Annotated in this window: 53 protein-coding genes and 1 pseudogene (2 of these 54 running past the window's edge); 24 read left to right on the top strand and 30 right to left on the bottom strand. The window is 37.8% G+C overall.

Features of this window, described 5'->3' with window-relative positions; all coding sequences use genetic code 11:
* The 3 genes from ACLHDF_RS11640 to ACLHDF_RS11630 all read right to left on the bottom strand — a co-directional run.
* Positions 1-491, bottom strand: partial view of a 3-hydroxybutyryl-CoA dehydrogenase gene (locus ACLHDF_RS11640; protein ID WP_413919003.1) — the 5' portion only. 364 nt of this gene lie to the left of the window's left edge; 491 of the gene's 855 nt are visible here — the first part of the coding sequence; it begins with the start codon at positions 489-491; its stop codon lies off the left edge, out of view.
* A 15-nt stretch (positions 492-506) separates the two neighbouring features.
* Positions 507-1,670 carry an acetyl-CoA C-acetyltransferase gene (locus ACLHDF_RS11635; protein WP_413919002.1) on the bottom strand — a complete coding sequence of 388 codons (1,164 nt, stop codon included), beginning with the start codon at positions 1,668-1,670 and terminating at the stop codon, positions 507-509.
* A 104-nt stretch (positions 1,671-1,774) separates the two neighbouring features.
* Positions 1,775-3,886 (bottom strand): heterodisulfide reductase-related iron-sulfur binding cluster, encoded by a 2,112-nt coding sequence (locus ACLHDF_RS11630; protein WP_413919001.1) that lies wholly within the window; start codon positions 3,884-3,886, stop codon positions 1,775-1,777.
* A 192-nt stretch (positions 3,887-4,078) separates the two neighbouring features.
* On the opposite strand from ACLHDF_RS11630, the gene cls reads away from it, so the two are divergent.
* Both cls and uvsE read left to right on the top strand, forming a co-directional pair.
* Complete coding sequence (cls, locus tag ACLHDF_RS11625; RefSeq protein ID WP_413919000.1) at positions 4,079-5,272, top strand: cardiolipin synthase; 1,194 nt, start codon at positions 4,079-4,081, stop codon at positions 5,270-5,272.
* A 24-nt stretch (positions 5,273-5,296) separates the two neighbouring features.
* Complete coding sequence (uvsE, locus tag ACLHDF_RS11620; protein WP_413918999.1) at positions 5,297-6,250, top strand: UV DNA damage repair endonuclease UvsE; 954 nt, start codon at positions 5,297-5,299, stop codon at positions 6,248-6,250.
* A gap of 30 nt (positions 6,251-6,280) precedes the next feature.
* Here the strand turns inward: uvsE and argS are convergent, their stop codons facing one another.
* From argS to speE, 4 genes are all read right to left on the bottom strand, one after another.
* Entirely contained in the window at positions 6,281-7,951 is a 1,671-nt protein-coding gene (gene argS / locus ACLHDF_RS11615) for an arginine--tRNA ligase (protein WP_413918998.1), read from the bottom strand.
* A complete protein-coding gene (locus ACLHDF_RS11610; protein WP_413918997.1) occupies positions 7,948-8,388 on the bottom strand; it encodes a DUF1934 domain-containing protein in 441 nt (146 codons plus the stop codon). Before ACLHDF_RS11610 ends, argS begins: the two co-directional genes overlap by 4 nt.
* A gap of 187 nt (positions 8,389-8,575) precedes the next feature.
* Positions 8,576-9,454 carry an agmatinase gene (gene speB / locus ACLHDF_RS11605; protein WP_098399565.1) on the bottom strand — a complete coding sequence of 293 codons (879 nt, stop codon included), beginning with the start codon at positions 9,452-9,454 and terminating at the stop codon, positions 8,576-8,578.
* Between the two features lie 74 nt (positions 9,455-9,528).
* Positions 9,529-10,356, bottom strand: coding sequence for a spermidine synthase (gene speE, locus ACLHDF_RS11600; RefSeq protein WP_013059843.1), 828 nt, complete (start codon positions 10,354-10,356; stop codon positions 9,529-9,531).
* A 258-nt stretch (positions 10,357-10,614) separates the two neighbouring features.
* Here speE and ACLHDF_RS11595 point away from each other — a divergent pair, with 258 nt between their 5' ends.
* Positions 10,615-12,681, top strand: a complete 2,067-nt coding sequence (locus ACLHDF_RS11595; RefSeq protein ID WP_413918996.1) for a transglycosylase domain-containing protein — start codon at positions 10,615-10,617, stop codon at positions 12,679-12,681.
* Positions 12,682-12,720: 39 nt separating this feature from the next.
* Here ACLHDF_RS11595 and ACLHDF_RS11590 read toward each other — a convergent pair whose 3' ends face one another.
* A complete protein-coding gene (locus ACLHDF_RS11590; protein WP_413918995.1) occupies positions 12,721-13,233 on the bottom strand; it encodes a YwhD family protein in 513 nt (170 codons plus the stop codon).
* Between the two features lie 19 nt (positions 13,234-13,252).
* Positions 13,253-13,897, bottom strand: coding sequence for a site-2 protease family protein (locus ACLHDF_RS11585; protein ID WP_413918994.1), 645 nt, complete (start codon positions 13,895-13,897; stop codon positions 13,253-13,255).
* Between the two features lie 275 nt (positions 13,898-14,172).
* Here ACLHDF_RS11585 and ACLHDF_RS11580 point away from each other — a divergent pair, with 275 nt between their 5' ends.
* Complete coding sequence (locus ACLHDF_RS11580; protein ID WP_013059847.1) at positions 14,173-14,358, top strand: 2-hydroxymuconate tautomerase; 186 nt, start codon at positions 14,173-14,175, stop codon at positions 14,356-14,358.
* Between the two features lie 43 nt (positions 14,359-14,401).
* On the opposite strand, the gene ACLHDF_RS11575 is transcribed toward ACLHDF_RS11580, so the two are convergent.
* The 3 genes from ACLHDF_RS11575 to ACLHDF_RS11565 all read right to left on the bottom strand — a co-directional run bounded on the left by ACLHDF_RS11575 (position 14,402) and on the right by ACLHDF_RS11565 (position 16,659).
* Complete coding sequence (locus tag ACLHDF_RS11575; protein WP_413918993.1) at positions 14,402-14,911, bottom strand: YwgA family protein; 510 nt, start codon at positions 14,909-14,911, stop codon at positions 14,402-14,404.
* Between the two features lie 23 nt (positions 14,912-14,934).
* Complete coding sequence (locus ACLHDF_RS11570; RefSeq protein ID WP_413918992.1) at positions 14,935-16,242, bottom strand: HD domain-containing protein; 1,308 nt, start codon at positions 16,240-16,242, stop codon at positions 14,935-14,937.
* A gap of 192 nt (positions 16,243-16,434) precedes the next feature.
* On the bottom strand, positions 16,435-16,659 hold the full coding sequence (locus ACLHDF_RS11565; protein ID WP_013059850.1) for a DUF1450 domain-containing protein: 225 nt from the start codon (positions 16,657-16,659) through the stop codon (positions 16,435-16,437).
* 201 nt (positions 16,660-16,860) lie between these two features.
* Between ACLHDF_RS11565 and ACLHDF_RS11560 the strand changes: the two genes are divergently transcribed.
* Both ACLHDF_RS11560 and ACLHDF_RS11555 read left to right on the top strand, forming a co-directional pair.
* On the top strand, positions 16,861-17,535 hold the full coding sequence (locus ACLHDF_RS11560) for an RsfA family transcriptional regulator (RefSeq protein ID WP_413918991.1): 675 nt from the start codon (positions 16,861-16,863) through the stop codon (positions 17,533-17,535).
* A 128-nt stretch (positions 17,536-17,663) separates the two neighbouring features.
* The gene (locus tag ACLHDF_RS11555) at positions 17,664-18,515 is read left to right on the top strand and encodes a biotin/lipoate A/B protein ligase family protein (RefSeq protein ID WP_413918990.1); all 852 of its coding nucleotides are present in this window, start codon (positions 17,664-17,666) and stop codon (positions 18,513-18,515) included.
* Between the two features lie 31 nt (positions 18,516-18,546).
* Here ACLHDF_RS11555 and pta read toward each other — a convergent pair whose 3' ends face one another.
* Positions 18,547-19,518 carry a phosphate acetyltransferase gene (pta, locus tag ACLHDF_RS11550; RefSeq protein WP_413918989.1) on the bottom strand — a complete coding sequence of 324 codons (972 nt, stop codon included), beginning with the start codon at positions 19,516-19,518 and terminating at the stop codon, positions 18,547-18,549.
* A 276-nt stretch (positions 19,519-19,794) separates the two neighbouring features.
* Between pta and hemQ the strand changes: the two genes are divergently transcribed.
* From hemQ to gerQ, 3 genes and pseudogenes are all read left to right on the top strand, one after another.
* Complete coding sequence (gene hemQ, locus ACLHDF_RS11545) at positions 19,795-20,538, top strand: hydrogen peroxide-dependent heme synthase (RefSeq protein ID WP_413918988.1); 744 nt, start codon at positions 19,795-19,797, stop codon at positions 20,536-20,538.
* Between the two features lie 182 nt (positions 20,539-20,720).
* Positions 20,721-21,142 (top strand): annotated as a pseudogene (locus ACLHDF_RS11540) (cell wall hydrolase).
* A gap of 26 nt (positions 21,143-21,168) precedes the next feature.
* Positions 21,169-21,648, top strand: coding sequence for a spore coat protein GerQ (gerQ, locus tag ACLHDF_RS11535; RefSeq protein ID WP_413918987.1), 480 nt, complete (start codon positions 21,169-21,171; stop codon positions 21,646-21,648).
* A gap of 24 nt (positions 21,649-21,672) precedes the next feature.
* Here the strand turns inward: gerQ and ACLHDF_RS11530 are convergent, their stop codons facing one another.
* The 3 genes from ACLHDF_RS11530 to ACLHDF_RS11520 all read right to left on the bottom strand — a co-directional run bounded on the left by ACLHDF_RS11530 (position 21,673) and on the right by ACLHDF_RS11520 (position 23,137).
* Positions 21,673-22,044, bottom strand: a complete 372-nt coding sequence (locus ACLHDF_RS11530; RefSeq protein WP_013059856.1) for a DUF423 domain-containing protein — start codon at positions 22,042-22,044, stop codon at positions 21,673-21,675.
* A gap of 15 nt (positions 22,045-22,059) precedes the next feature.
* Complete coding sequence (locus ACLHDF_RS11525; RefSeq protein WP_413918986.1) at positions 22,060-22,359, bottom strand: YwdI family protein; 300 nt, start codon at positions 22,357-22,359, stop codon at positions 22,060-22,062.
* Between the two features lie 103 nt (positions 22,360-22,462).
* Complete coding sequence (locus ACLHDF_RS11520; protein ID WP_413918985.1) at positions 22,463-23,137, bottom strand: uracil-DNA glycosylase; 675 nt, start codon at positions 23,135-23,137, stop codon at positions 22,463-22,465.
* Between the two features lie 177 nt (positions 23,138-23,314).
* Here ACLHDF_RS11520 and ACLHDF_RS11515 point away from each other — a divergent pair, with 177 nt between their 5' ends.
* Entirely contained in the window at positions 23,315-23,761 is a 447-nt protein-coding gene (locus ACLHDF_RS11515; protein WP_413918984.1) for a staygreen family protein, read from the top strand.
* Positions 23,762-24,066: 305 nt separating this feature from the next.
* On the top strand, positions 24,067-25,569 hold the full coding sequence (gene zwf / locus ACLHDF_RS11510) for a glucose-6-phosphate dehydrogenase (protein WP_413918983.1): 1,503 nt from the start codon (positions 24,067-24,069) through the stop codon (positions 25,567-25,569).
* 47 nt (positions 25,570-25,616) lie between these two features.
* Here zwf and gndA read toward each other — a convergent pair whose 3' ends face one another.
* On the bottom strand, positions 25,617-27,029 hold the full coding sequence (gndA, locus tag ACLHDF_RS11505; protein ID WP_013059861.1) for an NADP-dependent phosphogluconate dehydrogenase: 1,413 nt from the start codon (positions 27,027-27,029) through the stop codon (positions 25,617-25,619).
* Between the two features lie 395 nt (positions 27,030-27,424).
* On the opposite strand from gndA, the gene ACLHDF_RS11500 reads away from it, so the two are divergent.
* Both ACLHDF_RS11500 and ald read left to right on the top strand, forming a co-directional pair.
* Positions 27,425-28,660 (top strand): PucR family transcriptional regulator, encoded by a 1,236-nt coding sequence (locus ACLHDF_RS11500; RefSeq protein ID WP_413918982.1) that lies wholly within the window; start codon positions 27,425-27,427, stop codon positions 28,658-28,660.
* A gap of 253 nt (positions 28,661-28,913) precedes the next feature.
* Positions 28,914-30,047 carry an alanine dehydrogenase gene (gene ald / locus ACLHDF_RS11495; RefSeq protein WP_413918981.1) on the top strand — a complete coding sequence of 378 codons (1,134 nt, stop codon included), beginning with the start codon at positions 28,914-28,916 and terminating at the stop codon, positions 30,045-30,047.
* A 63-nt stretch (positions 30,048-30,110) separates the two neighbouring features.
* On the opposite strand, the gene ACLHDF_RS11490 is transcribed toward ald, so the two are convergent.
* Entirely contained in the window at positions 30,111-30,902 is a 792-nt protein-coding gene (locus ACLHDF_RS11490) for a hypothetical protein (protein ID WP_413918980.1), read from the bottom strand.
* Between the two features lie 391 nt (positions 30,903-31,293).
* On the opposite strand from ACLHDF_RS11490, the gene pdxK reads away from it, so the two are divergent.
* Positions 31,294-32,118 (top strand): pyridoxine/pyridoxal/pyridoxamine kinase, encoded by an 825-nt coding sequence (gene pdxK, locus ACLHDF_RS11485; protein WP_413918979.1) that lies wholly within the window; start codon positions 31,294-31,296, stop codon positions 32,116-32,118.
* A gap of 33 nt (positions 32,119-32,151) precedes the next feature.
* Here pdxK and ACLHDF_RS11480 read toward each other — a convergent pair whose 3' ends face one another.
* The gene (locus tag ACLHDF_RS11480; protein WP_413918978.1) at positions 32,152-33,021 is read right to left on the bottom strand and encodes a Cof-type HAD-IIB family hydrolase; all 870 of its coding nucleotides are present in this window, start codon (positions 33,019-33,021) and stop codon (positions 32,152-32,154) included.
* A 112-nt stretch (positions 33,022-33,133) separates the two neighbouring features.
* Positions 33,134-33,817, bottom strand: coding sequence for a beta-phosphoglucomutase (gene pgmB, locus ACLHDF_RS11475; protein ID WP_413918977.1), 684 nt, complete (start codon positions 33,815-33,817; stop codon positions 33,134-33,136).
* 275 nt (positions 33,818-34,092) lie between these two features.
* Between pgmB and ACLHDF_RS11470 the strand changes: the two genes are divergently transcribed.
* From ACLHDF_RS11470 to ACLHDF_RS11430, 9 genes are all read left to right on the top strand, one after another.
* Positions 34,093-35,730, top strand: coding sequence for a PTS transporter subunit IIBC (locus tag ACLHDF_RS11470; protein WP_413918976.1), 1,638 nt, complete (start codon positions 34,093-34,095; stop codon positions 35,728-35,730).
* A gap of 4 nt (positions 35,731-35,734) precedes the next feature.
* Positions 35,735-36,520: an endonuclease/exonuclease/phosphatase family protein gene (locus ACLHDF_RS11465; RefSeq protein WP_413918975.1), complete on the top strand. Its 786-nt coding sequence runs from the start codon at positions 35,735-35,737 to the stop codon at positions 36,518-36,520.
* A gap of 290 nt (positions 36,521-36,810) precedes the next feature.
* The gene (locus tag ACLHDF_RS11460) at positions 36,811-37,911 is read left to right on the top strand and encodes a glycosyltransferase family 4 protein (protein ID WP_413918974.1); all 1,101 of its coding nucleotides are present in this window, start codon (positions 36,811-36,813) and stop codon (positions 37,909-37,911) included.
* Positions 37,908-38,846 carry a glycosyltransferase family 2 protein gene (locus tag ACLHDF_RS11455; protein WP_413918973.1) on the top strand — a complete coding sequence of 313 codons (939 nt, stop codon included), beginning with the start codon at positions 37,908-37,910 and terminating at the stop codon, positions 38,844-38,846. Before ACLHDF_RS11460 ends, ACLHDF_RS11455 begins: the two co-directional genes overlap by 4 nt.
* 2 nt (positions 38,847-38,848) lie before the next feature.
* Positions 38,849-40,567, top strand: coding sequence for a DUF6020 family protein (locus tag ACLHDF_RS11450; RefSeq protein WP_413918972.1), 1,719 nt, complete (start codon positions 38,849-38,851; stop codon positions 40,565-40,567).
* Positions 40,567-40,902, top strand: a complete 336-nt coding sequence (locus ACLHDF_RS11445) for an EamA family transporter (protein WP_413918971.1) — start codon at positions 40,567-40,569, stop codon at positions 40,900-40,902. The genes ACLHDF_RS11450 and ACLHDF_RS11445 overlap by 1 nt, the downstream gene beginning before the upstream one ends.
* A complete protein-coding gene (locus tag ACLHDF_RS11440) occupies positions 40,895-41,227 on the top strand; it encodes an EamA family transporter (protein ID WP_413918970.1) in 333 nt (110 codons plus the stop codon). The genes ACLHDF_RS11445 and ACLHDF_RS11440 overlap by 8 nt, the downstream gene beginning before the upstream one ends.
* Positions 41,228-41,257: 30 nt before the next feature.
* Entirely contained in the window at positions 41,258-42,760 is a 1,503-nt protein-coding gene (murJ, locus tag ACLHDF_RS11435; protein ID WP_413918969.1) for a murein biosynthesis integral membrane protein MurJ, read from the top strand.
* Between the two features lie 25 nt (positions 42,761-42,785).
* Positions 42,786-44,162, top strand: coding sequence for an O-antigen ligase family protein (locus ACLHDF_RS11430; RefSeq protein ID WP_413918968.1), 1,377 nt, complete (start codon positions 42,786-42,788; stop codon positions 44,160-44,162).
* A 28-nt stretch (positions 44,163-44,190) separates the two neighbouring features.
* Here the strand turns inward: ACLHDF_RS11430 and ACLHDF_RS11425 are convergent, their stop codons facing one another.
* The 9 genes from ACLHDF_RS11425 to ACLHDF_RS11385 all read right to left on the bottom strand — a co-directional run bounded on the left by ACLHDF_RS11425 (position 44,191) and on the right by ACLHDF_RS11385 (position 55,637).
* Positions 44,191-45,990 (bottom strand): cation:proton antiporter, encoded by a 1,800-nt coding sequence (locus ACLHDF_RS11425; RefSeq protein WP_413918967.1) that lies wholly within the window; start codon positions 45,988-45,990, stop codon positions 44,191-44,193.
* A gap of 222 nt (positions 45,991-46,212) precedes the next feature.
* Complete coding sequence (cydC, locus tag ACLHDF_RS11420; protein ID WP_413918966.1) at positions 46,213-47,958, bottom strand: thiol reductant ABC exporter subunit CydC; 1,746 nt, start codon at positions 47,956-47,958, stop codon at positions 46,213-46,215.
* A complete protein-coding gene (gene cydD / locus ACLHDF_RS11415; protein WP_413918965.1) occupies positions 47,958-49,670 on the bottom strand; it encodes a thiol reductant ABC exporter subunit CydD in 1,713 nt (570 codons plus the stop codon). Before cydD ends, cydC begins: the two co-directional genes overlap by 1 nt.
* Positions 49,670-50,686: a cytochrome d ubiquinol oxidase subunit II gene (gene cydB / locus ACLHDF_RS11410; protein WP_413918964.1), complete on the bottom strand. Its 1,017-nt coding sequence runs from the start codon at positions 50,684-50,686 to the stop codon at positions 49,670-49,672. The genes cydD and cydB overlap by 1 nt, the downstream gene beginning before the upstream one ends.
* Entirely contained in the window at positions 50,673-52,079 is a 1,407-nt protein-coding gene (locus ACLHDF_RS11405) for a cytochrome ubiquinol oxidase subunit I (protein ID WP_413918963.1), read from the bottom strand. The genes cydB and ACLHDF_RS11405 overlap by 14 nt, the downstream gene beginning before the upstream one ends.
* 299 nt (positions 52,080-52,378) lie before the next feature.
* Complete coding sequence (locus tag ACLHDF_RS11400) at positions 52,379-52,834, bottom strand: threonine/serine exporter family protein (protein ID WP_413918962.1); 456 nt, start codon at positions 52,832-52,834, stop codon at positions 52,379-52,381.
* Between the two features lie 14 nt (positions 52,835-52,848).
* Positions 52,849-53,610, bottom strand: a complete 762-nt coding sequence (locus ACLHDF_RS11395) for a threonine/serine exporter family protein (protein WP_013085528.1) — start codon at positions 53,608-53,610, stop codon at positions 52,849-52,851.
* 144 nt (positions 53,611-53,754) lie between these two features.
* Positions 53,755-54,765 carry a LacI family DNA-binding transcriptional regulator gene (locus ACLHDF_RS11390; protein WP_413918961.1) on the bottom strand — a complete coding sequence of 337 codons (1,011 nt, stop codon included), beginning with the start codon at positions 54,763-54,765 and terminating at the stop codon, positions 53,755-53,757.
* 95 nt (positions 54,766-54,860) lie between these two features.
* Complete coding sequence (locus tag ACLHDF_RS11385; RefSeq protein ID WP_413918960.1) at positions 54,861-55,637, bottom strand: alpha/beta hydrolase; 777 nt, start codon at positions 55,635-55,637, stop codon at positions 54,861-54,863.
* Positions 55,638-55,826: 189 nt separating this feature from the next.
* On the opposite strand from ACLHDF_RS11385, the gene ACLHDF_RS11380 reads away from it, so the two are divergent.
* On the top strand, positions 55,827-57,212 hold the full coding sequence (locus ACLHDF_RS11380; protein ID WP_413918959.1) for a sugar porter family MFS transporter: 1,386 nt from the start codon (positions 55,827-55,829) through the stop codon (positions 57,210-57,212).
* A 33-nt stretch (positions 57,213-57,245) separates the two neighbouring features.
* Here ACLHDF_RS11380 and ACLHDF_RS11375 read toward each other — a convergent pair whose 3' ends face one another.
* A protein-coding gene (locus ACLHDF_RS11375) for a glutamate-5-semialdehyde dehydrogenase (protein WP_413918958.1) crosses the window boundary here: on the bottom strand, positions 57,246-57,671 show its 3' end. 819 nt of this gene lie beyond the right edge of the window; only the last 426 of its 1,245 coding nucleotides appear in the window; its start codon lies off the right edge, out of view; its stop codon occupies positions 57,246-57,248.

Below are 57,671 nucleotides of genomic sequence, written 5' to 3'. Positions count from 1 at the left end.
TACACTTCGTCCGTAGTAGCTAGCCCTCTAATAATTTCAACAAGCTTCATCACTGGAACAGGGTTCATAAAGTGCATTCCAATCACTTTTTCAGGTCGGTTAGTCACGGCCGCTATTTCAGTAATAGGAAGCGAAGACGTATTGGTTGCTAAAATAGTATGACTTGGGACTAACGAATCCAACTCAGCAAAAATGGCTTGTTTAACCTTCATCTTTTCAACAATTGCTTCGACGATTAAATCTGCTTTTTGTGCTGCTGTTATTTCGTTTGCCGGGTGAAGGCGCTCCATAATTTCTTCATATTGCTTCTCTGAGAGAGAACCTTTTTCCACCTGCTTTTTCAGACGTTTATCAATACTTTTTATTCCTTTTTGTGTATTCGTCAGATCAACATCGTACAAAAAGACTTGATATCCACTCGCAGCAAATACTTGCGCAATACCTGCTCCCATCTGCCCCGCTCCAATAACCATAACTGTCTCAATATTCAAGTTGGTGTCCCCCTTTTACACTTCTACCATAATGGCATCACCTTGGCCGCCGCCGCTGCAAATAGAAGCAATGCCTAGTCCGCCGCCTCGTCTTCTTAATTCATGAATGAGCGTTACAACAATACGGGCGCCGCTTGCTCCAATCGGATGTCCAAGTGCCACAGCCCCGCCGTTCACATTTACTTTTTCAGCTGGCAGCCCTGCAATCTCCATACTCATCAACGCTACTGCTGAAAAAGCTTCATTGATTTCAAATAGTGCAATATCGTTTACCGCCTTATTTGTTTTTTGCAGCAGCTTGTTAATAGCCAAACCAGGCGTTTTTGGAAATTCCCTTGGCTCTATCGCGAGAGAAGTATGATTTACAATCGTAGCTAACGGCTCATAGCCGTTGGCTTTTGCTACATCTTCATCCATTAACATGAGCGCAGATGCTCCGTCATTCACGCTAGGTGCATTTCCTGCTGTAATGGTTCCGCTGTGACCAAACACAGGCCGAAGAGATGACAGTTTTTCTAACGACGTATCTTTTCTTGGTCCTTCATCTTTTTGAACCGTTATCGTTCCTTTTTTAGACGGGATATCAACTGAAATTCTTTCTGCATCCCATCTCCCTTTTTCTTCTGACTCTACCGCTAATTGATGACTGCGAAGGGCCCACTCATCCTGCTTTTCTCGGGAAATATTCATTTCAGAAGCTATTTCATTTCCATACGTCCCCATTTGAACCCCTGTAAAGCTGCATGTTAAACCGTCGTGAATCATCAAATCCGTTACAACACTATCTCCCATACGGAATCCCCACCTTGCTTTTGGAAGAAGATACGGGGCATTACTCATCGATTCCATTCCACCTGCAATAATTGTTTTTGCTTCTCCTAATCGAATCAGCTGATCGGCAGTTGTAATGCTGCGCATACCCGATGCACACACTTTATTAATGGTTTCTGTCTCTACTTGCCAAGGTAAACCTGCATAATGCATAGCTTGCCGAGAAGGCAGTTGTCCTTGGCCTCCTTGTAGGACGCATCCCATAATAACAGAATCAATTTCTGTCCGTCCTTTTGATGCTGCTTGAATCGCTTTCCCGCCTAGTTCTGCTGCTTTTAGTCCGCTTACGCTGCCACCTAATTTTCCAAAAGGTGTTCGAACTGCACTCACAATGACTGTTTTCCCCATTATTGTTTCCTCCTCTTTTTCTTGGTCTTTGTACGTGCCGATTGAACGCTTGCTCAATTTCGTTTCCGTAAAAAGTAGAGATGACTAACATCTCTACTTTTCCTTTATGAAACCTGTTCTTGCACGTCACCACAAATTGACTTTTCAAGCAGTTCTGCTACGTCATACGTATGAACCATTTCTTCTACTTCTTTTGCTTTTGTTCCGTCACTTAGCATGGTCAAGCAGTAAGGACAACCTGAACTGATAACGCTTGGGTTAACAGCTAAGGCTTGTTCCGTGCGCGCTACGTTAATGCGCTGGCCGGTCGTTTCTTCCGTCCACATTAACCCTCCTCCTGCTCCGCAGCACATGCCATTTTCACGGTTGCGATCCATTTCAATTAAGCTAACACCTGGAATCGCTTTCAATATTTCTCTCGGTGGATTGTATACTTCATTATATCTTCCTAAATAACAGGAATCATGGAAGGTAATTTTTTCGTTAACCTCATGTTTTGGAGACAACTTACCTTCTTTCACCAACATAGCTAATAATTCTGTATGATGATACACTTTTCCTTCAAAACTGAAATCTGGATATTCATTTTTGAAGATGTTATAAGCATGTGGATCAATCGTAACAATTTTTTTGATTTCATTTTTTTCAAATTCAGCAATGTTTTTAGAAGCTAATTCTTGAAATAGAAATTCATTCCCTAACCTGCGCGGCGTATCACCAGAATTTTTTTCTTTATTTCCTAAAATCGCAAATGAAACACCCGCTTCATTAAGAAGCTTTGCAAAGGATAGAGCGATCTTTTGGCTGCGGTTGTCATAAGATCCCATCGATCCTACCCAGAACAAATACTCAAACGTTCCACCGGCTTTACTTACTTCTTTTACAGTCGGAATGTGAACATCTTCTCTTGCATGGCGCCATTCTTCACGCTCTTTTCGGTTTAATCCCCAAGGGTTTCCTTGACGCTCAATATTAGTCATGGCACGCTGAGCATCGGCATCCAGCTTTCCCTCGGTTAATACTAAAAAGCGTCGTAAATCTATGATTTTATCTACATGCTCGTTCATCACTGGACATTGATCTTCACAGTTTCGGCACGTTGTACACGCCCAGATCTCTTCTTCCGTAATGACATCTCCAATTAAAGCAGGATTATATTCTGCTGTTGCCGCAGCTTCAGCTCCACTTTGGCTGGCCGCCATCATCGCCAGCTGATTTCCTTTTGTTTTGGAGAATGCATACGTAGGAACCCAAGGAGCCTTAGATGTCACCACCGCTCCTTTTTCTGTTAAGTGGTCTCGCATCTTCAAAATTAAATCCATTGGAGACAAAATTTTTCCTGTACCCGTTGCCGGACACATATTCGTACATCGACCGCATTCTACACAGGCATATAAATCAATGAGCTGGTGCTGTGTAAATTCTTCAATTTTTCCAACCCCAAACGTCTCTTGCGTCTCATCTTCAAAATCAATCTTTTCGAGCTTACCAGGCTTAGAAACACGGTTAAAAAATACATTAGCCGGTCCAGCCAGTAAATGAGCATGTTTTGATTGAGGAACATATACTAAAAACGTCAATAGCACGGCTAAGTGAATCCACCATGAAACATAAAAAATAGAGATAGCCGCTATATCATTGATCCCATTAAACAAGATGGCAATTGATGACGCAATTGGTTCTGTCCACGCTGGTTCATGATTATGCCAGATAATTGACATGCCGTTTCCAATAAGCACTGACAGCATAAGTGCTCCAATAAAAATTAGCACTAAACCAGATTTAAATCCTCTTTTTAAGCGCACAAGCTTTTCTACATAGCGACGATGAAAAGCCCAGACAACTGCTACTAAAATTAAAAACGTCACAATTTCTTGAAAAAATGTAAAACCGGGATATAAAGGCCCAAGCGGCAAATGTTTACCTGGCAGCAAACCTTTTATAATAAAGTCTAACGCGCCGAACTGAACTAAAATAAAGCCATAAAAAAACATGACGTGCATAATGCCGCTTTTTTTATCTTTTAACAGTTTCTTTTGTCCAAACACGTTCACCCAAATTTTTTGCAGCCTTTCTTTTAACCGCTGATCAAATTCAACTTTTTTTCCTAATTGAATATATTCAACGCGCGTGCGAATTAAATATACAAACAAAGAAATAGCGTAAGCGGTTACAATAATAAAAAAGAGAAAGTTCACCCACAGCAACCCTGTCATCTCGTCCCCTCCTTGAATAGTTCGTTTCTTTTTTTTGACGACTAAATTTTCTGATAATATATCTATTTTTATTGTATATAATGAATGATCATTCAGTCAATATCTTTTCGTTCTTTTGTTCATATTCTATTTAAACAAGGTGACACTAAGAACAACGTAAAATGTATTTACATCGAGAAAAGAGGTGACATGATGAGCGGCATGGTTGTGATTTTACTTTTTATTATTTTTATTGCTTGGCTTGCAATTGACCTTGGTGTTGGAAAGAAAGTATTTTCTCAGACTGAAAATACTTTTCCAAAGCGCCGTGCTTCTCTTTTTTTGTTCGTAGACGGGAATGTCTTGTATAAAGATTTATTTCACGAAATAGAAAATGCCTCTTCATTTATCCATCTATCGTTTTACATTGTACAAAATGATGAGATTAGCCAAGAATTTTTAGATTTACTAGTCCAAAAAGCACAGCAAAATATAGAAGTCAGATTATTGGTAGACCGTGTAGGAAGCTATAAAATCAAGAAAAACAAAATTGCATTCTTAAAGAAACAAGGTATTCATTTTGCCTACAGTCGAACGCTTCGATGGCCTTATTTATTTTATACACTCAACGCACGCAATCACCGTAAAATAACCGTTATTGACGGGAAAGTCGGGTACATTGGTGGTTTTAATATCGGAAGAGAATATTTAGGACTTGACGCCAAGCTTGGAGTTTGGAAAGATTACCACCTACGTATGGAAGGTCAAGGCATACAAGATCTTCACATGCAGCTGTTAAGCGACTGGTATGCTGCAACCGGCTTAGACCTGCGTAAAGTGGAAAAATACTTTCCGCCAACCACTGAAGGAGACTATGTCATTCAGCTACAGTCAACTGAAGGTTTTTCGCTTGAAGAACGTTTTTTATCGATTATCAATCAAGCCAATAGGGAATTGTACATAGGTACTCCTTATTTTATTCCAAGTGAACCTTTGATGAACGCTTTACTGCAAGCTCGTGCACGAGGAGTACAAGTTCATATTTTAATTCCGATGCGCGCAGATCAACCGCTTGTTCATCATGCTGCGTTTGCCTATCTTCCCCCATTACTCCAAGCGGGTTGCAAGGTTTATCAATATTATTACGGTTTTTACCATGCCAAAGTATTAATTGCGGACGATGTTATCTGCGATGTGGGAACAGCTAATTTTGATAAAAGAAGCTTATTCTTAAATGCTGAAATTAACTGTTTAATCTATGATGCAACATATATTGAAGAGGTAAAGAACAGCTTTAAAGCTTGTATGGGGGAATGCCCCGTTTTGTCTTTAGAAGATGTCAAAAACCGAAAGTGGAGTGAAAAACTAAAGCAAGGATTTGCAACCTTTATTTCTCCGTTACTTTAATGAACGAAAAGAGGAAGATTTATAATGAAAATTAGATTTGGCTATGTATCACATGCCCTGTCGCTTTGGGACTGCTCACCTGCTAAAACCCTCACGTTTACTAGATGGGCAAAAATGAAAAAAGAGGAGAGGCTTGATAAGCTTCATCACGTTACAAAACAAAATTTGAATCATACTAAGCGTGCTTTGCATTTTAATATTGCGCATGAAATTATGCTGTATCGTTTGTCATCTTCTCTTGTCCCTTTAGCTACGCACCCTGAAGTAGACTGGAATTACATTGATGCGTTCCAAGACGACTGGTCAGAGATAGGAGAATTGATAAAGAATCATCAGCTGCGAGTAAGTTTTCACCCTAATCAGTTCACATTATTTACAAGCGATAAAAAACACATTACAGAAAATGCGGTAAAAGATATGGACTATCACTATAGAATGCTTGACGCGATGGGAGTAGCAGATCAAGCCCTTATTAACATTCATGTAGGAGGAGCTTATGGCAATAAAGAAAAAGCGATTGGTCGATTTCATGAAAACATTCAAACGCTGCCGCCTATCATCAAAAAGCGCATGACTCTCGAAAATGACGATAAAACATACACAACTGAAGAAACATTAGCTGTATGTGAAAAAGAGAAAGTCCCTCTCCTCTTTGATTACCATCACCACAAAGCAAATGAAGGAGAAGAGTCTCTTGAGCTGTTGCTTCCTCGTATCTTTGACACATGGAACCATACAGGGTTAAAACCAAAAGTACATATCTCTTCTCCTAAATCTGAAAAAGAATTTAGAAGTCACTCTGATTATGTATCAACTGATTTTATCGCACCTTTTTTGCAAATTGCTAAGTATATTGGACAGGATTTTGACGTAATGATTGAAGCAAAGTTAAAAGATAAAGCGCTGTTAAAATTAGTGGAAGATTTAGCATCAATGAGAAGAGTGAAGCGCACAGGAGGCGCTACTCTTGTTTTTTAAATAAAAAAGAGCCAAGAGGCTCTTTTTTTGTTACATTTTTTCAGGTGCTGAAACACCAATCAGTTTTAGGGAGTTTTGAAGCGTTACTTGAACAGCTTTCACTAGTTCAATACGCGCTTTACTTATTTCTACATTATCGCTGTCTAATACTTTTTCTGCATTATAGAAGCTATGGAACGTAGAAGCAAGATCAAACACATAATTCGTGATGCGGTGCGGAATACGTTTTGTCGCTGCTTCCGCTACGACCTGAGGGAATTCTCCGATTTTTTTCAGTAGTTCCATTTCTTTTTCTGCACTAATTAATGAAAGGTCCGCATCAGATGTTGATTGAATCCCCATCTCTTCACCTTGGCGAAGAATACTGCAAATACGGGCATGAGCATATTGCGCATAGTATACAGGATTTTCATTAGATTGAGAAACAGCTAAATCTAAATCAAAGTCTAAATGTGTATCTGCACTTCTCATCGCAAAGAAGTAGCGAGTTGCATCAAGGCCTACCTCTTCCACTAGATCACGCATTGTTACAGCTTTACCTGTACGTTTACTCATCTTCATTTTTTCGCCATTTTGATATAGTTGAACCATTTGAATAATTTCTACTTCAAGCGTATCTTTTTCATAACCAAGCGCTTGAATCGCCGCTTTCATACGAGGAATATATCCATGGTGATCGGCTCCCCAAATGTTAATTAGCTTGTCAAATCCGCGTTGAATTTTGTCTTGGTGATATGCAATATCTGGCGTTAAGTACGTAAATGAACCGTCATTTTTAATTAACACACGGTCTTTATCATCGCCAAATGTCGTAGAACGGAACCAAGTAGCACCTTCTTCTTCATATACATGGCCTTGTTTTTTCAACGTTTCAAGTGCAACTGAGATTTTGTCATTTTTATAAAGAGACGTTTCAGAATACCATACGTCAAATTTTACACGGAACTGTTCAAGGTCACGCTTTAATTTAGCTAATTCATAGTCTAAGCCGTATTGACGGAAGAATTCAAAACGCTCTTCTTCAGATACGTTTACATACTTGTCTCCGTGCTCCTTTGCTAGCTCTTTTCCGATGTTTATGATGTCAGCGCCATGATAGCCGTCTGCAGGCATTTCTTTGTCTAAACCAAGAGCCTGCATGTAACGTGCTTCTACTGAATAAGCTAGGTTATTAATTTGGTTACCAGCATCATTGATATAGTATTCACGTGACACATCATAACCAGCTTTTTCAAGAACATTACATAATGAATCTCCAACTGCAGCGCCGCGAGCATGTCCTAAATGTAAATCCCCCGTCGGATTAGCTGATACAAACTCAACCTGTACTTTTTGTCCGTTCCCTACGTTTGTTTGACCGTACGCTTCACCAGCTTTGACAATGGTTGGAATAAGTTCTGTTAAATAAGAGTTATTCATATAAAAGTTGATGAATCCAGGTCCTGCAATGTCAATTTTCTCGATAGATGCTTTTGATTTATCGAAGTTGGCTACAAGCTCTTCAGCGATAGCACGAGGTGCTTTTTTGGCAATACGAGCTAGCTGCATAGCCATATTGGTAGAATAATCACCATGTGTTTTATCTTTTGGGGTTTCTAATAGAACTTCTGGAAGTTCTGCTTTTTCAGCAAGACCTGCTTTGACCACAGCATCTTGAATTTCAGCTTTTAATTTTTGCTGCACTTGTTCGACGACGTTCATTTTTTCTCCTCCTTGAATGTAATGGTTAACGCATATTTCCCAGTAGGCTGACCCTGTACTTCTAGATCATACGTTAAAAATAATCGACCCTTTTGAGTCATTTGTTTATATTCAATGTTATGAGCGAATGTCAGTAAATCCATACGTCCATAAGGGCTTATATAAGTTCCTTCGATCTGTACCTTTTTACGAAACGATTGCTTCATTTGAACAGCACCGGTTCGGTTAATTGATACTTCATCTTCACTAATTTTCACCATTGTTCTAATATCTCCGATTTCCTCTTGGTGCTCTGTGTATGTAAGATAAATTTTCGATCCTTTTTCATAATACATACCTTTTGCATTTACCGATGTTGTCTCTTTTCGGTGACCATCACGGATATCTGTCACAATTTTAACTTCAATGGTTTTTTTTACTTCTGAAGCGTTACTCACAAAAGACACTTCCTTATTAAAATGAATACGTTATAACTTAAATAGTATAAACATTCTAAAGAAAGAATTCAATAATACTTCAAAGGAAATATGATAGATACGCCGAGAATTCCTTTTTTCGCTGTCTGTGATGCAATCTCATATTTCAAACAAAAAAGGCGGCCAAAGCGGCCACCTTTTGCTTGATTTATTTCTTTTGCACCCAGCCTAAAATCATTTCGCGAATAAGCTTGCTTGCTGTATTAGCTGTTTGTTCAGACGGATCATAAATTGGAGCTACTTCTACTAAATCTCCTCCGACAATGCGAAGATCTGATTTAGCAATTGCATGAATAGAAGCTAAAAGCTCTTTTGATGTGATACCGCCTGCATCTACTGTTCCTGTACCAGGAGCGTGTGCTGGATCTAGTACATCAATATCAATTGTTACATAGACAGGACGACCCGCAAGAGTTGGTAAAATCTCTTTTAACGGCTCTAGAACTTCAAACTTCGAAATATGCATACCATTTTCTTCCGCCCATTGAAATTCTTCTTTCATTCCTGAACGAATACCAAATGAATAAACATTCTCCGGCCCGATTAGTTCTGCAACTTTACGAATTGGAGTGGAATGAGAAAGTGGTTCTCCTTCATACTCTTCACGAAGATCTGTGTGAGCATCCATATGGATGATGGCCAAATCCGGATATTTTTTATACATTGCTTTCATAACAGGCCAAGAGACCAAATGCTCGCCCCCCATACCTAATGGAAACTTGTCTGCTGCTAAAAGCTGATCGATATACTCTTCAATCATATTTAAGCTGCGCTGAGGATTTCCAAATGGAAGTGGGATGTCTCCTGCATCAAAATATTTTACTTCCTCTAGCTCTCGGTCTAAATAAGGGCTGTATTCTTCTAATCCAATTGATACTTCACGAATACGAGTTGGGCCAAATCGGGAACCTGGACGATAGCTAACTGTCCAGTCCATTGGCATTCCGTAAAGAACTGCTTCACTTTCTTCAAAAACCGGGTGACTGCCGATAAATACATTACCTGAATAAGCTTCATCAAAACGCATATTTACTTCCTCCTTAATTACTCATAGAAAAGATGCCAGCCTTAATCTCTGGCATCTCACTTGTACGTGATAACTTATTTAATAAGATCCTGCACAAATTTAGGCAAAGCAAATGCCGCTTTGTGCAATTCTTTTGTGTAATACTTTGTATCAATATCGAAAAAACGATCTTCGCTTACTTCTAATGGATCATGTTTCTTTGAGCCCATTGTAAATGTCCATAAACCGCTTGGATATGTTGGAATATTCGCTACGTATAGACGTGTAATCGGGAAGATTTCTCTTACATCACGCTGAACATTTGAGATAAGCTCTGGCGTGAACCAAGGGTTGTCCGATTGAGCAACAAAGATACCATCTTCTTTAAGTGCTTTTGAGATACCCGCATAGAATCCTTTTGTAAATAAATTCACAGCTGGACCTACTGGCTCTGTTGAATCTACTAAAATGACGTCATATTCGTTCTCACTTTTAGCGATGTGCATAAATCCGTCGTCTACTTGTACGTCAACACGAGGATCTTCTAGTTTGCCCGCAATTGAAGGTAAGAATTTTTTTGAGTACTCAATAACTTTCCCATCGATATCAACTAACGTCGCTTTTTTTACACTTGGATGCTTTAAGATTTCACGGATTACGCCTCCGTCTCCTCCACCTACAACTAGTACGTTTTCTGGATTTGGATGCGTAAATAACGGTACATGTGCAACCATTTCATGATAAACGAACTCATCTTTTTCTGTTGTCATAACCATACCGTCAAGTAAAAGCATGTTACCAAACTCTTCTGTTTCAACCATGTCTAATTTTTGAAACTCCGTTTGCTCTGTATGTAAAGTGCGATTGATTTTAGCTGTAATACCAAAGTTCTTTGTTTGCTTTTCTGTGAACCATAATTCCATTTCAAACTCTTCCCTTCTATTTTGAGAATTAACCTATGCATAGATTACCCTAACATAATTTATACAAACATGAAAAAAGTATAGATGAATTCAGCAAAAAAGCAAGTAAAATTTTTAGCAATGGAGGTTTAAAACCACCTTTTCTATTTCATACTGATGATAGATACAAGCTTTAGAATCTACTTGCAGCGCTCTTCCAAGCGAATTTTGCTGCTTTGAAGAACGCTGCATAGTGACACATATTGGTGGTGAATGGAAATGGAAACGGTATTAACCGAACATTTAAAAAAGGCAAGACGCATCTTCCGAATTCTTCTCGTCCTTGGTATATTAGCGGGGGCTTTATTGTTGTTTGCCTACATAAGTATCTTTCTCTACGCCAAAATCGCTGGGCCCCCTCCGCTAAACGTTTCTCAAACAGCTGTTTTCTACTCAGCAAACGGTAAAGTTCTTGATGAAGTTCACAATGGACAAAAGCGCTACTGGGTTTCACTTAATCAAATTTCACCCTACGTAAAAGATGCGACTCTAGCCGTTGAAGATAAACGCTTCTATGAGCATCACGGCTTTGATATGCATCGAATCGCTGGAGCAATTGTAGCTGATATAAAAGCTATGGGAAAAGTACAAGGCGCGAGCACCATTACTCAGCAATATGCACGCAACTTGTTTCTAGAGCATGACAAAACATGGACTCGAAAGCTTCAAGAAGCTCTGTATACAATCCGGCTAGAAATGAATTACAGCAAAGATCAAATTCTAGAAGGCTACATGAATACGATTTACTACGGCCATGGAGCCTACGGAATCGAAGCGGCAGCGAGGCTATATTTTGATAAGCATGCCAAAAATTTGACGTTAAGTGAAGCGAGTATGTTAGCGGGTATTCCAAAAGGCCCTAGCTACTACTCCCCTCTTATTCATCAAGAAAATGCAAAGAAACGCCAAAATATTATTTTATCTCTGATGAAAGAGAATGGAATTATCACAGCTAAGCAAGCTACAAAAGCGCTTGTAACCCCTCTAGTATTTGCGGAGCCTGCCGAAAAAGATCCTAACAAAGAAGACGCTTCTTACTTTATGGATGCAGCGTTAGCAGAGCTAAAGCAAGATTTGGGCATTGATGAAACCATGATTTATACAAATGGACTTCGCGTTTATACCACGCTGGATGAAAAGATGCAGCGTACAGCAGAAGAAAAAATGAAGGATGTTATTAGCAGCTCTTCAGATGTACAAAGTGCCTTTGTCGCCATGAATCCTAAAAATGGACAAGTAAAAGCTCTTATTGGTGGAAGAGATTATGAAAAGAGCCCGTTTAACCGCGCTACTCAAGCAATAAGACAGCCTGGCTCAACGATGAAGCCATTTTTATACTATGCGGCATTAAAAGACGGTTTTACTGAATCCACTCCAATGAAAAGTGAAGAAACGACGTTCAAATTGGAAGATGGGGTTTCGACATACACGCCTAGTAACTATCACAACTATTATGCAGATGCTCCTATTACAATGGCTCAAGCTATCGCGCTTTCAGACAATATTTATGCAGTAAAAACGCATTTGTTTATTGGGGAAAATCGCTTGATCGAAACGGCCAAAACACTCGGAATATCGTCACCTTTAAAGAAAGTTCCATCTTTAGCTCTTGGAACTTCGCCTGTCAAAGTCATTGATATGGTTAATGCGTACGGCATCTTCGCTAATGGAGGAAAAGAAATTCGTCCAACTTTTATTAAACGAATTGAAACGCATGACGGAGAAGTGGTCTATCAAGCTCCTTCCGAACGGAAACAAATAATTGATAAGCGTTATGCTTTTCTTACTACCCATTTAATGACGGGCATGTTTGATCAAAAGCTAAACGGCTATACAACAGTCACAGGAAAGCCTATTTCTAAATATGTATCTCGTCCTTATGCAGGAAAATCCGGCACAACCTCCACGGACAGCTGGATGATTGGCTACTCTCCTCAGCTCGTTTCAGGCGTTTGGGTTGGATACGATCAAGGAAGAACAATGGATGATGTAGCTGAAAAAGGATACGCCAAAAAGATGTGGGCATTATTTATGGAAGATGCTTTAAAAGGAAAGAAAAAAGAAAAATTTAAAGCACCAAACGGATTAATGAGTGTAAACATTAATCCTGAAAATGGAAAATTAGCCTCGAAATCCTGTCCTGTTCAATATAAAGCTTATTATTTAACTGGAACACAGCCAAAAACATACTGTACTGACCACGTTGATCACGGAGCAAAAACGAAGAAAAAAGAGCGTCAAGCAGAAGATAAAAAGTTTCACTGGTTCCCAAAATGGTTTGATTAAAAAAGCTTAAGGCCTTGGCCTTAAGCTTTTTTCTCAGTATTACGATGTTTGAAGCGCTTCTTTTAAGTCATCATTAGATAACGTCCAGATTTCTTCGTTATGAGACTTTAAAAACTCACGAAGCAAAGCCTTAGATTTGTTATCCATTTCTTCTACCATAATGCGTCGTTTTAAGGATTTATCCATCTTGTTCACATGTTCAGGAAGTGACTTATAGCCGCGGCGAATTTCACGATCAACGGTCATTTCACATGCTGTCACACCTGCGTAGTAAGGTCCTTCTTCCTTGCGATCAATCGTTACCCACACAAGCCAATATAACTTGCCGTTTGGCACCTCGTCTTTATTCGGTAAGAATTTAATTCCTTTTTCCACTACACTTCTTGCATGCATCGCACCGATATCCACAAATACTTCTTCATCACTCGGACAAACAAAAACGGGTGAAATATTTTCTAAACTTAACGCTCCAACTCCGTAACCGCCGTGGCCGTCGGTTGAATCGTCTTTTATGATATTAAATCCTATACTTTTCTTCTTTGGCTGAGTCATAGTAAGCCTCCTCTATTTATTAAATCAGTGGTGCTAATATCTGCTGAAAGATATTCATAACAAACGTTGCTACTCCGTTTAGAAGCGGCCAGATCACAATTCGATCTAGAGGTGTAATCACAAGAATCAAAAATACAAAAATGCCCCAAGATTCATACTGTGTCATTTTGGCTCGCGTAGACGGCGGAACGAGGTCTTCAATCACTCGGTAGCCATCTAAAGGCGGAAAAGGCAATAAATTAAATAAACCTAACGTTAGGTTTATTTGAATAAACAATGTAAAAAAACGATAAAGCGCATCGTTGTCCACTGCGCCATTGCTCATCAAATAGTAAATAAGCAAGCCGATAAACGCCAACACCAAGTTGCTAAACGGTCCCGCTATCGATACTAGAATACCAGCTAAACGAGGCTTTTTAAAGAAATAGCGATTAACAGGAACCGGCTTCGCCCACCCAAAACCTGCGATAATTAACAAAAGCGTTCCAAATGGATCTAAATGAGCCAGTGGAGAAAGGGTTAGCCTTCCTTGCTTTTTAGCCGTATGGTCTCCAAATAAATAAGCTACATACGCATGTGCAAACTCATGCAGTGTGAATGCAACAATAAGCGTCATCACCACATAAGGAAGGTCTTGCAATGAAAAAGCTAAAAAATGTTCCACTTTTTATCTCCTTTATTTTAAAATAATTTCTACACGTCCTATCTGCTAGATGAACCGTTTTCTCATGTTAAGAAAGATACAAGGCTTCTTGAATATACCCTCAAAGGTCTCAAAAACCAGATATGGGCTCTCTTTGGCCACACCTGGTTTTCTACATCGTTGTTATGATAAAAAGTATACTACAGATTATGTCTTCCATCACTATCTCATACTGTCATTTTATTCAGAAAACGGGTACACTAATCATATACTGATCAAAAAGGAGTGTACACATTATGCCAGTTGTAACTGTTAAGATGCTTGAGGGCCGTACGGATGATCAAAAAAGAGCTCTTGTTGAAAAAGTAACGGATGCTGTTGTAGAAACAACAGGTGCAGCACCTGAAAAAGTATCGATTATCATTGAAGAAATGTCTAAAAACCATTACGCTGTAGCAGGCAAGCGCATGAGCGATCAATAACGCCTACATATAAAAAATGCCATAGGTCGACCTATGGCATTTTTTAATGAACAGACAGTGTTGTCTGAAGTTTTTCAATATATTCGTATGCTTCTGCAATGTCTTCTTCTGTATAGTTCTGCTTACGTTTTAACGTAAACACTTTTTCTTTTACTTCTTCTTTCGATAAATTATCAAAATATAAAATCGTAGAGACAAGCTCCAAAAATTTAGAGCTTTGTTCGTTCATATCCTTCATACATTCCTGCAAGTGAGGAAGCTCTAAGTCATAGTGGCTTAAAAAACCTTCTCCCGCTTCTGTTAATCCGTAGCGATACTGCATATATCCGCCTTTTTTCTCTTTAATTTCACTTAAAAAGCCCAAGTTACACAGCTCTTCAATCCGAAGTGTTAATTCCTCAGAATAGGGTCCAAAAAAGTGAAAATTATATTTTTCATAAAAAGGAAACTTTAGTTTTTTTCCGATAAATATCATCTTTTGTAACTTTTTTCTGCCAACAACTTCTCCCGCCGCGGAAAATACTTTCACAATCTTTGCGTGATCGTTTAACACAGCCCCTTCAACTCCTATACTATTTAACTCTGATCTCCTTTTAGTAAGTTTATAATCTGGTCTTTAACTTTTCGCTTAGACGACAATTGATCAATGAGATCTTGTGGAAAATATAATTTATGATCCGTTCTCTTTTTCCCTGAAATTGCTTCGACAATCTCCGACTGACGTGATAGTTCACGTACTTCATTATTTGGCATCAACAGATGAATCGGTAAACGTTCTTCCTCTTCACCCGGTCGATAAAAATCATACGGTAAGTCACTTGAAGAGTCGACGACTAAATAATAATCTGGATTAATGCCCGCTTTTTTAAATAGTGTTGTGAGCTCCATCCACATTTTCATTTGTGAATTTGGATTAAACTCAATGTATTTAAAAAGCTGACGATTCATAAATCTTCGGCATAGATCAGATAAAATGTCATCCTCTTCCTCTTCCCATGCTTGAAAATAAAATAAAATAACGGATTCATCTAATTTCAAATACTCTTTTAGTGATATTTCTTCTTCGAAAATCGAATAAAAATGAGTTGGCTCCTGCTTGAACTCATAGTGATGACGATGGAGCTCTTTTGCGCGATGTAAAATTTTTGTCAAAATAACTTCAGCACTTCTCGTAACAGGATGGAAATACACTTGCCAGTACATTTGATAGCGACTCATAATATAATCTTCAACCGCATGCATACCGCTGTGTTTAATTACAGCTTGGTCCTCCCGAGGGCGCATAACACGAAGAATTCGTTCCATGTCAAAGTGACCGTAGCTTACTCCTGTGTAATACGCATCACGCTGCAAATAATCCATGCGATCCGCATCGATTTGGCTGGAAATTAAACTAACGACAAGCTTATTTTCATATGTTTTAGCTATTACTTCAGCCACTTTTTTAGGAAAATCCTTTCCTACCTTCGTCAACACTTGATTTACCTCAGTGTCACCCACGATAATAGCTTGCGTAAATTCCTCATGGTCTAAGTGGAAGACCTTCTCAAACGAATGAGAAAACGGCCCGTGGCCTAAATCATGCAATAAAGCAGCACAAAGACAAAGAAGACGTTCATCTTCATTCCATTCAGGACGTCCTTGAAAACCGTCATCAATAATACGGCGCACAATTTCATAAACGCCTAAGGAATGACTGAAACGGCTGTGCTCAGCCCCATGAAACGTTAAGTATGTCGTTCCTAGCTGTCTAATACGACGCAGCCTTTGAAATTCAGCGGTACCAATTAGCTCCCAAATGACACGATCTCTTACATGGATATAGCGGTGAACAGGATCTTTAAATACTTTTTCTTCACTGAGTTTTTCATTAGGATATGTCATTTACATACCTCTCTATCTTCACTTTGTTGTTGCTATAATTTTCGACACTCACTTCCTATTTTCCTATTCAGAATAAAAAATCACCTTGTCAAGCAACCAAGGTGATTTACCTAACAAACAAGACGACACTGTTTGTAAGAAGCTCGTTCGACAAATAAGTAGCAGAAAAGCAGCTATTTATTGTTTCACTATCTATTTTTTTACTTTTTTCTCAATCTTCTCGATTAGTTCATCCTCTGTTGGCGCTGCTACAGGACGGTTATTTACAAATGCAAATGACTTTTTACGTCCGGGTCCACAGTAAGACTGGCAACCGATTTGTACTTCAGCTTGTTCATCTATTTTTTTAAGTCGAGGTAACAACGTTTTGACGTTTGTTGCCTGACAATCATCACAAATTCTAAATTCATTTGCCATGTTGACACAATCCTTTCAAAATTGGTTCATCATTTTGTCTAAGGGGTATTTTACCCCTATTTGAAGTCCGATGCAAGTTAAAGAAGGAAGCAAAATCTATGATACTCCTAGATGAAATGGTATAAAGTATGGATTTTTTGTACATGATGATACTACAAAACATGATTACTATGAGTCATGGAAAATAGAGGAGTGAACAAAGTGAAAGATAGACAAGATGCTTGGACAGAAGAAAATGACTTATTATTAGCGGAAACAGTATTGCGCCATGTCCGCGAAGGAAGTACGCAGTTGAATGCGTTTGAAGAAGTTGGAGATGAATTAAATCGCACTTCAGCAGCATGTGGATTTAGATGGAATGCTGTGGTACGTCATCAATACGAAAAAGCACTGCAGCTAGCTAAAAAACAGCGAAAGCAGCGCATGCGTGCACTTGGACAAGAACAAGGCAAAAAGAAATTATTATATACACCACCAGCATCTGTAGAGCATGTAGAACAAATTATGTCTGCACCTACAGCAACATATAGTTTATCTGAAACACAAGTAGTAAAAAGCAGCAGCGAGGAGCTTACAATGGCTGACGTTATTCGCTTTTTGCAAACAATGCCAAATCAAGCGAGCAATTTACAGGCATTACAGAGCGAAAACAAACGCTTGATGCAAGAGAATGCAGAGTTAGCTAAGAAAAACACAGAGTTGGAAAAACAAATCAAACATCTCGAGGCTAATGCTACTACTATTCAAGAAGACTATGAAACATTAATGCAAATCATGAACCGTGCGCGAAAGTTAGCTCTATTTGATGAAGAAGAACGTTCTTCTACTACGTTTAAAATGGATCGTAACGGAAATCTTGAGAAAATGGCTGAATAAGCTACATGAATGAAGAAAGAGGGATGTCAAACTTGGCTCTTCTTTCTTCTTTTTCTATTTTACAGCCAATGACGCAACGCCTTTATGCTATAATATGTTCGTTTACTGTTTATAAAGGGGTTTGAGATATGCAGCAGAATAGTTTGAAGCTTTTAGCACAGCCCGCTTGGCGTATTATTGATCAATCCAGTCTAGGTCCTCATTTTGATGCCCGTCATTCTTTTGCCATCGATGACACGCTTTGTACAACCGTTGGAAGAGGCGAATCTCCAGCTGTCATGCGTTCATGGGTGCATCACGATACGATTGTACTAGGCATCCAAGACACAAAGCTCCCTCACTTAGCTGAAGGTGTAGCTTATTTACATGAACATGGATATAAAACAATCGTCCGCAATTCAGGCGGCCTCGCTGTCGTACTTGATCAAGATGTTCTAAACATTTCTTTAATTTTTCCTGATGCAGAAAAAGGAATTGATATTGATCGTGGATATGAAGCCATGTTTGATTTGATTAAAGTCATGTTTGCATCTTACGGGGCAGCAATTGAAGCTAAGGAAATTGTAGGCTCTTATTGTCCCGGCAGCTTTGATTTAAGCATTCGTAATCAAAAGTTTGCAGGCATTTCACAGCGACGCGTTCGCGGCGGAGTGGCTGTACAAATTTACTTATGCGTTAAAGGAAGCGGCTCTACGCGTGCTTCTCTCATTCAAGAATTTTACAAAAGAGGTCTCCAACACACGGAAACTAAATTTTCATATCCAGATATCGAGCCTCATACAATGGCCTCCTTATCTGAGCTATTACAGATTGATTTAACCGTTTCTGATGTCATGTTGCTTTTATTGCAAACACTGAATAGCATGAGCTCTTCTCTTGTGAATATGCCTTTAAATGCTACCGAACTCGAGCTATTTGAGACACAGCTGCAGCGCATGTATGACCGCAACGAAAAAGCATTAGGTTCATTAGCCAAATAAAAAAACTCCGCCCTAGGACGGAGTTTTTTTATTAAAGTGCTTGAGCTGCTGTAATTAAAGCAAGCTTGTACACATCTTCTTCGTTACAACCACGAGATAGGTCGTTTACCGGTTTGTTTAGCCCTTGTAAGATTGGACCTACTGCTTCGAAGTTTCCTAAGCGCTGTGCAATTTTGTAACCAATGTTACCTGCTTCAAGGCTTGGGAATACAAACACATTTGCATCTCCTTTGATCACTGAACCTGGTGCTTTCTTTTCAGCTACAGAAGGAACAAACGCTGCGTCAAATTGGAATTCACCGTCCAATGTTACGCTTGGTGCTAATTCTTTTGCAATTTCTACTGCGTTTGCTACTTTTTCCGTTTCCGGAGATTTTGCTGATCCTTTTGTTGAGAAGCTTAGCATAGCAACACGAGGGTCAATATCGAACATTTCAGCCGTACGAGCACTTTCAATTGCAATTTCAGCTAAGTCTTGACTGTCAGGTGAAATATTGATTGCACAGTCAGCAAATACGTATTTCTGATCGCCACGAACCATGATAAATACGCCAGATGTTTTCTTGACACCTTGTCTTGTTTTGATAATTTGTAGAGCCGGGCGTACTGTGTCTGCCGTAGAGTGAGCAGCTCCGCTTACAAGACCGTCCGCTTTGTTCATATGAACAAGCATTGTGCCAAAGTAATTTTCATCTAATAAAATTTTGCGAGCATCTTCTTCTGTTGCCTTGCCTTTACGACGCTCAACAAATGCTGCAACCATTTCATCAAATTCAGAGTAGCTTTGAGGATCTAAAACCTCAACACCGTCTAATTTTACATTTAGTTCTGCTGCTTTTGATGCTACAGCATCTTTGTTTCCAACAATGATAGGCTTTAAGATATTGTCGGCAGCTAAACGAGAAACAGCACCTAATACGCGCTCATCTAATCCCTCTGGGAATACGATTGATACATCGCTAGCTGATACTTTTTGTTTTAAACCTGTAAATAAATCACTCAAAGTAAATCCTCCTCGATATGTAAAAAACTTTTCTCATAATAGGATACTCCACTTTTTTTAAAAATCAAAGGCATGTCCTTCAAGAATCCATGATTACGAAAAAGTCTTTTAATTCTTAATTTTCCGCTAACACTTAAAATAAAACCTGTTTTTACTTTGCGACAATTGTTTAAAGTTTAGTCACAAAATCACGGGTTTTTCATTCCAGTTCTTCGGACAAACTATGATATAGTAGAATTGGAATTTATCATAATCGGACAATAGGAGTGAAACGAAATGGCAGAAGCAGCACAAACATTAGACGGTTGGTATGCACTTCATGATTTCCGTTCAATCGATTGGGGCGCTTGGAAGCAGTTATCAAGCGATGATCGTCAAGCGGCTATCCATGAATTTTTAGGTTTAATTGAGAAATGGAAAGGAACTGAAGCTGAGCAGCAAGGCAGTCATGCTTTATATACCATTGTCGGCCAAAAAGCAGATTTTATGCTAATGCTAGTTCGTCCTACTATGGAAGAACTAAACGAAATTGAAACAGAATTTAATAAAACGAAGCTTGCTGAGTTTACCATTCCTACTTATTCATACGTATCAGTAGTTGAATTAAGCAACTACTTACCTGCTGGTGAGGACCCTTATGAAAATCCTCAAATAAAAGCTAGACTATATCCAACTTTACCGAAAGCTAGTCATGTTTGCTTTTATCCAATGGATAAACGCCGTCAAGGAAATGACAATTGGTACATGCTTCCTATGGAAGAGCGACGTAGCTTAATGCGCAGCCATGGAATGATTGGACGTCAATACGCTGGAAAAGTAAAGCAAATCATTACCGGTTCTGTTGGTTTTGATGATTACGAGTGGGGCGTTACTCTTTTTGCAGATGACGTACTTCAATTTAAAAAATTAGTGTATGAAATGCGTTTTGATGAAGTAAGTGCTCGCTATGGTGAATTTGGTAGCTTCTTTGTCGGAAATTTATTAAAAGAGGAAGCTATTGCACGCTTTTTACATGTTTAAGCTAAGCAGCGAAAGCGTTCATCTCATTTGTAACATCTAGAGTAATAAATACCAATAAGCTTTATCTATATAAAAAACCTGTTTCCAAGCGGAAACAGGTCTTTTTATTTTCTAGCCATGACATATTCGCACTTATAGGACCATATATATACAACAGTGTCACAAGTAAGCGAGGTGGGGTAATGGCAGTCGTTGCACACAACGAAGAAGATGTTAAGCTTCTAGCCAGACTCATTCGAGCTGAAGCTGAAAGTGAAGGAAAACAAGAGATGTTACTGGTGGGAAATGTAGGCGTGAACTGTGCTAAAGCTCCCTGTTTGGATTCTAGAAATATAAGAACCATTCGTCAGATGGTGTTTCAAAACCCAGGCGGATTTGAAGTGACTCAAAAAGCTACTTTTATCAGCGTGCCCGCCAGTCTGAAATTGCACTTGCACGCCGTGTATTAAGAGGGGAACGTTTTAACCCCGCTGAAAACTCACTGTGGTTTTTCAAGCCCAGCGGTAACTGTCCTGCTCAGTGGTATAACCAAAATAACACAGGACGATTTAAATCTCACTGTTTCTTTGCACCAACTCAAGCTGATTGTCCAGGAGTTTACTAATTTCTTTTTGTTTGAAGGAGGTTCCTATGAAAAAACCAAAGTCTAATCAACCGCAACAGCAATATATGCAAAATCCGTATATGAGTCCAAACTACCCTTATTATATGCCTCAGCCCCAGCCAGGTGGCCAGGTTCAAGGACAAGGGCAAGGACAAAGCCAAGGAGGGCCACCCCCTACCTCTTCTGGAGGCAGCGGCGCCCCGCAAGACCCAAATCAACTGCCAATTGAAGAATCATATATTGAAAATATTTTACGTTTAAATCGGGGAAAAATAGCGACTGTATATATGACGTTTGAAAATAATACGCAGTGGAACGCGAAGGTCTTTAGAGGGGAAATTGAAGCAGCCGGACGCGATCATCTCATTTTAAGTGATCCACAAACTGGCACTCGTTATTTACTGCTTATGGTTTATCTCGATTACATCACTTTTGAGGGTCCAATCAAATATAATTATCCGCTTGGCGGTGGAGGCCAGCAGTTGAGCCATTATTCTCCTCGTTAAAAAAACCCCTTTTCAGGGGTTTTTTTATAGCCATTTTACAGCTGCAACAACAATTAAAATCCAAGCCACAATAAACGCAACTCCACCTAGCGGAGTAATCGCGCCAAGCACTTTAATACCGGACGTACTTAATACATAGAGACTGCCTGAAAACAGCACAATCCCTGCAAACATAATCCAGCCCGAAGCTGTTAGCAAAGAAGATTGAGGGAATTTGCTTAATAGAAATGCAATGACAAACAGCCCCATTGCATGGAACATTTGGTACTGCACTCCCGTTTTCCATACCTCTAAATACTTCTCTGAGATTTTTCCTTCTAATCCGTGCGCTCCAAAAGCACCAAGAGCAACCGCTAACATTGCATTAATTGCACCAATTATTAAAAATAGTTTCATCTTTTTCTCCTCGCTTTAGAAATCAAACAAACTATCGCCGTTTGCATCATCTGATTTCAATTTCGTTCCCTCAAAATTGGGTTTGGATGACTGAATAATCTGTTGCTGCACAATCTCAGGTGAAGACATTACAACAGGTTTTGAAACCAAGACGGGTTTCGATACTGTAACCTCTCCATTTTGATCTAATGCAAGCTCACACAGTGCTTTTATTGCAACCAATTGATCTCGAACGCTCGCATTATTCGAATGCTGCTTTGCTTTTTCTACTTCTGCACCAATTTTATCAAGGAGCTGCGCCATTTTTATATCCATGTAGACACCTCATCTTACATTCAATATGACTTTATAAAGCTATTTTATCAAAAGATGAAATAGGAGGCTATGTCTGAAGCTAATCTTCATGAAATGCTCACTTTTACACATCGTTAATTTGCCAATCAATGGCTTGACGTCCGTGTTCAAGCAAAAACTCATTTGCTCGTTGAAAGTGATTGTTGCCGAAAAAGCCTCGATTAGCTGAAAATGGGCTAGGGTGCGGGCTTTCTAAAATTAAATGGTGCGAATGATGAATCAGCTCTTTTTTAGCTTGTGCATGTTTCCCCCACAGCAAAAACACGACTGGTTCCTCTTTTTGTGCCACTAATTCAATAATGCGGTCCGTCAGCTGTTCCCACCCTTTTCCTTTGTGAGAGTTCGCTTCTCCTCTTCTCACCGTTAAAACAGTGTTAAGCAAAAGAACACCTTGCTCTGCCCATTTAACTAAATAACCATTATTCGGAATTTGATAATCCATTTCATTTTTCAGCTCTTTGTAAATATTCACTAAAGAAGGCGGTGTTTTTACTCCTGGCTGAACAGAGAAGCTCAGTCCATGTGCTTGATTTGGCCCATGATAAGGATCTTGTCCCAATATGACCACTTTTACATTTTTATAATCTGTATAGTGTAAAGCGTTAAAAATATCATATTTATCAGGGTAAATGGTGTGGTGATTATATTCATCCACTAAAAATTCTCGAAGCTTTATGTAATAGTCTTTTTGGAATTCTTCTTCTAATAAAGGAGCCCAGTCGTTTTTTAAAATACTCATTGCTTATCACCTCATAATAATCTTTTTTGTTATTTTATCGTAAAATCTGCCCCTTGCTCAAACGTTGCCTGATTCGAATAGGCTGAGAGCCTGGGCATATTTTAATATTGTCATGTTCAATGAAACTTTGTATACACTTATAAAGAGTGTATTTTTATATAAAAGGAGGGATTCCACATGATAATCAGCAATCCCCACCAAATAGACGTAACCTACAGCCTGGGTGTTACACCCGTCGAACCAATGATACCAAGAAAATACACCGTTTCCCCAGGTCGACAGACTCCTGTTACTTCCATTCAAATCGGCATTGAATTTGCCTATGATCATATGCAAAAAGAGCGGAACGAATATTTAGCATCCTTTGTCTTCGATAAAGGTTTTTACTCCCTTACTATGTATTACTACATCGGTGCACATACATCAAAAGACGAAACCATTACACGCTACCTTCAATTTTTAGAACAGCTCCCTGTTATCCTATCGTCCATCTATTACGCTGATGCTTCTTTTTTCGAAAAACATCCACTTTTAATGCATTGTCCTATTTTTATCGTCGCTGATAGCCCTGACCTACCGTTTTCAACCAAAAAATCTATCGGTTCCTTGTATCAATATAAATAAATGAGAAAAGCTACTGTTAAAATAACAGTAGCTTTTTCTCAGTATTCGAAACAAAATACTTTTAAACTTATTAAAAACATGGAATAATAACTACAAATTGTTTTAATCTATTTGCGTTAACCCTTTAAAATCGTTACAATTTATTAGTAGTTCTATACATAAAGGAAAAGGTAAACAAGCAATCATTCGTTTGTTTATAAAGGCCGAGTTTAACGGGCAATGAATCCCCAGATTTCATTTAAGTGTTGTCTGTTAAAGCGGAAAAAAATTGAACGTAACTACGACAAAGTGAGGTCCTAGAAGTAATGACAAATGTACAACCAAAATCCATTATCGTAATTTTTGGCGCTACAGGTGATTTAGCAAAACGTAAGTTATTCCCCTCTATTTTCCGCTTATATAAAGCGAACAAACTATCGGAAGATTTCGCTGTTGTTGGTGTCGCAAGAAGACCTTGGACTAATGACGAATTACGCGAAAATGTAAAAAAATCAGTGAGCAGTTTCAAAAACAGTGAAGCTGACATTGAAAAGTTTGCTTCACATTTTTATTACCAACCGTTTGACGTAACAGATGTCGCTTCTTATCAAGAATTAAAAAGCCTAACAGAAAGCCTTGATGAGCAATACAACGTGCCTGGAAATCGTATTTTCTATCTAGCAATGGCACCTGAATTTTTCGGAACAATTGCTTCGAATTTAAAAAATGAAGGTTTAACACAAACAGATGGCTGGAGTCGCCTAGTCATTGAAAAGCCGTTTGGCCATGATTATCCTTCTGCTAAAGAATTAAATGAACAAATTCGCCATGCATTTAAGGAAGATCAAATTTATCGTATCGACCACTATCTCGGTAAAGAAATGGTGCAAAATATCGAAGTTATCCGCTTTGCAAATGCTCTATTTGAACCGATGTGGAACAACCAATATATTTCAAATATCCAAATTACATCTAGCGAGACGCTTGGTGTAGAAGACCGCGGCCGTTACTATGAATCTTCAGGGGCCCTTCGAGATATGGTACAAAACCATATGCTTCAAATGGTTGCCTTGCTTGCAATGGAACCACCAATTAAATTAACACCGGAAGAAATTCGCAGTGAAAAAGTAAAAGTATTGCGTGCCCTTCGCTCTTTATCAGTAGATGAAGTAGATGATTATTTTGTACGAGGCCAATACGGCAAAGGTGTACTTGAAGGAGAAGAAGTTATCGGTTATCGCGAAGGAAACTCGGTTGATCCTGAGTCTAATACAGCTACATTTGTATCTGGTAAGCTTATGATTGATAACTTCAGATGGGCTGGGGTACCGATTTATATCCGTACAGGTAAACGTATGAAAGAAAAAGCAACGACAATTGTTGTACAGTTCAAAGATTTACCAATGAACCTATACTTCAATAAAGATAAAGAAATTCATCCAAACTTGCTTGTCATTCATATCCAACCGGAAGAAGGCATTACGCTTCACTTAAACGCGCGTAAAACGCCAGGTGCAACATCATCTACACCAATTAACTTGAACTATTGCAATAATTGTGGAGATAAAATGAATACACCGGAAGCTTATGAACGCCTTATTTACGATTGCATGCTTGGAGATGCAACGAACTTTACTCACTGGGATGAAGTAGCCCTTTCTTGGAAGTTTGTTGATACCATTTCAGAAGCATGGGAAAGCAAAAAAGCACAAAACTTCCCGAACTACGAATCAGGTTCAATGGGCCCAAAAGAATCGGATGCATTACTTGCTGAAGACGGTTTCCACTGGTGGCCAGTCGGTGAAGACAACTTCTCACCTAAAGAGTGAATAAAAAAAGCAGCTGTAGTATACAGCTGCTTTTCTTGTTTTTTATTTTATTTTAACCACTCAGTGTGGAATACTCCCTCTTTGTCAACACGTTGATAGGTGTGGGCTCCAAAGTAGTCACGCTGTGCTTGTAAAAGGTTCGCTGGTAGCGTTTCTGTACGGTAGCTATCATAGTAAGCTAATGCACTTGAGAAACTTGGTACAGGAATACCTTGTTTAACCGCAATTGAAATAACTTCACGAAGAGCCGACTGATAGCCTTCTACGATATCCTTGAAGTATGGATCTAACAATAAGTTTGTTAAATCTGCATCGCGATCGTAAGCTTCTTTAATTTTTTGTAAGAATTGTGCACGGATGATACAACCACCACGGAAGATCATTGCAATATCACCGTACTGTAAATTCCAGTCATATTCTTCAGACGCTGCTTTCATTTGAGCAAACCCTTGCGCATATGAACAAATTTTACTCATGTACAATGCTTTACGGATTGCTTCTACTAATTCGGTTTTATCGCCTTCAAATGCAGCTGCATTTGGACCGCTTAATACTTTGCTTGCTTTTACACGTTCTTCTTTCATAGCTGAAATAAAGCGCGCAAATACAGATTCCGTAATGATCGGTAGTGGTACACCTAAATCAAGTGCACTTTGGCTTGTCCATTTACCTGTACCCTTTTGACCTGCAGTATCTAAAATAACATCTACAAGTGCTTTACCTGTTTCTTCATCTTTTTTCGTAAAGATATCAGCTGTGATTTCAATCAAGTAGCTATCTAGCTCGCCTTTATTCCACTCAGCAAATACTTCATGTAATTCATCTGTTTCTAAGCCTAATACGTTTTTCATAATGAAGTATGCTTCACAAATTAACTGCATATCGCCATACTCAATGCCGTTATGAACCATTTTCACGTAGTGACCTGCGCCATTTGGTCCAATGTATGTGCAGCAATCATCGCCTTCAACTTTCGCTGAAATAGCTGTTAAGATTGGTTTTACAAGTTCATATGCTTCTTTTTGTCCGCCAGGCATGATTGAAGGTCCTTTTAATGCACCTTCTTCTCCGCCGGATACGCCTGTACCGATGAAATGGATACCTAATTCTTCTAGCTCTTTGTTACGACGAATTGTATCCTGGAAGAATGTATTTCCGCCATCGATTAAAATGTCGCCTTTTTCTAAGTATGGTTTTAACGAATCAATTGTTGCATCTGTAGCAGCACCAGCTTTAACCATTAATAAAATTTTACGCGGCTTTTCAAGAGAATTAATAAACTCTTCCACACTGTATGTACCTGCAAAATTTTTACCTTCTGCTTCTGTTTTTAGAAACTCTTCTGTCTTTTCAGGAGAGCGGTTATAAACTGAAACAGAATAGCCTCTGCTCTCAATGTTTAGCGCCAAGTTTTTCCCCATAACCGCTAAACCGATAACACCGATTTGTTGTTTTGCCATGTTAAATTCTTCCCTTCATGTGTAATATGAATTGGTCAACCTAATCGTAACTGAACATATCATAAAGAAAGTTACAGATTCAAGTTTGATATAACCATAATCATACGTTTTATTATACACATTTGAAAAGAATCATGCTCACCGAACATTGATTATTTTGAAGAAAATTTCGATAAAATAAGTGAAATGAATGCAGTTACTAGTCCTCTGCACCTTCTTGACTACCGTTAAACGCATTTTAACATTTTCTTAAACAATTACTTTTGTTAAAATATTAAGCAGTTAATCATTTCAATAAATTGATGATCAACACGGTTGTTACCGTTTCACTATATTCACTGTAGCTAAAAAACTGCACTAGTACTTATTTTGTTTTATGAAGAGGGATTTTATATATGACGAAACCAATCAAAGATCCGTTCAAAGAAAATTTTGATACGCTTGAAGAATTCGCTGATCGCATTAGCGAGGTATTACACTGCCCTATTACGATTGAGGATGCCAATCATCGCTTATTAGCTTATAGCACCCATGACGAGAGAACGGACCAAGCGCGTATTGCTACGATTATTGGAAGAAGAGTTCCGGAAAAAGTCATCAACAACTTATGGAAAGAAGGCATTATTCCCAAATTGCTTGAGACGAATGAACCTGTGCGTGTGAAAAATATTCATGAAATCGGGCTCGGAGATCGTATAGCTATTTCTATCTGGAAAAACGATGAGGTTTTAGGATTCATTTGGGCTGTGGAAATTGAAAGAGCTTTGGGCGACGAAGAAGTAGAGCTATTAAAAAAAGCGGCGAATGTATTAAAAAACAAATTGTTACAACTTCAAATTCGAAAATATAAACGCGAAGAACGCTCACAGGAATTCTTCTGGAAATTGTTAACTGGCCACATTAAGTCTCGCCAAGAGATTTCAGAAGCGTTTTATGAAGCTCAAATTACGGCTCCATCAACGTTTTCCATTGCTATTTTCCGCTTCCAAGAAGATATTACACCAGAAGCTGAACGCCAAATCTCATATATGTTAAAAACAATGCACCGTTTGAAAATTGTTCTTTATACGATTGATTGCAATGATTTAATCTTACTGCTTTCTTTAGATGCGGTTGAAAATCCTCTTGGTGAACAGCGAGATTTTGTGGACTACTTTAGAGGCAATATGTATGAACGCTTTGATGTTACTCAAATTAAAGCCAGCTGCAGTAGTATTTATTCATCTCACGATCACATCGAAAAAAGTTATAAAGAAGCCTTGAACGTATTAGATATGAAAAGTAAGTTTCCAGAAGAAACAAAAGAGATTATTAACTATCAAGAATTGGGTATTTATCAATTTCTTGATGTTATTTTAGAAAAGCGCGTACAAGATCAATTTGAAAATCATTCTTTAAAAAAGCTAACTGATTACGACCTTCGTCATAATAGCAATTTGGTGGAGACTCTCGAAGTATTTTTAAATAATGATAACAACATTAACGAAGCAGCAAAAGAATTAAATGTGCATATGAATACACTTAGCTATCGATTAAAGCGAATTTCAGAGATTGGTGATATTAACTTAAAAGATGTTAATCAAAAAATGACTCTTTATATTGATATTAAATTAATGAAATATAAAAAATAACAAACAATGTCATATTTTTTAACAGAGAGCTATTCGATTTATCTCCTGATAAACGAATAGCTCTTTTTTTATTTTTCATTTCTTTTCCTATGTTAGATAACCTCACATAAAAATTAAAAATTCTGATAAGTAAGCGGTTTCATTTGTGTGTTTAGACAAAAACTACTTCTTCAATTCTTCTTTCTAGACAAAGAAATTTCACAAAACTTTCTTTATACTAAAGGTACACAAACGACCAAGGGGGAAATTAATCATGATTATTGGCGTACCAAAAGAAATCAAAAACAACGAAAACCGAGTAGCGATTACACCAGCAGGCGTAGCATCATTTGTTGGTACAGGTCATCGTGTATTAATTGAAAATGAAGCGGGTATTGGAAGTAACTTCACAAACGAAGATTATGTAAAAGCCGGAGCTGAAATTGTTGAGACAGCAGCTGACGTTTGGGCACAAGCTGAAATGGTCATGAAAGTAAAAGAACCATTAGCAAGTGAATACGGCTATTTTAGACCAGGTCTTATCTTATTCACATACCTTCACTTAGCAGCTGAACCAGCACTTGCGAAGGCCTTAAAAGATAGCGGCGTGACAGCCATTGCTTATGAAACAGTAGCAGTAAATCGTACATTGCCTCTATTAACACCTATGAGTGAAGTAGCAGGTCGTATGGCTGCTCAAATCGGTGCTCAATTCCTTCAAAAATCAAATGGTGGAAAAGGAATTTTACTAGCTGGTGTTCCTGGAGTTAGCCGCGGTAAAGTAACGATTATCGGAGGCGGCGGTGTTGGTACAAATGCTGCGAAAATTGCAATCGGCCTTGGTGCTGATGTAACAATTATTGATTTAAGTCCTGAGCGCCTACGTCAATTAGACGATATCTTTGGTAACCAAATTAATACATTAGTGTCAAATCCTTATAACATCGCGGATGCAGTAGCAGATTCGGACTTAGTGATTGGTGCAGTATTAATCCCAGGTGCAAAAGCTCCAAAACTAGTAACAGAAGAAATGGTTAAAACAATGAAGCCAGGTTCTGTTATTGTTGATGTAGCAATCGACCAAGGCGGTATCGTTGAAACAATCGATCATATTACAACACACGATCAGCCGACTTATGAAAAGCACGGTGTTGTACACTATGCAGTTGCGAACATGCCAGGAGCAGTTCCTCGTACATCAACAATTGCTTTAACAAATGTAACGGTACCTTACGCACTTCAAATTGCTTCTAAAGGTGTTCATAAAGCAATTGCTCAAAACGAAGCGTTAAAATTAGGAGTGAACGTTGCAAACGGAGCTATCACATACGAAGCAGTTGCATACGATTTAGGTTACGATTATGTATCAGTAGATGTAGCTCTTGAAAAAGAATTAGCTTCTATCTAATAGATAGTGAAAAACGTCCTTAACCCTCTGTTAAGGACGTTTTTATTTTCAATAAACAGCAAATCAGCTGTAAAAAACACGGCTATTTAAAGCCTTGTGTATCTGTTCACTGGTAATCTCCGGTACTATTGGCCAAAATTCAGGAGTAGGAAACATAAGGTTACTAGGCGTTCTATTATGGTTTCTATCTAATTCATGAAACGGTTGTGGATCATCTGTCTCGTTAAACCGATTTGTAATAAACATAAAATGACCTAATTCATGTGCAAGGAGATATTCATCTGTACTTGCATTTGTCATAATAACAAGCGGAAAAGAATTATAAGTTACTGCAAGAGTAGATGAATAGTCAAAATTAATAGGCCCAAATCTATTTCCATTCATATAAAATACATATACATCAGCGTTTCGACAAACTTTTCGGCCAGTTTTAAGCATTGCTTGTACCATTGTAAGATGACTAGCTCCTCCAATTGGAAAATTTTCTGCATTATTCACAATACCGCTGACGTTTTTCAAAAAAACAAATGAACGTGTAATAGTAAATGTAACACCTTGGATTAATTGGTTTTGCTTGTATTGTTTCCATATCCTATTAGCAGCCGCTATGTCTCTTTTTACACGATTAGGAACTGTAAACTGATTATCTTTAGGGTTTCTATCAACTTTAGCTCCTGGTAATACAATTACACAAACATTTAAAGTGCCTGTCTTAACAGTTTTGACGTAATCGTTTGTTGAATTCGATTTTATATACCAATCTTTGTAATTTCTCTTTTGAAGTTGTGATTTATCGCAAGAATACGGATCATCTTTATAACTGTCATGATTATAATGTTTTTTTATGTGAATCACCCTTTCTTAAGTTTCTCTTTATTTTATTCATTAAGAAAAAGAGTGTTTGTACAATAAGGTAAAAAACCTTTTAATAAAAGACTTTTTACCATACGATTACTTGTTGAGGTGGTTACGTTAAGTTAATGAAAATTAAACGTTCAGACCACGCTGCATTTCATTTTATTCGTTAACTTTCATTTAACGCATGCTTCACAGTCAGTCATCATAATTCTAAATTACACTTAGGATTCATACAGTTTTTAGAAATTGAATATCTACATTAAAAGCGATAAAATAGAAGAAAAAGTGAATGGAAGAAAGTTATCTAAAACACATTGGGCAGCAAAAACCGAACGGTGGAAGTTTTACTCTATTTTCTCTATGAACTTAAAATACGGGAGGATTTTTTATGACAATGAATAAAGCATTAACCATTGCGGGTTCTGATAGCAGCGGCGGAGCTGGCATTCAAGCGGATTTAAAAACATTCCAAGAACTTGGTGTTTATGGAATGACAGCTTTAACAACAATTGTAACAATGGATCCCGACAACAGCTGGTCTCATAACGTATTTCCACAAGAAGTTTCAACTGTTGAACAGCAGTTGAAAACAATTGTAAAAGGCGTAGGCGTACAAGCTCTAAAAACAGGTATGCTTGGCTCAGTGGAAATTATTGAACTAGCCGCAAAAACAATTGAAGAATATGATTTAAAAAATGTTGTAGTAGATCCCGTGATGGTATGTAAAGGAGAAGACGAAGCACTTCACCCTGAAACAACTGTCAGCCTGCGTGATGTACTGGTTCCAAAAGCAACAGTCGTAACACCTAACTTATTTGAAGCTAGTCAATTAAGCGGACTTGGCCCTATCAAAACGGTTGATCAAATGAAAGAAGCAGCCGTGAAAATTTCTGAACTTGGTGCCAAATATGTATTGATTAAAGGTGGAAGTAAATTAGCACACGAAAAAGCAATCGATTTGCTTTATGATGGAAAGACGTTTGAGATCTTAGAGTCTGAACGTATTGAAACGACATTTACACACGGTGCTGGATGCACATACTCAGCTGCGATTGCCGCTGAATTGGCAAAAGGCAGTGACGTCAAACAAGCTATTTATACTGCAAAAGAGTTTATTACAGAAGCAATTCGTCATTCATTTGCTTTAAATCAATATGTTGGACCAACAAACCACGGTGCATACCGTCGTAAAAAAGAAAAAGTAACAAACTAAAAGCATGCCTAAAGGCATGCTTTTCTATTTTGCTTATTGTTTGACTTTTTCAAGTGCATTTAAGATAGCTTGAGCTACACCATGTTCGTCATTCGTTCCTGTTACTATATGAGCAAACTCTTTAATTTCTTGAGGTGCATTTCCCATCGCTACAGCACGTCCAACTCGCTGAAACATCGATACATCGTTATAATTATCTCCAATAGCCATCGTTTCTTCTAAAGAAATATGGCGCTCTTGAACAAATGATGTAACCGCAATTCCTTTTTGAGCATTTTCATCATTTATTTCAATATTTTCTTTACCTGATGCGCTGACTGCAATAGAATCTAACTTCACTAGCTCTATTCTTGCCTGTTCTAACTTTTCTTCATCAAAAGAGAAAGCAAGTAGCTTGTAAATGTCTTTGTTTGGGTCTTGGAACAACGTTTCATACTCGTCAATAAGCTTTACTCTGCCACTGTTGAAACGCTCTTTTGCTGCTTCTAACGATTTTTCATAATTATCTTTTAAGCTAGCGCTTAAATAAATATCCATTAACACCGACAAAGCTTTTTCATAGTCATTTGAATACGTACCTTCACTTGTATAGACTTCAAAGTACAAGTGAAACTTTTTAAAAATATCCTCTACTTCGCGAATAGATTCCATCGTCATACTTACTGAATATTGTTTTTCCCCTTGTGGATTCCGAAGCTCTGCTCCGTTTGCACAAATTAAATATGTATGAAGTCCTGCTTCTTCTAAAACATAACGGGCTTCCTCGTAAGAACGTCCCGTAGCAACAACAACTTCCACCCCTGCCTTTTGCGCTGTTTTAATCGCTTGTGCATTTTCTTTACTTATAACTTGTTCACTATTTACTAACGTTCCATCCATATCGATCGCAATACATTTAATCATGATGTACCCCTTCCTATGTATCTTTGCTCTCTTATTTTATTCTAGCATATGTTTTTTTGCGCTTTACTACCTGCGTGTAAAAAATTTACTAATTTTTTGTATACGCGCTGTTTTAATCTGTTCCTTTTCTTCCTTTTTCGAAAACCTCTTTAATCGTCTTTAGATGCAAATCAACTGTTGAATATACGTGAAAGTTCACATCCCCTTCTTTTAGGTGCTTACCAACGCCGATAGAGACCATATCGGTTTGATTAATAGCTTTTATACCGGCCTCTCCATCTTCTATCGCCACACATGTATGAGGTTTTACGTTTAGCTGATCAGCAGCTGTCAAAAATATTTCTGGATCGGGTTTTCCCTTCTTTATTTCTTTCACATTCACAATACAATCAAAAAAAGAGCGTATTCCTAACGTATCTACTACGGTATTTGCATTTGAACTAGAAGAAGCAATTCCCATTTTAATACCTTGTTTTTTACAATCTTCTAATAACAATTGTATTCCTGGAAGTAAATAATCCTTTGTCATTTCCTTTATTAACGCTTGATAATACTTATTCTTTTCATAAGCAAGCTGTTCTTTTTTTTCCATTGTCAGACGCACATTACCTTGTGCAGCAATAAGCTCTACAGTTTTTATTCGGCTGATTCCCTGCAGCTGTTGATTCAGTTCTTCAGAAAACGAAACATTAAGTTGATCTGCTATTTTTTTATTTGCTCTATAATATAAATGTACCGTATCTGCAATAACACCGTCTAAATCAAAGATAATCGCTTGTAGTCCTTCTTTTTTCATATTATCCTCCTCTGCACTTGTCTTTATGCCATTACCTGAATGCTTTTATTACATTCCATCATGTTGAAATACCGTTGATATTGTTCACTTTATCATAAAATTTTTTTCACTATTTATAATTCATGAAGAAATTTTTCAAAAAAGAGAAATTACAGTATTGCATTATGAAAGCCCTTTTATTACAATAAGGTTATGCAAACGGTTGCACTGTCTTGAAAATATCGTTTATCAAAAAAATAAAATGAAAACCCATACATAGGGGAAGGGGAAAAACTATGAAAAAGTTCTTTTCATTTGATTTTTGGCAGAAGTTTGGTAAGGCTTTATTAGTAGTAGTAGCGGTTATGCCCGCAGCTGGTATTATGATTTCACTAGGAAAACTAGTTGCAATGACTGGGGGAGACATCACTGCCGTACAAACAATTGCACGAGTGATGGAGGATATAGGATGGGGTATTATTACTAATCTTCACATCTTGTTTGCTGTTGCCATCGGAGGATCTTGGGCCAAAGAACGTGCTGGCGGTGCATTTGCTGCACTTATTGCATTCGTTCTTATTAACCGAATTACAGGAGCCATTTTTGGAGTTAAAACAGAAATGCTCTCAGATTCAAAAACCACGGTTCAATCACTGTTTGGACAAGAGTTAGTTGTAAAAGACTACTTCACATCTATTTTAGGATCTCCCGCTCTTAACATGGGAGTGTTTGTAGGAATTATCGCTGGTTTCTTAGGCGCCAATTTATTCAATAAATACTACAACTATGATAAATTACCTGAAGCCCTTTCGTTTTTTAACGGAAAACGCTTCGTACCATTTGTGGTAATTGGTGGTTCAGTTGTAACGGCACTGCTTTTATCCATTGTATGGCCGTTCATCCAAGGCTCACTAAACAGCTTCGGACAGTGGATTGCAACATCTAGAGATACAGCTCCTATTCTAGCGCCATTTATTTTTGGAGCATTAGAGCGTCTGCTTCTTCCATTTGGTCTTCATCATATGCTGACAGTTCCTATGAACTACACAGAACTAGGTGGAACGTACAAAATTTTAACGGGTTCTGGAGCAGGTTCCACTGTTGCCGGTCAAGATCCTTTATGGCTTGCTTGGATTGCAGATTTAAATAACTTCCGCGCTGCAGGAGATATGGAAAGCTACAGGCAGTTATTACATGACGTTACACCTGCACGCTTTAAAGTAGGACAGATGATTTTATCTTGTGCATCGTTAATTGGAATCGCTTTAGCAATGTATCGCAACGTAGATCCTGACAAACGTTCAAAATATCGTTCAATGTTCTTTTCAGCTGGACTAGCTGTTTTCTTAACAGGCGTAACAGAACCGATTGAATTTATGTTCATGTTCGCCGCACCTCTTTTATACGTGGTATACGCAATTATGACTGGACTGGCTTTTGCGATTGTTGATATTGTTCATGTTCGCGTACACTCATTTGGCGTAATTGAGCTATTAACACGTACGCCTATGATTATTAAAGCTGGACTATGGGCTGACTTAATGAACTTTGTCATCGCCTGCCTTGTATTTTTCGGCTTAAACTTTGGAGTGGCAAACTTCTTAATCAAACGTTTTAACTTCCCAACGCCGGGACGTAATGGAAACTATATCGATGAAGAAACAACTGCAACAAGCAGCAAGCAGGTGAAAAATGATTCGCTTGCCCCTGTCATTATTGAACTGCTTGGCGGAGAAAACAACATTGAAGATGTTGATGCTTGTATGACTCGCTTACGCGTCACGGTAAAAGATATAAATGCCGTTGCAGGAGAAAGTGAGTGGAAACAAAACGGGGCCCTTGGTTTAATCTTGAAAGATAAAGGGGTACAAGCTATTTATGGACCTAAAGCGGATGTTTTGAAATCCGACATTCAAGATTTGTTAGGAGCTTAACAAAATGAAGCTATTAACGTTAAATTGCCACTCTTGGCAAGAGGAAAATCAGCTAGACAAGTTATCTTGTCTAGCTGAAGTAATTAAAAAAGAAAAATATGATGTCATTGCTTTACAGGAAGTAAGCCAAAAAATAGACGCGCCTTATGTATACGACCACATTCGTAGCGATAATTACGCTTGGCTTTTAGTAAAAGAACTGGGTAAACAAGGTGAAGACTATCAATTGGTATGGGATTTATCCCATATAGGCTATGAAGTGTATGAAGAAGGCATTGCCATTTTAACGAAACACCCGGTTATTGAAGAGCATTCATTCTTTGTTTCACACACGTCAAATATTGACTATTGGAAAACGAGAAGAATTGTTGGAGCAACAATCGAATATGAGAAAGAGCTCCTAACGTTTTATTCTTGTCATCTTGGCTGGTGGGATGACGAGGAAGAGCCATTCAAGCAGCAAGTTGATACGCTGCTAGCTCATGTACACAAAGATAACCCGTTTTTCCTGCTGGGAGACTTTAATAATGATGCTCATAGACGAAATGAAGGTTACGACTACCTGTTGAGCCAAGGCCTCTATGATACGTATACTTTATCAAACACAAAAGATAGTGGAATTACGGTTAAAGGTAAAATTGCTGGATGGGATGATAATGAACGTGAGCTGCGCCTTGATTTAATTCTATCGAGTCATGTGCAGGATATTCAGTCATCGGCCGTGGTTTTCAACGACATACATTATCCCGTTGTTTCCGACCATTTTGGGGTAAGCGTTGAAGTGAAATAAGTGACAAAAAGCGAACGGCTAGCGTTCGCTTTTTTCTTATGATTATGATTATGAGAAAATCATCTTCTTTACTACTTTATCTATCGTTTTGGAAGTGTCCGATAAACTTTCGCATTTTAAAAAGTAGGTGTGCTATAATATTGTGATGTTGGCGATATGCAACCCATTTTTGCATGTTTATCAATGAAATCGCTCAACTTAATAGTAAGATGATACATGTAAGCTCTATTTAAATGAACACCCGTTGTCATTATCATAAACTAATAAAGAAAAATAGGTGTGAAACACTCATGAAAATTTTGTTGATTTCAAATATGTATCCTTCTGAACAATTCCCGAGCTATGGTGTATTTGTTCAAAACACTGAAAAAATTTTAGTTCAACATGATATTCAAGTTGATAAAATTGTCATGCAAAAAAAGACAAGCAAATTAAGCAAGCTTTTTAGCTATGCTTCTCATTACGCTAATGTCATTTGGACGGGCTTAACAAAAAACTATGACTATCTTTACGTACATTATGCATCTCATAATGCTCTTCCACTTCTGATTCTCAAAAAGCTAAAGAAGAATGTGAAGATCGTGACAAACGTGCATGGTTCAGATGTTGTACCTGAAGTCGCTTCACAAGAAAAGTATCAGCCTAGAGTAAATGACTTATTGCACCATTCCGCTAAAATCATTACTCCTTCTCCCTACTATAAAGGGCTCGTTGAAGAGAAATATAAGGTTCATAACCCAATCTATATTTTTCCAAGCGGAGGAGTGAATAAAGATTTGTTTCATCCTTATGCAGATAAAAGCAAAGCTTATCAAGAACTAAACTTGGATCCTACTATTCGTTATCTTGGATGTGTAAGTCGCATTGATGTGGGGAAAGGATGGGAATATTACCTGCAAGCAATTGCAAAAGCTGAACAACAAACGCCGACTTCTTACAAATACCTATACGTTGGAAGTGGAAAAGACGAAGCTGCATTTAAGGAAATGATCAAGACTCTAGGGCTAGAGGAAAAAGTCGTCCATTTCCCTCTGCTTCCTCAGTCCTCTCTTGCTTACGTATATAATGCGATTGAAGCATTTGTTTTTCCAACTGTAAGAAAAGGAGAAAGTTTAGGGTTAGTCGGTCTCGAAGCTATGGCTTGTGGAGCACCGGTGATTGGGAGTAAGATTGGTGGTCTAAAAGATTACATTATAGATGGAAAGAATGGCCTATTTTTTGAGCCAAAAAATGTAGACGAGCTGGCTTCACAGCTACAGGTTTTTATTAATCTTCCTGAAAATGTGAAACAGCAAATGTCTCAACAGGCGTTACAAACAGCAAATCGCTACACAGTAGATGCAATTGCTGAACAACTCCCAACAATTTTTTTTGATGAGGTGGAAAAATGAAAGTCGCAGTTTTAATTCCTTGTTATAACGAGGAAGTAACAATTGGAAAAGTAATTGATGATTTCAAACGCGAACTGCCTAGTGCAGATATTTATGTGTACGACAATAATTCAAAAGATCGCACAAGTGAAATTGCACTTGAACACGGCGCAATCGTAAAAAAAGAATTCAAGCAAGGAAAGGGAAATGTTGTACGTTCGATGTTTCAGGAAATTGATGCAGATTGTTATGTCATGGTAGATGGTGATGATACATATCCTGCAGAATTTGTTCATCAATTAATTGAGCCTATTAGGAATCGAGAAGCTAACATGGTCATTGGAGATCGTTTATCAAACGGAACGTATTTCGAAGAAAACAAACGCGCTTTCCACAATTTTGGTAATAACTTAGTACGCTCTTTAATTAACCGCCTATACAAAAGTAACATCAGAGATATCATGACAGGTTATCGTGCGTACGATAAATTATTTGTAAAATCAATCCCTGTAATGAGCCCAGGATTTGAAATTGAAACAGAAATGAGTCTTCACGCGTTAGATAAACGATTCCACCTAAAAGAAATTGCGATCGATTATCGCGATCGACCTGAAGGCAGCGAATCAAAACTTAATACGTTCTCTGATGGATTTAAGGTGTTACGAATGATTTTCACATTATTTAAAGAGTACAAGCCGCTTCAGTTCTTCTCTATTTGGACAGTGTTGTTTATTGTTGCAGGATTAGCTGTGGGCGCTCCAGTACTTTATGAATTTTTTGATACAGGCTTTATTACCAAAGTACCTTCATCTATCTTAGCAACTGGATTAATGGTGTTAGGTGTTTTATCTTTTGTCTGTGGATTAATTCTAGATACAATTGCTTCACTAAATCGCAAGCAATATGAATTAGAACTAAATAAAAAAATTGAACAGATTGAACAAGTAGGAGAATAACAATGATGAAGAATAAAAAAAGTATTTTGCTGCTTACAGTAACAGCTTTAATTATTCTTATCGGTTTAAGTATTGGTAATCCAGACGGCGTTCACTATCTTTCCCTTTTTGCTGCACTTGTATTTACCAGCATAAGCTCTATTTTTATTTATAAAAATAGAGCTTATGCTTCATTTAAACCGATAGAATGGTTATTGTTGATTGTCTTTTCATTTATCGTACAGTTTTCACTTTTAGATAACTTACATATGACGAGCTCAACTATTTTTTTACTCGTTTTGTATGCACTCAGTCGTACGTTATTGGCAATGCTACTGACGGCCGCTGTGCTCAGCGCGATTAAACAGATGAACGACTTTCACTATACATTCGCACACCCAAAGCGTTACCTAGGAATCATTATAATTCTTATTTTAGCTGTTAGTTTATATTACTGGTTTGCCTTTTTCCCAGCAGCTATGACGCCTGATTCATTAGCACAGTGGAGACAGGCACATAACGGAGAATTTAATGATTGGCATCCTATTATGATCACATGGCTGATTATGCTGCTAACAAAAATATGGGATAACCCAGGAATTGTAGCGTTCACTCAAATTGTTGTCGTGGTAAGCATATACGCCTATACGTTTGACTTTTTCATTAAACGCAAAGCACATCCTGTTATGATTGGACTTTTAACATTTATTATTATCATTATTCCAAGCTTTTTAATCTTTTCGATTATTATTTGGAAAGATATTTTATACAGTGCTTTCCTGCTGTTTTTTACGGTTAACATTGCAAAAATTTATCTATCAAAAGGTGCTTGGATTAAAAGTAAAGCAAGCTTTTTCTTGCTTCTACTCTCTGCATTTGGAGTAGCTTTCTTTAGACATAATGGTTTTCCTGTATTTGTTTTGACTTTTCTTTTAATGATCGTCTTATTCAGAAAAAATTGGAAACCTCTTGTTACGATTTTCTTAGTCGTATTTATTTTGCAAAAGATTGTCACAGGTCCTGTATTCACTTGGCTTGATGTAAAACCTTCAGATCCAAATGAAGCTTTGTCTATTCCAACTCAACAAATTGCAAACATCATTTCAAATGATGGGGATATGTCAAAAGAAGAGCGCGAATATTTTAATAAAGTGCTCCCTATTGAATTGTGGAAAGAGAAGTATAATCCATACAAAAGTGATCCTATTAAATTTACTTGGAAATACTATGACCGCGAATTTATTTTTAATGATTTAGGTCTTTACTTTAAAAACTATGCTAGCATTGTTATCAAAAACCCTTACCTAGCAACGGAAGGTTTTCTCAAACAAACGGCTTTAGTATGGCAAATCAACCCCTTTAAAGATGGCTACACCGATACGTATGTAACCAACATTTATTACGGCAACGATTTAGGTCTTAAAAATAAAGTGATTGAGCCGTTTATTACACATACTGCCAATGCTTACTTAGCTATTTTTAAGCATCCTGTTTTTACGTTCTTATGGAAACCAGCTTTTTATCACTGTGTCATTTTACTATTTTCATTAATGCTAGTGGTTCGAAGAGGAATTACGTCACTTATTATCGTCATTCCTTGGGCTCTTAACACACTTTCTGTTCTTGCGGCATTGCCGGCTCAAGATTTTCGATATTTATTAGCAAGTGTATTCGTGTCTTTCTTCTTTGTTGGTCTTCCTTTTATCCGATTTGATCAGAAAGAAAAGGATGTGACCTCCTGATGGAGAGCAATTACAATAAAAAGCTAGGAATCACACTCATTATTGTGGCTTCCCTGTTTACAGCTGTTGGACAACTTTTTTGGAAGTTGTCCGAAGCTTCATTTAACTTAAATTTAATTATTGGTTTTTTCCTTTATGGATTAGGAGCGGTGTTTATGATTGCCGCTTTTAAATTTGAAAGAGTTTCCTTACTTCATCCATTTTTAAGCCTAGGATACGTAATCAGCATTGCTCTTGGTTTCTTTCTATTAAATGAAACCGTTAGCCTTATGAAGCTGGTCGGTACTCTTATTATTATCGTAGGTGTAATTCTAGTAGGTGGCCAAGATGAATAGTATTCCACTTTTAATTATTATGACCCTTTTAGGTTCAGTTGGAGCTGTCTTTTTCAAGTATATTTCTACGTATTTAAATGAAAAAAAGATTAAGCCAGCGCTTATTTGTTTTGTGGGTGGCGGCCTTTTTTACGGGGCGGCAGCTCTGCTTAATGTGTACGTTTTAACGCTGTTACCTTATTCTATTGTATTTCCGCTCACGTCTATTACGTATATTTGGACATTAACATTCGGTTACTTTTTAATCAAAGAAAAAGTTACAACAAAACAAGTTATCGGCTGTATTCTTCTAGTTGTCGGATGCTTCTTTATTGCTAATAGTTGATGAGATAACTTGAAAAGGTAGGAGTTTCGCATGAAAAACTTAAAATTCGCAAGCATTTTACTGCTCATATCAACATTATTTTTGAAATTTTCTAGTATGATTCGTGATTTAGTTATTGCTAATTATTTTGGAACAAGTTATATCGTCGATTCGTACAACGCAGCAATGATTATTCCAAACGCTTTTATTTTATTTATGTTAACGGGGATGAAGGATGCGTTTATTCCTAGTTATTTACGTTATGAAAAAGAAAATAAAGGAAAGGTTCATTTGACTAATATTGTTAAATCAACCTTTCTTATTTGTTTTATTATTTCGGTTCTCGGATCGATTGCCGCTTTCTTTTACTTTCCTGCTTCGTATTCTAATTTTTCCAAAGCAGCAATTGAGCTAGGAATTTATACGGGCGTTATGTACTTTTTATCTCTTTCACTGGTTGGAGTGAACGCTGTATACGAAGGTGTATTTGATGCAAGAAGTCAATATTCTTTCTCCGTGTTTTCTCAAACGGTTGTTGTACTATTTACGATTTTAAGTACCAGCTTATTACATTCAGTTATGGGCGGTTATGCAATTGCTCTTGGATATTTTGTGGGAACAATTGCTTCTTTCTTAATTAAAGTTGTCTATTTTAAACCGCAGCATCTGCTGTTATGGAAGCAAAAAATTGACCGTGATGAAGTTGTGGCTTTTTATAAAGTGTTTATCCCTGTGGGTGTGACCATTATGGTCGGTCAAATTAACTTAACTGTAAACTTCTTCTTTGCTGGTTCCTTTGGTGAAGGTGTTATTTCATACTTAAATTACGCCTTCAGGCTTGTAAGTATTCCCCAGGCAATATTCGGAGTTACGGTCGCAACCATTATTTATCCGCTCATTGCAAGAGCCATTTCTGAAAAAGATGAAGAACGCTTTAAATCGGGAATTGAAAAAGGGATCACGTTTATGCTGATGCTGCTGATTCCAACGATTGTTATTATGATCTTTTATATGAAAGACATTGTAATGATTGCCTACCAGCGCGGTGCATTTGACGCACAATCCACGCTAAAAACAACGGATGTATCTTATTATTACCTAGGTTCCGTGTTTTTCTATTCGCTGCAAGCTGTTCTTGCAAAAGGCTTTTATTCTCTTCAAAAAGGTTATCTTATTATGAGAGCAGGCTTATTATCCATTGTGTTAAATATCATTTTTAATATGATTTTTACTAAATTTATGGGATACCAAGGATTAGCACTTTCCATGTCAGTGGTTGCCTTTTTCTACACGGCCATCGTATTCGTTATGCTGACAAAACAAATCAATCACTTCCATTACGGATATCTAGTAAAAGAAACAGGAAAAATTCTTTTAGCTTCCGTACCTGTTGCTATCGTCATGTTCTTCTTAAAGGACATCGCATTTTTGAATTCATTACATGTTATCTTGCGATTTGGTATTGTCTGTATTGCAGGTGGTTTAGTATACTTAATGTCGACGCTATTATGCAGAGTAGAAGGTGTTATGCTTTTAGTTAAAAGAAAACGTTAATTCACGTAAAACAGGAGAGTACTATATGAAGAACACATACTGGTTATTTTTTCTGTTCGTTGGTTTTATTTCAATTCAGCCTATTATTGATATGCTAACGACGTACATGGTTTTGAACATGGATAGTGGTCTCTCAATTGGGGTTGTTATTCGCTTTCTATATATGATTTTTGCAGGTGTCCTACTTTTATTGTTTGCCAAAAAATCAAAATGGGCTAGATATTCGATTATCTACCTCATTGTTTTTGCACTCTTTCTTGGACTCAATATCTACTTAAATCATCAGTGGAAAGACCCTTATTACATTGGGCAAGAAATTAAATTTTTCAATAAGGTTATTTATATGAACGTTACATTACTTGGAATGATTGTGATGTTCTCACACTATCGCTCATCTGTGGATGTAAAAAGAATACTGAGTAAAAACTTACTGACTGCTTCACTCATCATTAGTATTGTTTTTATCGGTACAATGTTAACAGGTACAGCACTAGAGAGTTATCAGTATAATAAAATCGGATTTAAAGGCTGGTTTTATGCAGCAAATGAGCTAGGAGCAACCATTGCTATTTTGCTTCCTCTCACACTGCTTTTAGCTTTAGATAAAGTACGTTCGTTTTCAAAAGCTTATTACTGGATTCCTTTTATCTTGTTAGCCGTTTCATCCATCATGCTTGGAACGAAAGTAGGCTTAGGTGCCGTTATTCTTTCTTTAGTTGTAGCAACAGTTGTCTTATTTGCAAAATTATTTACGAATAAACGCAGCTTAATTAAAGCCAACTTAGTAATCTCAATTCTGCTTTTAATTGTAACCGGAGCAACTACTCCGATTTCTCCAGCTTATAAAAACACATATACGCATATCGATATGTTAGAGGCTAAAAAAGAGAAAACAGAACAAGAAAAGCCGGAAAAGAAAGAAAAAGAAAAGCCTGCTAAAAAGAAAAAACAAAAGGAATCAAATTTAGATGACAAAGATATTCAAAATCTGATTCTAAGCAGCCGTGAGCAATTTTTAGCTCATCATAAGGAAGAGTATGCCAAAGCACCTATTGCACGAAAAATGATAGGTATGGGCTTTTCTGGTGACTATACAAAACAGCTTCCGCCAAAGATGATTGAAATGGATTTTTATGATTTGTTTTTCTCTTTAGGTATCATCGGATTTTTGCTATGGGTTCTTCCACTTCTAGTAGTTGGTTTAACCGTATTGCTTCGATTATTTAAAGAGCCATCACAGCTTCTTGATGAAAGCTTTATGATGTACAGTACAGCAATTGTATTAGCTCTTGGAATTGCCTTTGTAGCTGGGCATGTCTTTACGGCACCAGCCGTTACCATTTATTTTGCAGCTGCTGCTGCTTATCTTTTCGTCATTCATTTTAAACAAAGACAAGCGTAAAAAAACAGGCCTTCAAAGGCCTGTTTTTTTATCTTTTTAATGGCTGAAGGCTTAACACCGTATCACCCGCATTAACACTTATTTCTTGATCATGAGCAAAAAAGCTCAATGCCTTTCCTTGCTTACTTACTGCCAATAAAAGAGAATCAACACTTTTCTCCTCAAGATATGTTTCATACGTATATTCATCCGTAATTTTTGTATTGTAAATCGTATATCCATGCTCCATTTTATGATGCAAAAACTCCCATGTAATTCCTTTCTTAAAGAGCATACGTCCTCTTACTGTATGCATAATTTCATCAACATCTTCTCCTGAACCTTCTTGGTCGCGAATGCTCAATTGAAAGACATTATTCCGTCCCATATCTTGAAGAAAAGCAGTACAAACAAGCGCATTATATGCATCTAACTCAGTTGCAGCAATCATGTATTCATAAGGAGTTAAGTCTAGATGATATTCCGTTTGCTCAGCTAGAATTTCTCCGTGATAAATATCTACTTCCGCTCTTCGCGCAACTCTTAGCCGCTCCCAAGACGAATCAGCAACTAATACTGGATAGCCCAGCTGTTTTAACTTTGAAGCAAAGGCAGCTGTAAAACCATTGCTTCCTACAAGCAAAATACCGGGTTCTTCTCCAATCGATAAATCAAGCCTCTTAGCTAGCCATGAAAGGGAAAAACCGTGTGCACAAACCGTAGCAAATACTAAAGCAAATGTCAGCGTTGTTAGGATGGAAGCATCTTTAAACCCTTCGTCAATTAGTACTTTCGCAAAATAGCTCGAGACCGTTAATGCCACAATTCCACGCGGAGCAATCCAGCCAATGAGTATTTTTTCTTTTATAGATAAATCTGTTCCTATCGTTGACAAAAAGATGGAAACAGGTCTGACAATAAACAGCATAAGTAAAACAAACAAAATAATATTCCAATGAAAAATTTCAGTAATGGTCTTCATTGTTAGTCCAGCGGTTAACATGATGAAAATAGTAGAAGTTAATAGAACCGAAATATTCTCTTTAAAGTGTCGCATATCACTAATAGATGAAATATGCATATTAGCAAGCGTAATCCCCATCGCTGTTACGGCTAAAAGACCTGTTTCATGCTTAATTTCATCAGCTACTGTAAAACAGGCAATAACGATAACAAATACGACCGGAGATTTTAAATACTCTGGAATATGCCCCTTTTGAAACATCCACCCTATTCCGCGCCCAAGTATCCACCCTATTAAAACAGCAATAATAGAAGCCACAAAGAAAAAGAGAATTGTTTTTCCACTCACTTCTCTCAGCACTAAAAATTGAACAATTTCAAACGAAAAAACGGCCAGCAATGCACCAAATGGATCAACAATAATACCTTCCCATTTTAAAATCGCTGCTGGTTTTGGCTTTAATTTAGCTTGTCGTAAAAGAGGTAAAATCACGGTTGGACCCGTTACAATAAAAAGTCCTCCGATGACAATTGTTACTGCCCATGATAAATCCGCTATATAATGAGCAGCTAAAGAACCCAAAATCCAAGCTAGCATGGCGCCTAGTGTCACAATTCGAAACACGGGCTTTTCGATTCCCCTTACCTCTCTCATGTCTAAGTTCAAGCTACCTTCAAATAAAATAACAGCTACAGCAATAGATACAAAAGGATCAAAAAGTTGCGCAAACTGTGCTTTAGGATCAATTAAACCTAAAATAGGGCCTGTTAGTAGCCCAATAATCGACATCACAACAATTGCTGGTAGCTTAAATCTCCAAGCCAGCCACTGAGATAGAACTCCTAATCCCACTACAAGCGTGATATGTATAAGCATGGGTTCCATTGTATCTTCCTTCTCTCGTTCGCATAATGTGTATATATTTTCCCTAAAATAAAACGATGTTATACAGAAAGAAACGAACTCTGCCTTGTTTTACCACTTTTTCAAAAAAGCTAAACGCCTACTCCTCTCTTTGAATCCAAGCTGTCTTCCTTAGTCCGATGCATTACCCATACTTGGCGAATTTCACTTTATTATAAAATAATAAAAAGCCTCTAGCTTTTGCTAAAGGCTTTTTGTCGGATGATCCAATTCATATAGCTTTTGATAGTGACTATTCGTAGCAAGTAATTCTTTATGCGTTCCATGAATCGCTACCTTTCCATCTCGTAAAAATAAGATTTCATCCATTTTTTCCATCCCAACTAAATTGTGCGTAACCCAAATTAAGGTTTTGTCGTGAAGAGTGTCAAAGATGGTAGATAACAAACGCTTTGCAGTCACAGCATCCAACCCTGCAGTTGGCTCATCGAGGATGACAATTGGCGTATGCTGAAGCAGAACACGTGCTAACGCAATCCGCTGACGTTCTCCTCCTGAGAAGCGCTGACCTGTTTCAAGCATCGACGTTTGATATTCTTGGTGCAAACCTTCAACAAGGGAATGCATATTCACTTGCTTCATGGCCTCAATTACTTCTTTTTTTGTGGCTTCTTCGTTAGCTAGCAATAAATTATTTGCTACGCTTGTATTAAATAAATAAGGATTTTGATTTAATACAGAGATGAGTTTTGATACATCTTCCCGGACTTCAGCCACAGACTGACCGTTTAGTTGAACTGTACCTTCTGTAGGCAATAAGGAGCCTTGAAGTAATTTCAAGAGAGTCGATTTTCCAGCTCCGCTTTTACCAAGAATCGCAATTTTTTTCCCTTGCTCGACTTGAAATGAAAGATCGTGAATTACTGAATCTTCCTCAGTACTATAGCGAAAGCTTACATGTTCGACTTTTAAGCTAACCGAACTCCATGAACCTTTATACGGTAGAGAAAGAGTATGTTTTTTCTTTTCATTCATATCTGCCCAGTTCTTTTCCATTGCCTGTACTCTATTTAATGATTCTTCAAACTGAGGAATCTTTTCTACTGCATTAGATACTGGCAGCAATGCTTCAGATAAAGGAAATACCACCAAAATAAAAGCAGCAATAAACACATCTGCAAGCTCTTTGTCTGCAAAAAGAGAAGCCCCAAACCAAATCATTGTGACAATTAAAGCCGCTACAATAACTTGGCCAATCAATTCTCTGTAATACATCCACAATTTAAGTTTGCGATCCATGCCGTCTAACTTATTTTCTGTTTGGTTATACGAATGAAAAAATGACTGTTTCTGACCACTTAACACCCAATCAGCAACTCCTAAAAATCCATCTGTGACTTTGGCGTATAACTGTGCTTTGCTCGACTTATATCGCTGATTGGCGGCCTTCATATGCCACAGTGAAAAAAGCGGCATCACTACTACTAATACAAACAAATAGACGGCAATCAAACATGCAAACTTTAGACTAAAGAATCCTAAAGCTACAATAGAAATAACATATAAAATAACAGCTGAGATTGTTGGAAGAATAGTACGTAAGAAAAAGTCTTGTAAACTTTCAATATCTTCAGCCAAAACTCCTAAAACATCTCCTGTTCGATAGCGAGATGTAGCAATTAACGGTTCAATCAAATGATAAAGACGTGTACGCATTTTAGCTAAAATACGAAGAATAAAATCATGACTGACAAGACGTTCCGCATAACGAAAGGCTGCTCGACTTAAACCAAATGTACGTACAAGTACAATTGGAACATACACCAATAAAATCGTTTCTGGCTGTAAGGAAGAAGCTGAAATCAAATAACCTGACGTGAACATTAGCGCGCAAGCAGAACCGATCGTTAACAAGCTTAGTAATAGAATAGAAAAGATACGATATTTATATGTTTTAAAGTAGGGCCATATCCAACTTTTATATTTCATCATACCTCCTCCTCTTCATGTAAAAATTGATAGTAAGCTCCTTTTTTTTGAATCAGCTCTTGATGATTACCGACTTCTGCAACCTTTCCGTCCTCTATTACAACAATTAGATCCATGTCTTTCATCCAATGCAGACGGTGCGTAGCTAAAACAAATAACTTCTCTTGGAACATCGTTAAAATATCTTGCTTTAATTCATATTCCGTTTCGATATCCACTTGTGCTGTTGGTTCATCAAGCATAATGATAGGGCGATCGCTTAGAAATGCTCGAGCTAGAGCAACCCTTTGAGCTTGGCCGCCGCTAAGCTGCCGTCCTCCATCTCCTATCATTTCATTTTCCTTGTTAGGCATCTGTTGAATCATAGATAAAAGTCCTGCTTTGTTTAAAGCATCTTCATAATCATACGATCCGCCTCTATCCTGATAAAATTCAATATTTTCTTTCACTGTTCCATTAAAAATAAATGGGTGCTGAGGGATATACGTAATCTGCTGTTGCCAAGCTTCTGAGCATAAATCAATTGGCACGCCGTTTACTTCAGCAGATCCTTCTGTAGCTTTGACAAAGCCACTTAGTATATCAATAAGCGTCGATTTTCCAGCTCCGCTTTTTCCTATGATTCCAATTTTCTTACTTCCTTTAACATGCAATGACACATCTTCAAGAGAAGGTGGATGCTCTTCGTCATATTTTACGGTAATATGACGTAATTGAAGTTCACTGCTTTCAGTCCAATTAGGAACATCTTCTTTTTTAGCCGACGGCTTTTCAGCCTGTTTCATAATTTTAATTAATGCATCTCCAGATTCTTTCCCGTCCAATGTTGCATGGTAATCGTTTCCTACTTCTCGTATCGGTAGAAAGTATTCAGGCGCTAGCAATAAAATCATAAGTGCAGGCTCTAATGTCATCGAACCATTCACCAATCGCAAACCAAGCATAACAGCGACGATGGCTATAGATAACATCGTAAAGAAATCAAGAGCAAACGTGGATAAAAAAGCAATTCGGAGCGTTCCCATTGTTGCTTTTCGATAACGGTCACTGACTCTTTCAATCGTTTCAGCATGTTCCTTACCTTTCCCGAGAAATGTTAAAGTTTCTAATCCTCGAAGCGAATCTACAAAGTGATTGGACAGCACATGATATGTCTTCCATTGACTATCTATTTTTTTCTGTGCAGCCAGTCCAAGCAAAATCATAAATAAAATTAAAATTGGCATGGTCACAAGTAAAATAATGCCTGAAAGCCGATCGTGGTACCAAACGAAAGCGAGTACTAGCCAAGGCGTAACGCTAATGGCAGCCAGTTTAGGTAGAAATAGCTCAAGATAAGCGCGAAGCTTCTGTAGGCCTGTTGTGATGAGCGTCACCAAGTTTCCTGTCCCTTCATTTTTGGTAAAGCGCGGTCCTAATGCAAAAATGCTTTTCATTACTGTCAAACGAAGTTCCTGAATTGTTTTGACTCCAAATTGATATGCTGTTTTTTTTACTATAAAACTTACGATCTGGCGAACCATAAAGGCAGACAAAAACAATCCGATTGTTTTTGTCTGCGAAGTTAAATTTTCACCATGAAAAAGAGCGGTAATTACTTCGGCAAGCCATTTAGCTTGAAAAATAATGGCTACACTTTGAATAGTAATAAGCCCTATTAACATGGCAAGAACCATTTTTATTCCATTGTAAACCATTAAATTTCTACCCATTAGTACTCCATATGCTCCTTATGATCTACACGTTTTCTGAAAACGTAGTAGCTCCAAATTTGATAACCTAATACAAAAGGCAGTAACGCAATAGCAGCGTAAGACATAATTTTTAAGGAATAATTCCCTGATGCTGCATTATGAATAGTTAAGCTATAGCTTTCATTTATTGAACTAACCAACACGGTTGGAAACAATCCCGCAAATATAGAGGAAATTGATAAAATCAAAATTAAGCCAGACATAGCAAATGCCCATCCGTCTTTTTTACGTGTAAGGAAAAATCCTGCTAGTAAATACACGAAAAAACCGATAAAAAATGTATATAGCATCAAGCGGCTATGGTTACTGAATAAATCTGTTTCAAAAAACGTCATGCCTGAAAAAATAAGAAGCAACAAGGCATTAACAGGCAAAAGCTTCATAGCAACGTTTCGTGAACGATCTCTAATGTCGTCCATCGTACGGATTGTCGCAAAAATGAGTCCGTGCCATAAGCAAAGCATTGTTAATGTAACGCCACCTGTTATCGTATATAAGTTAACAATATCCGAAAAGCCAGCGTTCATTTGCATGTTGCTTTCAACAGGCAGTCCTTTCATTAACGCTGAAAATAAGATACCAAAAATGAGCGGTGGAAAAAGACTTCCAAAGAATATAACCCAATCCCATGCATTTTTCCACGCTTGTTTTTCGACTTTTCCTCGAAATTCAAATGCTACTCCGCGTCCGATAAGGGAAAGCAAAAGAAGAACAAAAAGAACATATGACCCACTTAATAGCGTTGCATACCAGTTTGGAAAAGCGGCAAACATAGCACCGATTGCTGAAATTAGCCAAACTTCATTTGCATCCCAAAAAGGACCGATTGTATTAATAAAAGCTCGTCGCTCTAAGTCGTTTCTTCCTAAAAAACGAGACACCATTCCAATCCCAAAATCAAAGCCTTCTAAAAAGATAAAACCCACAAAAAGAACGGATACTAGCAAATACCAGAATTCATTAAGAGAAAACATTGTATCCCTCCTTTGTAAACGGATCCGTTGATACCACTTTTGTATGTTCTTCGTGATCATGATCTGGACCTTTTTTAATTTCTTTAACAAACAGGAACACCATAATCACGGCTAAAATTAAATAAAAGAACGAAAATGAGATGATAGAGAACAACAATTCACCTGCTGTTACACCAGGAGAAACAGCATCTTCGGTTTTCATATAGCCAAATACAACCCAAGGCTGACGACCAATCTCTGTCATAATCCAACCTGCTGAGCTTCCAAGGAACGGAAAGGCAATTGCAATCGTCATAATACGTAAAAATAGTTTGCTTTCTTGAAGCTTTTTGCGAGAAAGTAAGTACGTGCCCCAAATACCTAATGCACATAATACCCCACCTAGAACAGCCATAATGCGGAAACTCCAAAACGTTGTCCGAACGGGTGGAATATAATTTCCATCTCCATATTTTTCCGTATACTGCTGCTGCAGCTCATTCATTCCAGGAACAGAACCTGAAAATTTTCCGTATGATAAAAAGCTTAATAAATAAGGTATTTTGATTTCACTCGTATTTTTCTTTTCATCAGGATGAATATTTGCCGTTACCGTCCAGGCACCTGGACTTCCGCTGTTTTCCCATAACCCTTCACTTGCTGCCATTTTCATCGGCTGTGTTTTAACTAAGTATCCGGCCTGTTCATGCCCAGATAACGCAATTCCTACACCCGAAACTAACCCTACAATGATGGCAACTTGAAACGATTTTTTGGCAAAAGCCAAATGTTTTTTCTTCAAGAGTATAACGGCACTGACACCCGTAATAAAAAAGGCGCCTGTTGCAAATGAACCTAAAATTGTATGAGGGAATTCAACCCAAAGCTGACCGTTTGTTAATAATTTAAAGAAGTCATTCATTTCTAAACGACCATTATTCAGCTCCATTCCGACTGGATGCTGCATAAAAGAATTAGCCGTTAAAATAAAGAATGCTGAAAAAATAGTACCTAGACTAACAAGCCAAATACACAAACAGTGCAGCCATTTAGGCAAACGATCCCATCCGAAAATCCATAGCCCGAGGAAAGTGGACTCCATAAAAAATGCTAGCAGTGCTTCAATAGCTAGCGGCGCACCGAATACATCTCCTACAAACCGTGAGTACTCTGACCAGTTCATGCCAAACTGAAATTCTTGTAAAATACCTGTTACAACTCCGACAGCAAAGTTAATCAGGAACAAATGTCCCCAAAACTTAGCCATCTTCTTATACTGTTCATCTTTTTTTACTACGTACATCGTTTCCATGATCGCTACTAAAAAGACAAGGCCTATAGATAGCGGTACAAAGATAAAATGAAACAGCGTCGTTGATGCAAATTGAATGCGTGATAGTATGACTGTATCCATCTTCTTTCTCCTTTCATATATAAGAACATTCATCATTTCCATAAATACTTTGCTCATTACTGAGCATATTTTACTTATATTGTGAAACATTGAGCATAATAATTCGAGAAATATGCTCAATGTTTCACATACATATGTAATGTCTCTCTTTCTATTTACATAGTATAGTCGATTTTCTTAGCTGTGCACGTACATTTTTTGAACGTTTTTAGACTAAAACGTGACTTTCTTGTGACAAAAAAGAAAGGATCTCTTTATTTTTCCATAAAAAAAGCCCGCTCTTAGTTGAGCTTGCTTCTCTACGGTCGATATTTTGCTTTGGCATTTAATTTAGATTGGCGAATGATTTGGTTAATGACTTCAGAAAATACAATACCAATGGCAATTGAACCTGAAATCATAAAGGCCTTCGCTGCAAGACTAATCGCTTCATTATAATTATTTTCTACAAAGTTACGCATGGCATCGTATGCTGTTCCTCCTGGAACTAGTGGAATAATGCCTGCTACGGTGAAAATAATGATCGGCGTGCGATAAATTTTTGCGTAAATTTGACTAATGATAGCAATAAAGAAAGCCGATGCAACTGTGCTTGGAATTTCATCTACGCCATAGAATGTCATCAAATAGTAAATGAGCCAGCCAATCATTCCGACAAAGCCACTTTTTAATAATGATTCACGTGGAACATTAAAAATGATCCCAAATGCTGCTGAAGCAATAAAACTTGTGATTATCTGCTCTACGATATGCATATGATGCCTCCCTTCTATAGAAGCGTAAATACAATGGCAATACCTGCACCAATAGCGAATGCCGTCAGAAACGCTTCTGCTCCTTTTGATAATCCAGACAGTAAATGTCCCGCCATTAAATCTCGCACTGCATTAGTAATGGATAAACCAGGAACGAGAGGCATGACCGATCCAATAATAATTTTATCAATTTGTGTGCCCAGTCCTGAAGCCACTAAAAGAGCTGATAAAAGTCCAATAACTAACGAAGCGGTAAACTCAGCAAAAAAGCGAATCGGAATAAGACGATGGAAATACACCACGGTCAAAAATCCGAGACCTCCTGAAAACATAGCTGGAATAAAGTCCGTCCATAGACCTTGAAACATGATTAAAAAGCATCCGCTAGAGATGGATGCAGCTGCAAGTTGAACCCATAGTGGAAAGGCTACGTTCGTTGCTTCAATTTCTTGTAGCATTTCATATGCTTCCTCAAGAGAAATGTTTCCTTGACTGATTGTTCTTGAGACGCTATTTACCATGGTTACTTTTTTTAAATCTGTCGTTCGTTCGGAAATACGAATCAATTTCGTTTTCGTTGGTTCTTTCGTTTCAAGTGAAAACATAATCCCTGTTGGTGTCACATAGCTGTGGGATTTTTTTATACCGTAAGACGCTGCAATCCGCATCATTGTATCTTCTACTCGATACGTTTCTGCTCCGCTTTCTAACATAATTTTACCTGCTAGTAAGCTAACATCCATAATTTCATATTTATCTAATTTTTGTTGTGTCATCAAATCGCTCCAAACATATTAAAGCTTGGTTTTTTCCCCTACAGCATACAGTGTATAAGAAAGAGGGAAGTAGACGCAATGGTTAATGCAAAAAAGTGTGGACTTTTTGTCTCACACTTTCAGGAATAGTATATACATTCCTTATCAATTCATACGTTTTGTGGTCTCACGCTCTACTAATACAGGTGCCATTTTATGCTGTACCTGATTTATTTCTTGCTGATTCTGAATTTGCTGAAGTAAGAGATTTACTGCTTTTTCAGCCATTTCTTCCATCGGTTGACGGATAGTTGTTAATGGAGGATGTGCTTCACTAGCTTCTGTAATATCATCGAACCCTATAATAGATAAATCTTCCGGAACATGAAGCCCGTTTTGCCACGCACAGTGTATCGCTTTCAGAGCAATGTAATCCGTGGCACAAATAAGCGCAGTTGGGGGCTCTGGATGATGAGCCAGTTCATTCATAAACTGATATAATTCATCTTGGTTATTCATATTTTCTTTCACAAACTTTGAATTTGCTGACGGTGCATACTGATAAAAAAGAGACAAACGGTGCTCGACTCCGCTTACAGTTTTTCCAACGAAACCTATATTTTTATGACCAAGGGCCGTTAAGTGAGCAACAGCTAATTGCATCCCTAACTCATCATCTACATGTACAATTGGCCAAAGTGCAGAAGAATCGTCTCCTGTAAGAGAAACGTATGGCGTTTGATATTGGTTTAACACGTCTACAAATGGATGCTGAGCCGCTATGTAGTCTAATAAAATAACCCCATCAAACCAATGATTCATCATAACATTTAATTGACGCCCAGCCGTTGTTTCTTGGTAATCCGTATGTCCAATAAGAACATCCATTCCTCGACTTTGGACTTGTTGCTGTACCTTTTTCAATAATTCAATTAAAAACGGATCTTTTAAATCTCTAATTAATATCCCGATGATCCCTGTTTTTTGGGCCCGCAGAGCTGCCGCAAATGGATTGGTCTGATACCCTAAATGAGCGGCTGCTTTCAGTACTTTTTGTTTTGTTTTTTCACTGATTTTAATTTTACCTTCTTTGTTATTGAAAATTCTTGATACCGTGGCTAACGAAACACCCGCTTCTTTTGCTACTTCTGTAATCGTGACTTTTTTTCTCCCCATTCGTACCGACTCCCATTTCCTTGTAGTCCATCGACTAAGTACACATTTTTCTTTATTATACTACTAGAAGTCGGAACCATCGAAAACTACCTGCCCTATTTCTCACTAAACAGCCATTTTAACACATCTTGAATTTTTTGATCCCAGTATGCCCAGTCGTGACTTCCTTTTCCTTCTTCATATGTAAAACAAATAGGCTCCTGCTTACATCTCTCGGAAAAGCGCTTATTTTCCTCATATAAAAAATCTTCCGTTCCACAGCATTGATAAATACGCGGAGTCACTTCTCCATAGCGCCGTCGATTTTCAAGCAGCCAGAAAAGATCATCTTCAGGTCGAATAATAGGAGGCATACCAAAAATCAAAGGATAATCTAAAAACTGAACTTCTCCTCGTTCTCCAAGCCCTTCGACGTCCATCACTCCTGATAAACTGGCCGCTGCAGAAAATTGATGTGGTTTGCGAAGCACCCATTTTAAAGCACCGTATCCTCCCATAGAAAGACCAGCTACAAAATTATCTTCTCTTTTTTCTGATAACGGAAAGAATGCTCTAGCTAGTTGAGGAAGCTCTTCTGTTACGAACGTCCAATACTTCTTTCCATAAGCCATATCTCTATAGAAGCTACGATCTACATTCGGCATTACAACTGCAATTCCTAACTCCGAGGCATAGCGTTCAATTGAAGTTCTTCTCATCCATATCGTATGATCATCAGAAAGACCGTGTAATAAATAGAGCGTAGGGTGTTTATCACTTCTTGTATTGGTTTTCAAACCAATTTGAGATTTTGTTTGCTGCGGTATTAGAACGTTCATTGAGGTACTTAGTTGCAATACTTCTGAAAAAAAATCACATTGCATAAACGCCATATTTCTCTTCCCCCTATTTTCTTCCCTATTGATTAATAACAAAACGTATATGATTCATATTAAAAGCCCTAAAATAGTTTGATTATTTACAATTTTTAATTTAACATAAAAACATCTTTTATGAAAACGTTTTACGTATAACGTTTTTTAAAATTAAAATAGTGACCGCGATTCAAAGGAGGAATTTATATGGGGATAGTAAAAGTCACTTCTGACGAGTATAAGGAGCAAAAAGGAAATCTATTTTTCGTTATTTTCATTTCATGCGCAGCTGCTTTTGGAGGGTTGCTGTATGGCTATGACACGGCTGTTATTTCAGGAGCTATTGGGTTAATAGAATCTCATTTTAAGCTCAGTCCAATGATGATAGGGTTTGTTGTATCTAGCCTGCTACTCGGTGGTGCTGTTGGAGTATTTGCTTCAGGAAAGCTGAGTGGCCGATTCGGTAGAAAGAGCATCTTGCTTTTAGCAGCTTCTTTATTTATCGTCTCTGCAATTATGCAAGCGCTATCTCTATCTATCTCTTTTGTTATTATTTCTCGGATTATTGGAGGGCTAGGCATTGGCATGGCTTCTGTTCTTTCTATTACCTATATTTCTGAAATAGCCCCTCCGCACATGCGTGGCCGCTTAGGCTCTCTTTATCAATTTGCTGTTGCCGTTGGAATTGTCTCTGTCTATTTTGTAAATGACTACATTTTGTCTATTGGAGAAGACGCTTGGCAGAGTTCTACAGGGTGGCGCTACATTATCGGTGCTTCTGGCATTCCAGCTCTTTTATTTCTTCTTATCCTTTCTCCCGTTCCTGAAAGTCCGAGGTGGCTGGTAAAAGCAAACCGGACTTCAGAAGCTATGAATATTTTAATTAAAATCAATGGTACACACATTGCACGCCAAGAGCTTTATCTTATTGAACAATCGTTAAAAGAAAATCAGTTGGCTTCTCTTTCACTTTTTAAAGAGACAGGTCTTCGAAAAGCTTTGCTCATTGGTATTCTACTTGCAGCATTTCAACAGCTCCTCGGAATCAATGCCATTATTTATTACGCACCGCAAGTTTTTGAAGCAGCTGGAGCGAAAGGAGATTTATCGCTTCTGGTTACGTCTATGATTGGTGTAGCTGCCTTTTTAGGCGTTCTTTGTTCCATGTGGCTTATCGACCGGATTGGCCGCAAAGCTTTATTACTTATTGGGACAGCTGGTATGGCTGTTACACAGCTTCTCGTTTCTTTTGGATTTCATTCACAAGGTACTGAGGGCTTGACTACTAGTTTACTTATTGTTTTTTATTTATTTCTTTTTAATATTTCTATGGGGCCAGTTGTATGGGTTGTAATTTCTGAAATTTTCCCTAATCACGTGAGAGGCTATGCGATGTCTATTTCCACGTTTTTCTTGTGGATAGCTAATTGGTTTGTGTCTCAGTTTTTTCCTATCCTTTGGAATAAGGCTGGAGGATCTTTTACATTTTTATCCTTCATGGCTATGTGTATCGCTTCATTTTTGTTTATATGGAAGTGGGTTCCAGAAACAAAAGGAAAGTCACTTGAAGAAATTGAACATATATGGAAATAAAAGAAGCCTGGGCATATGCCTTAGGCTTCTTTTTTATCGAATTTGTCCATTTCCGTAAATAATATATTTTAACGTTGTTAATTCCTTTAATCCCATTGGTCCACGTGCATGAAGTTTTTGTGTACTAATGCCGATTTCTGCCCCGAAACCAAACTCTTCTCCGTCCGTAAACCTAGTCGAAGCATTCACGTAAACAGCGGCTGAATTAACGCGCTGTAAAAAACGCTGCGCATGAGCATAATTTGTTGTTACAATCGCTTCAGAGTGATATGAACTATGAACGTTAATATGAGAAATCGCTTTATCAATATCATCTACGATTTTAACTGCCATGATAAAATCCAAATATTCTTTTTTCCAATCCTGATCCCCTGCTGGAACGAGATCTGGAACGATTGCTAGAGCACGTTCATCACCGCGTACTTCTACATCTTTTTCTCGTAGCGCTTGAACAATAAT

It is taken from the genome of Priestia megaterium (assembly GCF_046599315.1).
GTDB lineage: Bacteria > Bacillota > Bacilli > Bacillales > Bacillaceae_H > Priestia > Priestia megaterium_F.
The sequence above is the reverse complement of the archived record's forward strand: the minus strand, read 5'-3'. Positions and strand labels throughout refer to the sequence as shown.

What these genes read in the sequence shown, in the direction of transcription:
- gndA (WP_013059861.1), bottom strand. Translation starts at nt 27,029, where the DNA reads ATGGCAAAACAACAAATCGGTGTTATCGGTTTAGCGGTTATGGGGAAA.
- pgmB (WP_413918977.1), bottom strand. Translation starts at nt 33,817, where the DNA reads ATGAAAAAAGAAGGACTACAAGCGATTATCTTTGATTTAGACGGTGTT.
- cydC (WP_413918966.1), bottom strand. Translation starts at nt 47,958, where the DNA reads ATGAAATATAAAAGTTGGATATGGCCCTACTTTAAAACATATAAATAT.
- ACLHDF_RS11425 (WP_413918967.1), bottom strand. Translation starts at nt 45,990, where the DNA reads ATGGAACCCATGCTTATACATATCACGCTTGTAGTGGGATTAGGAGTT.
- ACLHDF_RS11455 (WP_413918973.1), top strand. Translation starts at nt 37,908, where the DNA reads ATGAAAGTCGCAGTTTTAATTCCTTGTTATAACGAGGAAGTAACAATT.
- ACLHDF_RS11530 (WP_013059856.1), bottom strand. Translation starts at nt 22,044, where the DNA reads ATGAAACTATTTTTAATAATTGGTGCAATTAATGCAATGTTAGCGGTT.
- argS (WP_413918998.1), bottom strand. Translation starts at nt 7,951, where the DNA reads ATGAACGTCGTCGAACAAGTGCAGCAAAAATTAAAAGCTGAAATTCAA.
- ACLHDF_RS11405 (WP_413918963.1), bottom strand. Translation starts at nt 52,079, where the DNA reads ATGGATACAGTCATACTATCACGCATTCAATTTGCATCAACGACGCTG.
- ACLHDF_RS11480 (WP_413918978.1), bottom strand. Translation starts at nt 33,021, where the DNA reads ATGATTAAATGTATTGCGATCGATATGGATGGAACGTTAGTAAATAGT.
- ACLHDF_RS11385 (WP_413918960.1), bottom strand. Translation starts at nt 55,637, where the DNA reads ATGGCGTTTATGCAATGTGATTTTTTTTCAGAAGTATTGCAACTAAGT.
- speB (WP_098399565.1), bottom strand. Translation starts at nt 9,454, where the DNA reads ATGCGTTTTGATGAAGCTTATTCAGGTAATGTATTTATCGGCAGTCAC.
- gerQ (WP_413918987.1), top strand. Translation starts at nt 21,169, where the DNA reads ATGAAAAAACCAAAGTCTAATCAACCGCAACAGCAATATATGCAAAAT.
- uvsE (WP_413918999.1), top strand. Translation starts at nt 5,297, where the DNA reads ATGAAAATTAGATTTGGCTATGTATCACATGCCCTGTCGCTTTGGGAC.
- ACLHDF_RS11430 (WP_413918968.1), top strand. Translation starts at nt 42,786, where the DNA reads ATGAAGAACACATACTGGTTATTTTTTCTGTTCGTTGGTTTTATTTCA.
- ACLHDF_RS11635 (WP_413919002.1), bottom strand. Translation starts at nt 1,670, where the DNA reads ATGGGGAAAACAGTCATTGTGAGTGCAGTTCGAACACCTTTTGGAAAA.
- cls (WP_413919000.1), top strand. Translation starts at nt 4,079, where the DNA reads ATGAGCGGCATGGTTGTGATTTTACTTTTTATTATTTTTATTGCTTGG.
- ACLHDF_RS11565 (WP_013059850.1), bottom strand. Translation starts at nt 16,659, where the DNA reads ATGGCAAATGAATTTAGAATTTGTGATGATTGTCAGGCAACAAACGTC.
- ACLHDF_RS11525 (WP_413918986.1), bottom strand. Translation starts at nt 22,359, where the DNA reads ATGGATATAAAAATGGCGCAGCTCCTTGATAAAATTGGTGCAGAAGTA.
- ACLHDF_RS11380 (WP_413918959.1), top strand. Translation starts at nt 55,827, where the DNA reads ATGGGGATAGTAAAAGTCACTTCTGACGAGTATAAGGAGCAAAAAGGA.
- ACLHDF_RS11470 (WP_413918976.1), top strand. Translation starts at nt 34,093, where the DNA reads ATGAAAAAGTTCTTTTCATTTGATTTTTGGCAGAAGTTTGGTAAGGCT.
- ald (WP_413918981.1), top strand. Translation starts at nt 28,914, where the DNA reads ATGATTATTGGCGTACCAAAAGAAATCAAAAACAACGAAAACCGAGTA.
- ACLHDF_RS11440 (WP_413918970.1), top strand. Translation starts at nt 40,895, where the DNA reads ATGAATAGTATTCCACTTTTAATTATTATGACCCTTTTAGGTTCAGTT.
- ACLHDF_RS11630 (WP_413919001.1), bottom strand. Translation starts at nt 3,886, where the DNA reads ATGACAGGGTTGCTGTGGGTGAACTTTCTCTTTTTTATTATTGTAACC.
- hemQ (WP_413918988.1), top strand. Translation starts at nt 19,795, where the DNA reads ATGGCAGAAGCAGCACAAACATTAGACGGTTGGTATGCACTTCATGAT.
- ACLHDF_RS11465 (WP_413918975.1), top strand. Translation starts at nt 35,735, where the DNA reads ATGAAGCTATTAACGTTAAATTGCCACTCTTGGCAAGAGGAAAATCAG.
- ACLHDF_RS11395 (WP_013085528.1), bottom strand. Translation starts at nt 53,610, where the DNA reads ATGACACAACAAAAATTAGATAAATATGAAATTATGGATGTTAGCTTA.
- ACLHDF_RS11580 (WP_013059847.1), top strand. Translation starts at nt 14,173, where the DNA reads ATGCCAGTTGTAACTGTTAAGATGCTTGAGGGCCGTACGGATGATCAA.
- ACLHDF_RS11445 (WP_413918971.1), top strand. Translation starts at nt 40,567, where the DNA reads ATGGAGAGCAATTACAATAAAAAGCTAGGAATCACACTCATTATTGTG.
- ACLHDF_RS11390 (WP_413918961.1), bottom strand. Translation starts at nt 54,765, where the DNA reads ATGGGGAGAAAAAAAGTCACGATTACAGAAGTAGCAAAAGAAGCGGGT.
- cydD (WP_413918965.1), bottom strand. Translation starts at nt 49,670, where the DNA reads ATGGGTAGAAATTTAATGGTTTACAATGGAATAAAAATGGTTCTTGCC.
- speE (WP_013059843.1), bottom strand. Translation starts at nt 10,356, where the DNA reads ATGGAATTATGGTTCACAGAAAAGCAAACAAAGAACTTTGGTATTACA.
- murJ (WP_413918969.1), top strand. Translation starts at nt 41,258, where the DNA reads ATGAAAAACTTAAAATTCGCAAGCATTTTACTGCTCATATCAACATTA.
- ACLHDF_RS11515 (WP_413918984.1), top strand. Translation starts at nt 23,315, where the DNA reads ATGATAATCAGCAATCCCCACCAAATAGACGTAACCTACAGCCTGGGT.
- ACLHDF_RS11520 (WP_413918985.1), bottom strand. Translation starts at nt 23,137, where the DNA reads ATGAGTATTTTAAAAAACGACTGGGCTCCTTTATTAGAAGAAGAATTC.
- ACLHDF_RS11590 (WP_413918995.1), bottom strand. Translation starts at nt 13,233, where the DNA reads ATGACTCAGCCAAAGAAGAAAAGTATAGGATTTAATATCATAAAAGAC.
- ACLHDF_RS11595 (WP_413918996.1), top strand. Translation starts at nt 10,615, where the DNA reads ATGGAAACGGTATTAACCGAACATTTAAAAAAGGCAAGACGCATCTTC.
- cydB (WP_413918964.1), bottom strand. Translation starts at nt 50,686, where the DNA reads ATGTTTTCTCTTAATGAATTCTGGTATTTGCTAGTATCCGTTCTTTTT.
- zwf (WP_413918983.1), top strand. Translation starts at nt 24,067, where the DNA reads ATGACAAATGTACAACCAAAATCCATTATCGTAATTTTTGGCGCTACA.
- ACLHDF_RS11555 (WP_413918990.1), top strand. Translation starts at nt 17,664, where the DNA reads ATGCAGCAGAATAGTTTGAAGCTTTTAGCACAGCCCGCTTGGCGTATT.
- ACLHDF_RS11570 (WP_413918992.1), bottom strand. Translation starts at nt 16,242, where the DNA reads ATGACATATCCTAATGAAAAACTCAGTGAAGAAAAAGTATTTAAAGAT.
- ACLHDF_RS11460 (WP_413918974.1), top strand. Translation starts at nt 36,811, where the DNA reads ATGAAAATTTTGTTGATTTCAAATATGTATCCTTCTGAACAATTCCCG.
- ACLHDF_RS11450 (WP_413918972.1), top strand. Translation starts at nt 38,849, where the DNA reads ATGATGAAGAATAAAAAAAGTATTTTGCTGCTTACAGTAACAGCTTTA.
- ACLHDF_RS11500 (WP_413918982.1), top strand. Translation starts at nt 27,425, where the DNA reads ATGACGAAACCAATCAAAGATCCGTTCAAAGAAAATTTTGATACGCTT.
- pdxK (WP_413918979.1), top strand. Translation starts at nt 31,294, where the DNA reads ATGACAATGAATAAAGCATTAACCATTGCGGGTTCTGATAGCAGCGGC.
- ACLHDF_RS11400 (WP_413918962.1), bottom strand. Translation starts at nt 52,834, where the DNA reads ATGCATATCGTAGAGCAGATAATCACAAGTTTTATTGCTTCAGCAGCA.